This is a genomic window from Streptomyces sp. NPDC043680 (genome assembly GCF_056436685.1).
The window spans coordinates 410,698-467,428 of the sequence record NZ_JBWKCE010000001.1 but is presented as its reverse complement, the minus strand read 5'-3'; the positions used below and the strand labels follow the sequence as shown (position 1 = coordinate 467,428).

Below are 56,731 nucleotides of genomic sequence, written 5' to 3'. Positions count from 1 at the left end.
CGTCGAGCCGAGTCCGGTCCTGCCAGGCAGGCTCGCCGCTCGCGGCGTGCAGGGCGGTCAGCCGGTCCGGCGAAGCACACGGCAGCGGGGCGTCCGTGCCCTCGTCGGCGAAGGCCGTCCAGCGGGTTGTCCCGGTGCCGGCCCCCACGCAGCCCACTTCCGCCCCGCCCGGCCGGTGCGCGCTCGGCGCGGCCCCCCGCACCGGTTCCCCAGGGCGCCCGCGCAGCGCCTCCGTCACCGCCTGCGCCGACTCCGGCCGGTCCGTGGGGCAGCAGGCCGTCCTGCTGCCCCACGTCGTGCACCACCGTGGTGCCCGGGTGCTGGAGCCGCGCCCCGCTCGTCGCCTCGCGCCGGCCGAGTCGCCGGTGCAGCCGGTACCGGTCCGCCAGCCGATCCCCCACGGGCACCGCGAAGCCCCCTGACAACACGTCATCCGACGTTCCCCAGGGGGCATGGGGACCTGCGGAGCAAGCGGCCGGGAGCCGCTACGGCTCCGAGCGCCTGCGGATCCTGCTGCCGAGCCACACCAGCGGGTCGTACTTGCGGTCCACCGCCCGCTCCTTCAGCGGGATCAGTGCGTTGTCGGTGATCTTGATGCCCTCGGGGCAGACCTCCGTACAGCACTTGGTGATGTTGCAGTAGCCGAGTCCGTGCTCCTCCTGGGCGGTGCGCTTGCGGTCCAGACCCGCCTCCGCCGCCGCGTCCAGGGGGTGCATGTCCAGCTCGGCCACCCGCATCAGGAAGCGGGGGCCGGCGAAAGCGCCCTTGTTCTCCTCGTGGTCGCGCACCACATGGCAGGTGTCCTGGCACAGGAAGCACTCGATGCACTTGCGGAACTCCTGCGAGCGGTCCACGTCCACCTGCTGCATCCGGTACGCGCCCGCCGCCACGCCCTGCGGCGGTACGAAGGCCGGCACCTCCCGCGCCTTCTCGTAGTTGAAGGACACGTCCGTGACCAGGTCGCGGATGACCGGGAAGGCCCGCAACGGAGTGATCGTGACGGTCTCGGTCCGCTCGAAGGTGGACATGCGCGTCATGCACATCAGCCGCGGCCGGCCGTTTACCTCCGCACTGCACGAACCGCACTTGCCGGCCTTGCAGTTCCAGCGCACCGCCAGGTCCGAGGCCTGGGTGGCCTGGAGCCGGTGGACGATGTCGAGGACGACCTCCCCGTCGTGCACCTCGACGGTGAAGTCCCGCAGCTCCCCGCCCTCCGCGTCGCCCCGCCAGATCCGGAAGCGTGCGTCGTAGGTAGTCACTCGTAGAGCTCCTCTTCGGCGAGGTACTTGACCAGCTCTTCCTTCTCGAAGAGCGCGAGCAGGTCGGGGCGGATGGGTTCGGTGCGGGTCCGCACCAGGGTGATCCGGTCGGCGGCCGGGTCGGCGGGCGCGGGGTCCACCGGGCGGCACAGCAGGTTCACCGGGCGCCAGCTGCGCTCCATCGACGGGCAGTCCTCCCGGGTGTGCCCGCCCCGGCTCTCGGTGCGCTCCAGGGCCGCACGGGCCACGCACTCGCTGACCAGCAGCATGTTGCGCAGGTCCAGGGCGAGGTGCCAGCCCGGGTTGAACTGCCGGTGCCCCTCGACCCCCGCCCGGGAGGCCCGGACGCGCAGGGCCGCCAGCCTCTCCAGGGCCTCGGCCATCTCGCCCTCGCGGCGGATGATGCCGACCAGGTCGTTCATGGCCGTCTGGAGTTCCTGGTGCAGGGTGTACGGGTTCTCCGCGCCGTCGGCGGCGTGGAAGGGGGCCAGCGCCTCCGCGGCGGCCGCGTCGACCTCCTCCTGCGAGACGGCCGGGCGCGCGCCGGACGCGGAGGAGGCGTACTCCGCCGCGTGCAGACCGGCCCGCCGCCCGAAGACGAGCAGGTCGGACAGCGAGTTGCCGCCGAGCCGGTTCGAGCCGTGCATCCCGCCCGCGACCTCGCCCGCCGCGAACAGGCCCGGCACCCCGACGGTGGCCGCGGTGTCCGAGTCCACCGCGATACCGCCCATCACGTAGTGGCAGGTCGGCCCGACCTCCATCGGCTCCGCGGTGATGTCCACGTCCGCCAGCTCCTTGAACTGGTGGTACATGGAGGGCAGCCGCCGCTTGATCTTCTCGGCCGGCATGCGCGTGGACACGTCGAGGAAGACCCCGCCGTGCGGGGAGCCGCGACCGGCCTTGACCTCCGAGTTGATGGCGCGGGCCACCTCGTCGCGGGGCAGCAGCTCGGGGGGCCGCCGGTTGTGGTCGGGGTCCTCGTACCAGCGGTCGCCCTCCTCCTCGGACTCGGCGTACTTCTCCTTGAAGACGTCCGGGATGTAGTCGAACATGAACCGCTTGCCCTCGCTGTTGCGCAGCACCCCGCCGTCGCCGCGCACCGACTCGGTGACGAGGATGCCCTTGACCGAGGGCGGCCAGACCATGCCCGTGGGGTGGAACTGCACGAACTCCATGTTCAGCAGCGGGGCCCCGGCGAGCAGGGCCAGCGCGTGGCCGTCGCCGGTGTACTCCCAGGAGTTCGAGGTGGTCTTGAAGGACTTGCCGATGCCGCCCGTGGCGAGGACGACCGCCGGGGCCTCCAGGACGAAGAAGCGGCCGGACTCGCGCTCGTAGCAGAAGGCCCCCGAGACCCGCTGCCCTTCTTTGAGCACGCGCGTGACCGTGCACTCCTGGAAGACTTTGAGCCGGGCCTCGTAGTCGCCGTACTCCTTGAAGTCCTCCTGCTGGAGCGCGACGATCTTCTGCTGGAGGGTGCGGATCAGCTCCAGGCCGGTCCGGTCGCCCACGTGCGCGAGGCGCGGGTACTCGTGGCCGCCGAAGTTGCGCTGGGAGATCCTCCCGTCGGGGGTGCGGTCGAAGAGCGCACCCCAGGTCTCCAGCTCCCAGACCCGGTCCGGTGCCTCCTTGGCGTGCAGCTCGGCCATCCGCCACTGGTTCAGGAACTTGCCGCCCCGCATGGTGTCGCGGAAGTGGACCTGCCAGTTGTCGCCCTCGTTGACGTTGCCCATGGAGGCGGCGATCCCGCCCTCCGCCATCACCGTGTGGGCCTTGCCGAACAGCGACTTGCAGATCACGGCCGTACGGGCGCCCCGCTCGCGGGCCTCGATGGCGGCCCGCAGCCCGGCGCCGCCGGCGCCGACCACGACCACGTCCCACTGCTGCCGGTCGACTTGAGCCATGTCAGAAGATCCTCGGGTCGGTGACGGTGCCGCTGGCCAGCAGGTACACGTAGAAGTCGCACAGGGCCACGCTGACCAGGGACGCCCACGCCAGCTGCATGTGCCGGGAGTTGAGCCGGCTCACCCAGCCCCACATCCGGTAGCGCACCGGATGCTTGGAGAAGTGCTTCAGGCGGCCGCCCATGATGTGCCGGCAGGAGTGGCACGAAAGGGTGTAGGCCCAGATCAGCACGATGTTGAGGACGAACAGCAGCGTCCCCAGGCCCATGTGGCCCCACTCGTAGCGGTCGTTGCGGAAGGTCAGCACCGTGTCGTACGTGAGGATGCCCGCGACCGGCAGCGCCGCGTAGAAGAAGTACCGGTGCATGTTCTGGAAGACCAGTGGGAAGCGGGTCTCACCGGTGTACTTCGCGTGCGGCTCGGCGACGGCACAGGCGGGCGGCGATGCCCAGAAGCCCCGGTAGTACGCCTTGCGGTAGTAGTAGCAGGTCAGCCGGAAACCGAGCGGGAAGACCAGGATCAGCAGAGCGGGGGACAGGCCCCACCAGCTGCCGAAGAGGTCCAGGTTCGGTCCGCCGCGCATCTCCTGGCAGTTCTCCGCCAGGCACGGGGAGTAGAACGGGGAGACGTACGGGGCGGCGTAGTAGTCGGCGTTCGCGAAGGCCCGCCAGGTCGAGTAGACGATGAAGGCGAGCAGCCCGGCCGCGGTGCCGGCGGGGGCCAGCCACCACCGGTCGGTGCGCAGGTGCCGGGCGGCGATCGAGGCCCGGGAGGCGTCGCGGACGCCGGTCAGCTGCCGGGGTGGTTCGGTACCTGTGGCCAAGGGTGACTCCGGGAGGAGTGGTCAGGGTGGCCCGCCGGACACCGGCCGCCGCTGAGCGCGGGGGCCGGTGTCCGGGGGAGTGGCAGGGAACGGCTGCGGGGTCTAGGGCGCGCGGCGGTCGCGGGCGCCGAGGCCCTCGTCGTCGGTGTCCGTCCACAGCGTGCTGTCGTACGGGGTGTCCGGGACGGTCACCATGCCCGGCCCCGGCCGGTCGGCGGGCGCGGACCGGCCGCCCTCCGCCTGCTGCCGCCCGGCTTTGCGCTCCAGCTGCTCGACCTTGCGGGTGAGCTCGTCCAGGCTGCGCCGTACGGCGGTCAAATCGTCTTGCAGGGACATGACTTGCCCTCACTTCCGCAGGGTGCGGTGGCAACGCTCATGTGCGCCTGCGAGTGTCGCGCCTCATGTCCCCGCTTGTGAAGGGACATGCAGCGATTGCGGGCGCGCAGGCGCGATCTGTGCGCCCCTCCCTGCCCCCCATTCTCATCCCCCGCCCGAGGGAACGCTCGTCCGCAACGCAAGCGGGATTGGTCCGCACGGGTGGGCTTCGCGGCGTGGCGAGGGCCCGCTGCGGGGGGCGCGGCGAGCCGTCGATTTCAGTGGTTCCGGCACCCAGTGTGATCAGCTCCATATACCGCCAAACGTGATCAAGCTGTCCCTTTCGCGCCCCGTCCCGGAGGTACCACCCATGTCCCAGAGAAGGCGCAGGTCCTTGGCGCTGCTGACCTCGGGAGTCCTCGCACTGCCGCTGCTCGCGGGGTGCGGCGCCGGCGACGAGGGCGGCCCGGTGGCCGCCGGCCAGGACATCGCGGCGACGCCCCGGAACAAGGTCGCCGACGGCGGCGTGCTGCGCTGGGCCGTGGACAGCCTTCCCGACACCCTCAACACCTTCCAGGCCGACGCCGACGCCACGACCACCCGGATCGCCGGGGCGGTGCTGCCCCAGCTGTTCACCCTGGACGACAAGGGGCGCCCCGTCGCCAACCCGGACTACCTGGAGAAGGCGGAGGTCGTCGCACGTGAACCCAAGCAGGTGGTCCTGTACAAGCTGAACCAGCAGGCGGTGTGGAGCGACGGCCGCGAGATCGGCGCCGCCGACTTCGTGGCCCAGTGGCGCGCCCTGAACGGCAAGGACTCGGCGTACTGGACGGCCCGCAACGCCGGGTACGAGCGGATCGAGAAGATCGAGCGGGGCAAGACGGACCTGGAGGTCAAGGTCACCTTCGCCAAGCCCTACACGGACTGGCGGTCCCTGTTCTCACCGCTCTACCCCAAGCAGGTCACCGGCACCCCGGACGCCTTCAACGAGGGAGCGCGCGGCACCCTCAAGGTCACTGCCGGGCCGTTCAACCTCGGCGCGATCGACAAGAAGACCGCAACCGCCGCCCTGACCCGCAACCCCCGGTGGTGGGGACGCCCCGCCAAGCTGGACTCGCTGGTCCTGACGGCCGTGTCCCGGGCCGAGCGCCCGGCCGCGCTGGCCGCGGGCAAGCTGGACATCGCGGAGATCGACCGCAGCGGCGCCGACCGGATCGCCCTGGCGCACCGGGAGCGCTCGAACACCTCGGGCCCGGGCGGGGCCCCCGCCCACGGACCGGGCGCCCTGACCACCCCGGCCGAGGCCACCCTGTCCTGGGCGGTGGCGTACGGGGCGGACGAGGGCAAGGCCCGGGAGGAGCTGGACGCCCGGGTGCGGAACGCGGAGGCGGCCAGGAAGTACGACGCCGAGCAGGAGGCCCTGCGCGGCTTCACGATCCGCAAGTCCCTGGAGCCGTCCTACACCCAGCTCGCCCTGAACGGGGCCTCCGGCCCGCTGGCCGACGAGCGGGTCCGGCGGGCCGTGGCCCGGGCGCTGAACCGCAAGGAACTCGCCGAGCTCGTCCTCAAGCCCCTCGGCCTGCCCGCGAAGCCGGTCGGCAGCCATGTGGCGCTGGCCGGGCAGCGGGCGTACGCCGACAACAGCGACGCCCTCGGCGGCCAGGACACCAAGGCGGCCCAGGCCCTGCTCGCGGACGCCGGCTGGCGCCCCAACGGCAAGCTCACCGAACCGGAGGGGGCCAAGGCGGGCCCGGAGAGCGACGGGGAGGCGGGCCGCGACGACCAGAAGACCCCGGGGGGGCCCGGTACCGGCGACGACGGCCTCTACATCGTCGGCCAGGACGACGAGCGCAACGGCGAGGGGCTGAAGGGAGCCCTGGGGGCGGTCAAGCCGCTGGCCCAGCCCCCGCTCGCCGCGGACCAGAAGGCCTGGCTGCTCGCCCAGGCCGCCGCCGTCGGCTCGGCCGCACCCGCCGAGGACGACAAGGAGCCCGAGCGCGTCCCCTCTGAGGGCGAGGCGGGCGATCCCGCCAAGGCCACTTCCTCCCCGGCGCCCGCCCCGGCCAAGCAGCCCCGTACCTCGGGCTCCGTGCTCGCCAAGGACGGCAAGGCCCTCAGCCTCCGCTTCGTCCTGCCCGCCGGACCGGGCTCCGAGGCCCTGCGCACGGTCGGCGAGCGGATCGCCCAGATGCTCCAGAAGATCGGCGTGAGCACCGAGCTGACCAAGGTGGCCGACGAGAGCTTCTTCAAGGACCACATCGCCTCGGGCCAGTACGACCTGGCGCTGTACTCCTGGCCGGCCACCGCGTACCCGGCCACCGACGCGCGCCCCATCTTCGCCAAGCCGGAGCCGGCCGCGGACGGCTCGCTCCTCGTCGAACAGAACTACACCCGGGTCGGCACCGACCACATCGACCAGCTCTTCGACCAGGCCCTCGGCGAACTGGACGAGGAGGCCTCGCGGGAGCTGATCCGCAAGGCCGACGCCCGGATCTGGGCCGCCGCCGGCTCCATCCCGCTCTACCAGCGTCCCCAGCTGGTGGCGGTCAAGCCGTCCCTGGCCAACGCGGGCGCCTTCGGCCTCGGTACCCCCCGCTACCAGGACATCGGCTGGAAGAAGGCCCCGGCCACCGCGTCGAAGAACAAGGGGAAGAAGGAGTGACAAACCGGTGTCCGCCGGATTGACCTTCGGGTCGCAAGCTCAGATGTGACTCAATTCCCTTGCCCGCCGGCCACCCCGGCGGGCAAGGTCGTGGATACCCGTTGACCCGCAGGAACACCCGCAGGAATCCCCCAGCACCGATGGCCGGGCCCCCCACCCCACACCCGGCTTCTCTCAGTCCTCCGGCCTCTTGACAGACCCCCCGGCAGCCGGTTCCCGCCACGCGACGTACGATGGGGTAAGGCCGTGGCAGGTTTTCCGCCCGGTCGAGGCGCGCGTGCCGGACCGTACGCGACGCCATCCACGATCCCGGGAGAAGCGCCGAAGTGCCCACGCGCCACGACATCCGTAACGTCGCCATCGTCGCCCACGTCGACCATGGCAAGACGACCATCGTCGATGCCATGCTCAAGCAGGCCGGTGCCTTCGCCGCCCACCAGCAGCTCGACGACCGCATGATGGACTCGAACGACCTGGAGCGTGAGAAGGGCATCACGATCCTCGCCAAGAACACGGCGGTGAAGTACCACCCCAAGGACGGCGGGGCCCCGATCACGATCAACATCATCGACACCCCCGGCCACGCCGACTTCGGTGGCGAGGTCGAGCGCGGCCTGTCGATGGTCGACGCCGTCGTCCTGCTGGTGGACGCCTCCGAGGGTCCGCTGCCCCAGACCCGCTTCGTGCTGCGCAAGGCCCTGCAGGCGCGCATGCCGGTCATCCTCTGCATCAACAAGACCGACCGTCCGGACTCCCGGATCGACGAGGTCGTCAACGAGACGTACGACCTCTTCCTCGACCTGGACGCGGACGAGGACCAGATCGAGTTCCCGATCGTCTACGCCTGCGGCCGCGACGGCATCGCCTCGCTGACCAAGCCGGAGGACGGTACCGTCCCCGCGGACAGCGACAGCCTGGAGCCGTTCTTCTCCACCATCCTGGAGCACGTCCCGGCCCCGGTGTACGACGAGGACGCGCCGCTCCAGGCCCACGTCACCAACCTGGACGCCGACAACTTCCTCGGCCGCATCGCGCTGCTCCGCGTCGAGCAGGGCGAGCTGCGCAAGGGCCAGACGGTCGCGTGGATCAAGCGCGACGGCACGATCTCCAACGTCCGCATCACCGAGCTGATGATGACCGAGGCGCTCACCCGCAAGCCGGCCGAGGTGGCGGGCCCGGGTGACATCTGCGCGGTCGCCGGCATCCCCGACATCATGATCGGCGAGACCCTGGCCGACCCGGAGAACCCGATCGCCCTTCCGCTGATCACGGTGGACGAGCCGGCCATCTCCATGGTCATCGGCACCAACACCTCCCCGCTGGTCGGCCGCGGCGGCACCGGCAAGGGCGCCGACGCCAAGGCCGCGGTCAAGGACCGCAAGGTCACCGCGCGCCAGGTCAAGGACCGTCTGGACCGCGAGCTGATCGGCAACGTCTCGCTCCGCGTCCTGGACACCGAGCGTCCGGACGCCTGGGAGGTCCAGGGCCGTGGCGAGCTCGCGCTCGCGATCCTCGTCGAGCAGATGCGCCGTGAGGGCTTCGAGCTGACGATCGGCAAGCCGCAGGTCGTCACCAAGGAGGTCGACGGCAAGGTCCACGAGCCGGTCGAGCGCATGACGATCGACGTGCCCGAGGAGCACATGGGCGCCGTCACCCAGCTCATGGGCGTCCGCAAGGGCCGCATGGACAACATGTCCAACCACGGCTCCGGCTGGGTGCGCATGGAGTTCGTCGTCCCGTCCCGCGGCCTGATCGGCTTCCGCACGGAGTTCCTGACCCAGACCCGCGGCACCGGTATCGCCCACTCGATCCACGAGGGCCACGAGCCGTGGTTCGGCCCGCTGCAGACCCGCAACAACGGTTCGCTGGTCGCCGACCGCGCCGGTGCGGTCACCGCATTCGCGATGACCAACCTGCAGGAGCGCGGCGTGCTGTTCACCGACCCCGGCACCGAGGTGTACGAGGGCATGATCGTCGGCGAGAACTCGCGCTCCGACGACATGGACGTGAACATCACCAAGGAGAAGAAGCTCACCAACATGCGGTCCTCGTCGGCCGACTCCTTCGAGGCGATCGTTCCCCCGCGCAAGCTGTCGCTGGAGCAGTCGCTGGAGTTCTGCCGCGACGACGAGTGCGTCGAGGTGACCCCGGAGGCCGTCCGCATCCGCAAGGTCGTCCTGGACCAGAAGGAGCGCTCGCGCACCGCTTCGCGCGCCAAGGCCGCCAAGTAGCCCTGCGGGCCCCGGCCCACGCTTCACCGAGCAGCCCCTCCCCCACGGAATCCCGTGGCGGGAGGGGCTGTTCGCGTTTGTCAAGCGGATTGTTGCGTTCTGGTGTCCGGATACCGACCGTGACACTCCGGAGGATGAGCTAACCGTCCGTTTCGCACGTGTCTGTCTCCTATCCGTTTGTCCGGATTTCGGGTTTTCGCCATGGGGTGATGTTGTGAAAACGAGACCACTTAAGTGTGGTTTACGGTCTGGGCGTCCCTGAGGATGGCTCCATTGAGCTCGGGTCAATGGGTCACACGCTGTGGGGAGCGTCGACTCACGAGCACACACGATGGGGCCGGATCTCGCTGTCAGGGGTGTCAGCGGAGACCGGGTCCTTTCACGTATCGACAGTGACTCCTGAGGAGGCAAATACCCATGCGCGGAGCAACGAGCGCCAAGTGGGTCGCGGGTGCCGTCGTCGTGGCGCTGGCCGCCACGGCTTGCAGCACCAGCAAGGACTCGAACGCCGGCAAGTCCGGCGGAAACATCACCGTGGTGCTCGGCGAGCCGCAGCACGGCCTGGTGGGTCAGAACACCGCCGAGTCCGAGGGCGCGGAGGTTCTCAACGCGCTCTTCAAGGGCCTGGTGGACTACGACAACAAGACCAACGAGCCGAAGCTCGCGGTCGCGGAGTCGATCGAGACCACGGACTCGAAGACCTGGACCATCAAGATCAAGGACGGCTTCACCTTCCACAACGGCGAGAAGGTCGACGCGCAGTCGTTCGTCCGCGCCTGGAACTGGGGCGCCAACCAGAACAACGCCGCCGAGGGCCTGCCGTTCTACTCGAAGATCGAGGGCTCCGAGGAGCTGGCGCCGGGCAAGGACAAGAAGCCCACCGCCACCGAGCTCAAGGGCCTCAAGGTCGTTGACGAGAAGACCTTCACCGTCACGCTGAAGGAGCCGTTCTCCCAGTTCAAGACCATGCTGGGCTACAACGCCTTCTACCCGCTGCCGAAGGCGTTCGAGGCCGACCCGCAGAAGTTCGGCGAGGCCCCGATCGGTAACGGTCCGTTCCAGATGGACGGCGCCTGGGACCACAACAAGCAGATCAAGATCAAGAAGTACGACAAGTACCCGGCCGAGGGTCGCGCCAAGCTCGACGGCGTCACCTTCAAGATCTACGACAACCTGGACACGGCGTACAACGACCTGCGCGCCGACAACATCCAGATCGTCGACAAGCTCCCGATCTCGGCGATGGCCACCGTCTCCCAGGAGTTCGGCGACCGCTACATCTACAAGCCCGAGTCGGGTGTCGGCTACCTCGGTCTCCCGATCGCCACCAACCCGGAGGCCTTCGGCAAGCCCGAGATCCGCAAGGCCATCTCCATGGCCATCGACCGGGACGCCATCGGCAAGACCATCTTCAACGGCACCCGCAAGCCGGCCGACGACTTCATCAGCCCCATCATCCCGGGTTACCGCAAGGGCGCCCTGGGCGAGGCCGGCACCTACAACCCGGCCAAGGCCAAGGAACTCTGGACCCAGGCGGGCGGTGTTCCCGGCAACAAGATCGAGCTCGGCTACAACGCCGACGGTGGTCACAAGGAGTGGATCGAGGCCGTCGCCAACCAGCTGAAGGCGAACCTCGGCGTCGAGGTCACCGCCAAGCCGTACGCCAAGTTCGGCGACATGCTGGACGACCTGGGTGCCCAGAAGTACAAGGGCGGCTTCCGCATGGCGTGGTCCATGGACTACCCCGCGGCGGAGAACTACCTGCGTCCGATCTTCTCGAAGATCGCGATCGAGAACGGCTCCAACTACGGCGGCTACGTCAACGAGGAGTTCGAGGCGACCATGGCGGCGGCCGACAAGGCCACCGACCCCGCCGAGGGCCTGAAGCTGTACCAGAAGGCCGATGACATCATCATCAAGGACCTTCCGTACATCCCGGTCTTCACCTACATGTCTTCCTCGGCCTACTCCAAGTCCGTGAAGAACGTCGAGGTCGACGCCCAGGGCCGTATGGACCTGGCGAACGTCGAGCTCAACTAACACCCCTCTTCACACCAAGGGGACACCGGGGGCGGGCAGGCGGAATCAGGTTTCCGTCTGTCTGCCCCTTCCCCCTGCTCTTCTGTTGGAGGTCTGATGGGCCGCTACCTCATCCGCCGACTCATACAGGCGATCCCTGTACTGCTCGGTGCCACGTTCCTCATTTACTACCTCGCCTTCAGCCTGCCCGGCGACCCCGTTTCGGCGCTCGCGGGCGACAAGAAGGCGGACCCCACCGTCGCAGCCATGCTGCGGGCCAAGTACAACCTGGACGACCCGTTCCTGCTCCAGTACTGGCACTACATCACCAACCTCTTCCAGGGGAACTTCGGTGAGACGCTCCAGGGCCGCCAGGTCATCGACCTGATCAGCGAGGCCTTCCCCTACACGGTGAACCTCGCCCTCGTCGCGTTCGCCATCGAGGCCCTCGTCGGCATCGCCGCCGGTGTCATGTCGGCGCTGCGCCGCGGCAAGTTCATCGACCAGCTGGTGCTGATCACCACGCTGCTGGTCATCTCCATCCCGGTCTTCGTCTTCGGCTTCGTCCTCCAGCTCGTCCTGGGTGTCGAACTCAAGGACGCCTGGGGCATCGACTTCTTCCCGGTCTCCTTCAACGAGGCCGACGGTCTGCGCGGTTACCTCCTGCCGGGATTCGTGCTCGCCACCACCTCGCTCGCGTACGTGGCCCGACTGACCCGTACGAGCCTGATGGAGACCATGCGCGCGGACTACGTCCGCACCGCGACCGCGAAGGGCCTGCCCCGCCGCCGGGTCGTCGTGCGCCACGCGCTGCGCAACGCGCTCATCCCGATCATCACCTTCCTCGGCGCGGACCTCGGCTCGCTCATGGGCGGCGCGGTCATCACCGAGCGGATCTTCAACATCCACGGCATCGGCGGCACGTTGGCGATGTACGTCTGGCAGAAGCAGGGCGTCGTCGTGGTGGGCATCGTGACCCTCCTCGTCCTCGTCTACATGCTCGCCAACCTGATCGTGGACCTGCTGTACGCCGTGCTCGACCCGAGGATCCGTTATGCGTGACACAACTACGGTGGGGGACGAGTTGACCGAGACCGAGATCGTCGGCACCCCCTCCGCCGGCGACACCGCCGCCAAGGCCGGCCGGAAGAAGAAGGAGCGCGAGGCCAGCCTCTGGTCCGACGCCTTCTACGACCTGCGCCGCAACCCCGTCTTCCTGATCGGCGCCGCCCTGGTGCTGTTCATGGCCGTGGTCTCCCTGGTGCCGGGCCTGTTCACCTCGGTGGACGCCTACGCGCCGTGCGACCTGCACAGCTCCATGCTCAAGCCGAGCTCCGAGCACATCTTCGGCACCGACGTCCAGGGCTGCGACGTCTACGCCAAGACCGTGTACGCGGCGAGCAACTCGATCATCGTCGGTATCGCCACCACCGCCATGGTGGTCGTGGTGGGTGTCACCGCAGGCCTCCTCGCCGGCTGGTTCGGCGGCTTCATCGACACCCTGCTCTCCCGGTTCGCCGAGATCTTCTTCGCCATCCCGCTCATGCTCGGCGGCATGCTGATCATGTCCGGCCTCGGCAAGGGCAACGCCTGGACCGTCTCCCTGGTGCTCGCCACCCTGGGCTGGCCGCAGATCTTCCGCATCATGCGCTCCTCGGTCCTGGCCAACAAGCACAACGACTACGTGCAGGCCGCCCGCGCCCTCGGCGCCGGCACCTGGCGGATCACGCTGCGCCACATCCTCCCGAACGCCATCGCCCCCGTCATCGTGGTCGGCGCGATCAGCCTGGGTGTGTACATCTCCGCCGAGGCCGCCCTGTCGTACCTCGGCGTGGGCGTCCAGGCGCCGGAGATCTCGTGGGGCCTGATGGTCAGCGACGCCCAGGCGCGCTTCCTCCAGGCGCCCTACATGCTGCTGTTCCCGGCCGCCGCGCTGAGCGTCACGGTGCTCGCGTTCATCATGGTCGGCGACGCGGTCCGCGACGCCCTCGACCCGAAGCTGCGCTGAGGAAGGGCGTACGTTGACCATCATCGACAAGACCTCGAACGTCCCCGCGCCGCGCTCGGCGCCGGAGGGGACCCCGCTGCTCGAAGTGCGCGACCTGCACGTCGAGTTCCACACCCGCGACGGTGTCGCCAAGGCCGTCAACGGCGTCTCGTACTCGGTGAACGCCGGCGAGACCCTCGCCGTCCTCGGCGAGTCCGGCTCGGGCAAGTCCGTGACGGCGCAGGCCATCATGGGCATCCTCGACATGCCGCCCGGCAAGATCCCGTCCGGCGAGATCCTCTTCCAGGGCACCGACCTGCTGAAGCTCCCGGCCGAGGAGTACCGCAAGATCCGGGGTTCGAAGATCGCCATGATCTTCCAGGACGCGCTGTCCTCGCTGAACCCGGTGCACACCGTCGGCGCCCAGCTCGGCGAGATGTTCCGCGTGCACCGCGGGATGTCCAAGAAGGACGCCACGGCCAAGGCCGTCGAGCTCATGGACCGGGTGAAGATCCCCGCCGCCAAGGCGCGCGTGGGTGACTACCCGCACCAGTTCTCCGGCGGTATGCGCCAGCGCATCATGATCGCCATGGCGATGGCCCTGGAGCCGGACCTGATCATCGCCGACGAGCCGACCACGGCCCTCGACGTGACGGTCCAGGCCCAGGTCATGGACCTGCTCGCGGAGCTCCAGCGCGAGATGAACATGGGCCTGATCCTGATCACCCACGACCTCGGCGTCGTCGCCGACGTCGCGGACAAGATCGCCGTCATGTACGGCGGCCGGATCGTCGAGACCGCCCCCGTCCACGAGATCTACAGCCGCCCCGCGCACCCGTACACCCGCGGCCTGCTCGACTCGATCCCGCGCCTGGACCAGAAGGGCCAGGAGCTCTACGCGATCAAGGGTCTGCCGCCCAACCTGCTCAACATCCCGTCGGGCTGCGCCTTCAACCCGCGCTGCCCCAAGGCGCAGGACATCTGCCGCACCGACGTGCCGGTCCTGCACCCGGTGACCGAGCAGGACGGCACCGAGCTGCCCGGTCGCGGCAGCGCGTGCCACTTCTGGAAGGAGCAGCTCCATGGCTGAGCTCACCAAGAACGCCCCCGAGCGCGAGCCGATCCTCCAGGTCCGCAACCTGGTGAAGCACTTCCCGCTCACCCAGGGCATCCTGTTCAAGAAGCAGGTCGGCGCGGTCAAGGCCGTCGACGGGGTCTCCTTCGACCTCTACCAGGGCGAGACCCTCGGCATCGTCGGCGAGTCCGGCTGTGGCAAGTCCACCGTCGCCAAGCTCCTGATGAACCTGGAGAAGGCCACCGCCGGCGAGGTCTTCTACAAGGGCCAGGACATCACCAAGCTGTCGGGCAAGGCCCTCAAGGCCGTGCGCCGCAACATCCAGATGGTGTTCCAGGACCCGTACACCTCGCTGAACCCGCGCATGACGGTCGGCGACATCATCGGCGAGCCGTACGACATCCACCCCGAGGTGGCTCCCAAGGGCGACCGGCGCCGCAAGGTCCAGGAGCTCCTGGACGTCGTGGGCCTCAACCCCGAGTACATCAACCGCTACCCGCACCAGTTCTCCGGCGGCCAGCGCCAGCGCATCGGCATCGCCCGCGGCCTCGCGCTCAACCCGGAGATCATCATCTGCGACGAGCCGGTCTCCGCGCTCGACGTGTCGGTGCAGGCGCAGGTCATCAACCTGATGGAGAAGCTCCAGGACGAGTTCAACCTGTCCTACGTCTTCATCGCGCACGACCTGTCGATCGTCCGGCACATCTCGGACCGCGTGGGCGTCATGTACCTGGGCAAGATGGCCGAGATCGGCACCGACGCCCAGATCTACGACCACCCCACCCACCCGTACACCCAGGCGCTGCTCTCCGCCGTCCCGGTCCCGGACCCGGACGCCCGCGAGGGCCGCGAGCGGATCATCCTCACCGGTGACGTCCCGTCGCCGGCCAACCCGCCGTCGGGCTGCCGCTTCCGCACCCGCTGCTGGAAGGCCGTCGACAAGTGCGCCACCGAGGAGCCGCTGCTGGCGGTCCCGGAGCGCTTCAAGGGTCTGAACACCCTGGCCGCGCACGAGTCGGCCTGCCACTTCGCGGAGGAGAAGGCCATCCTGGCCGTCTGATCCCGCGGCTCGTCCGAACGGCTGGTCCCCGGTGCCCCAAAGCACCGGGGACCAGCCGTTTTTCGGCCGCGGACACCGGTACGGGAAACCCGCCGTACGGGTCGGCACCTGCCGGCGGCGTGAGCAGCGGCCGGCCCGATCGCGCAATTGCGTTGCGGCCCGGGCGGTGGCGGCCCGAAAGTGGGGCACATGCCGTTCATCGTCCGGCCCGCCGGGCCCGGGGACGCCCCCGACATCTGCGCCCTGCTCAACGCCGTCGACCTGATCGAGATCGGCAGGCCCGAGACGGATCTGGGCACCGTCGAAGCCGACCTCAACCATCCCGGCGTCGACCTCGCCACCGACTCCTGGCTCGCCTTCGCAGACGGCCGGCTCGTCGGCTACGCGCTGGTCTGGGCGGACTCCGGGCCGGGCCGGGTCGACTGCGACCACTACGTACTGCCCGGGCAGCGCCGGGCCGCCCTCACCCTGCTGGAGCGGATGGAGGCCCGGGCGCGCGAGATGGCCGCCGGAGCCGGGCCGGCCGTCCTGCGGCTCCAGCTCAACGTGAAACCCACCCTCGACCTCTCCCTGCTCACCGGCCGCGGCTACCGCACCGTGCGCCGCTACCAGGTGATGACCCGCTCCCTGAGCCCGGCCGCCGACCGCCCGCCCACCCCGCCGCCCGGACTCGTGCTCCGCGACTGCGCCGCCGACGAGGCCGACCGCCGCCGGGCCCACGCCCTGGTGGAGGAGACCTTCGCCGCCCACTTCGGCCATGTGGAACGACCCTACGAGCAGTGGCTCGACCACCTGGACGCCCGCGCCCTCGACTGGTCGCTGGTGTGGATCGCGAGCCTGCCCGCGCAGGGCGACGTGGCCGTGCTGCTCACCCGCGACGACCGCACCAGCATGGGCTGGCTCAGCCACATCGGCGTACGGGGAGGCCTGCGCGGCCGGGGCATCGGCGGGTTCCTGCTGCGCCACGGCTTCGCCGCCTACGCCGCCCGCGGCCGGGACACCGTGGGGCTCGGCGTGGACACCCTCAACGAGAGCCGCGCCCTCGCGCTGTACGAGGCGCACGGCATGGGCCTGCACTATGCGGTCGACACCTGGGAGCTGGCGTTGCACTCGCAGGGGTGACAGGGGCGGGACGCGAGGGTGCAATCGGTCCAACCAGGAGTGCACCGGCTCACTCATGGGGTGACATTGGCCCCCTAAGTGAGTCTCGGGAGCCATAGGAGGCACTCCATGCGCGGAGCCACCCACGCCAAGTGGGCCGCAGGTGCGGTGGCCGTCGCCCTCGTGGCGACGGCCTGCGGCGGCGGAAGCGACAGCGGCGGGGGCGGCGGCGCGGGCATCGTCAGTTCCTCCTGGGGCGACCCCCAGAACCCTCTGGAGCCCGCCAACACGAACGAGGTGCAGGGCGGCAAGGTCCTCGACATGCTCTTCCGGGGCCTCAAGCGGTACGACCCCAAGACCGGCGCGGCCGACAACATGCTCGCCGAGAAGATCGACACGACCGACAGCCAGAACTTCACGATCACCCTGAAGGACGGCTGGACCTTCAGCAACGGCGAGCCGGTCACCGCCCAGTCCTTCGTGGACGCCTGGAACTACGGGGCGGACGTCCGCAACAAGCAGAACAACTCCCCGTTCTTCGCCGACATCGTCGGTTACGCGGACGTGCACCCCGCCTCCGGCGAACCCAAGGCCAAGACCATGTCGGGGCTGGTCGTCAAGGACGCCAAGACCTTCACGGTCGCCCTGAAGGCGAAGTTCTCCACCTGGCCCGAGACCCTCGGCTACCAGGCCTTCTCCCCGCTGCCCAAGGCCTTCTTCACCGACCACGCGGGCTGGCTCGCCAAGCCCGTGGGCAACGGCCCGTACACGGTGGACTCGTACACCAAGGGCACCGGCATGAAGCTGCGCAAGTGGGACGGCTACCCCGGCGCGGACAAGGCCCAGAACGCCGGCGTGGACCTCAAGGTCTACACCGACAACAACACCGCCTACACCGACCTGATCTCCGGCAACCTCGACCTCGTCGACGACGTCCCGGCGCAGCAGCTCAAGAACGTCAAGAACGACCTCGGCGACCGGTACATCAACCAGCCCGCGCTCATCATCCAGACCCTCACCTTCCCCCTCTACGACCCGCAGTGGAACAAGGAGGGCATGGAGAAGGTCCGCCGCGGCATCTCCATGGCCATCAACCGCGACGAGATCACCAAGCAGATCTTCCGCGAGACCCGCACCCCCGCCAAGGACTGGACCTCGCCGGCGCTCGGCGAGAAGGGCGGCTTCAGCGCCGCCCTGTGCGGCGACGCCTGTACGTACGACCCCGCGGCGGCCAAGAAGCTGATCCAGGAGGGTGGCGGGCTGCCCGGCGGCGAGGTCACGCTGACCTCGAACGTCGACACCGGATCGCACCGCGACTGGATGGACGCCGTCTGCAACAGCATCAACAACGCCATCGGCGAGGGACCCGTCTGCACGGTCAACCCGGTCGGCACCTTCGCGGACTTCCGCAACCAGCAGAGCTCGTACAAGCTGACCGGGCCCTTCCGCTCCGGCTGGCAGGCCGACTACCCGCTCATCCAGAACTTCCTGCAGCCGCTCTACTACACCGGCGCCTCCTCCAACTACGGGAAGTTCAGCAACCCGGACTTCGACAAGCTCGTCGACGAGGCCAACCAGGAGGGTGACGCGGCCAAGGCGATCACCAAGTTCCAGGACGCCGAGAAGATCCTCGTGGCCCAGATGCCGGCCATCCCGCTCTGGTACCAGAACGGCAGCGCCGGCTACGCCGAGCGGCTCTCCGACGTGGCGCTCAACCAGTTCAGCGTCCCGGTCTACAACGAGATCAAGGTCAGCTGACCCTCCTACGGATCGGACCTGGAGCAGTCCATGGGACGTTACGTGATCCGGCGGCTGCTCCAGATGATCCCGGTGTTCATCGGCAGCACGTTCCTGATCTTCTTCATGGTGTACGCGCTCGGCGACCCCGTCGCCGCCCTCTTCGGCGACAAGGCCCCCGACCCCGCCACCGCCGCACGCATCCGCAAGGACCTCTACCTCGACCAGCCCCTGTGGAAGCAGTACCTCCACTACATGGGGCAGATCTTCCAGGGCGACTTCGGCACCGCCTTCAACGGCCAGCCGGTCACCGAGCTGATGGCCACCGCCTTCCCCGTCACCCTGCGCCTGACCCTCGTCGCGATCACCATCGAGATCATCGTCGGCATCACCCTCGGCGTGGTCAGCGGCCTGCGCCGCGGCAAGGCCATCGACACCACCCTGCTCGTGCTCACCCTGGTCGTCATCTCCGTGCCGACCTTCGTGACCGGCTACCTGCTGCAGTTCGTCCTCGGGGTCAAATGGGGCTGGGTCCGGCCCACCGTCTCGCCGAGCGCCCCCTTCGACGAGCTGATCCTGCCCGGCGTGGTGCTCGCGCTCGTCTCCCTCGCCTACGTCACCCGGCTCTCGCGCACCTCCATCGCCGAGAACGTCCGGGCCGACTACGTCCGCACCGCCATCGCCAAGGGACTGCCGCGCCGCCGGGTCATCACCCGCCACCTGCTGCGCAACTCGCTCATCCCCGTCGTCACCTTCATCGGCACCGACATCGGCGCCCTGATGGGCGGCGCCATCGTCACCGAGCGGATCTTCAACATCCACGGGGTCGGCTACCAGCTCTACCAGGGCATCCTGCGCAACAACTCGCCCACGGTCGTCGGCTTCGTGACCATCCTCGTCATCGTCTTCCTGCTGGCGAACCTGCTCGTCGACCTGCTGTACGCGGTCCTGGACCCGAGGATCCGCTATGCCTGAGCCGTACGACCCGCTCCAGCCCGGGGACCGGGAGGCCATCGCCCCGACGGGGCAGGGGGGAAGCATGGACCTCGCACTGGAAGAGGCCGAGAGCCTGGAGAAGAACCTCACACCGGCCGGGGGCCCCGGATCCGACGAGAAGGCCCGCTCCCTCTGGAGCGACGCCTGGCACCAACTGGCCCGCAACCCCGTCTTCGTCGTCTCGGCGCTGCTGATCCTCTTCCTCGTCGTCATCGCGATCTGGCCGCAGCTCATCGCCGGCGGCGACCCGCTGAAGTGCGACCTGTCCAAGTCCCAGCAGGGCTCCGCCCCCGGCCACCCCTTCGGCTACGACACCCAGGGCTGCGACGTCTACACCCGTACCGTCTACGGCGCCCGTGCCTCCATCACCGTCGGCGTCTGCGCCACCCTCGGCGCCGCCCTCCTCGGCTCCGCACTGGGCGGACTCGCGGGCTTCTTCGGCGGTTGGGGCGACGCCCTGCTCTCCCGGGTCGCGGACATCTTCTTCGGCATCCCCGTCGTCCTCGGCGGGCTGGTCTTCCTGTCCGTCGTCACCAGCAGCACCGTCTGGCCCGTCGTCGGCTTCATCGTGCTCCTCGGCTGGCCGCAGATCGCCCGCATCGCCCGCGGCTCCGTGATCACCGCCAAACAGAACGACTACGTACAGGCCGCCCGCGCCCTCGGCGCAGGCAACGCCCGGATGCTGCTGCGGCACGTCGCCCCCAACGCCGTCGCCCCGGTCATCGTCGTCGCCACGATCGCGCTCGGCACCTACATCGCGCTGGAGGCCACCCTCTCCTTCCTCGGAGTGGGCCTGCGCCCGCCCACTGTCTCCTGGGGCATCGACATCTCCAACGCGGCCTCCCAGATCCGCAACGCCCCGCACATGCTGCTCTACCCGGCGGGCGCGCTGAGCCTGACCGTGCTGGCGTTCATCATGCTCGGCGACGCCGTCCGTGACGCCCTCGACCCCAAACTGCGCTGAGGAGCCCTGCCGCCATGCTGCTCGAAGTGCGCGACCTGCACGTGGAATTCAGGACGCGCGACGGTGTCGCCAAGGCCGTCAACGGAGTGAACTACTCGGTGGACGAGGGTCAGACCCTCGCCGTGCTCGGCGAGTCCGGCTCGGGCAAATCGGTGACCGCGCAGGCCGTGATGGGGATCCTCGACATGCCGCCCGGCCGGATCGCGGGCGGCGAGATCCTGTTCAAGGGCAGGAACCTGCTCACCATGAAGGAGGACGAGCGGCGCAAGGTCCGCGGCGCCGAGATGGCGATGATCTTTCAGGACGCCCTGTCCTCGCTGAACCCCGTCCTGAGCGTGGGCGCCCAACTGGGGGAGATGTACGAGGTCCACCGCGGCATGTCCCGCAAGGACGCCCGGGCCAAGGCCGTCGAGCTGATGGACCGCGTGAAGATCCCGGCGGCCCGGCAGCGGGTGGGGGACTACCCGCACCAGTTCTCCGGAGGCATGCGCCAGCGCATCATGATCGCGATGGCGATGGCCCTGGAACCCTCCCTGATCATCGCGGACGAGCCGACGACCGCCCTGGACGTCACCGTCCAGGCCCAGGTGATGGACCTGCTCGCCGAGCTCCAGCGCGAGCTCAACATGGGGCTCATCCTGATCACCCACGACCTCGGCGTCGTCGCCGACGTGGCCGACCAGATCGCCGTCATGTACGCCGGCCGGATCGTCGAGTCCGCCCCCGTCCACGAGATCTACAAGGCCCCTGCCCACCCGTACACGCGGGGCCTGCTGGACTCCATCCCGCGTCTGGACCAGAAGGGCCAGGAGCTGTACGCCATCAAGGGCCTGCCCCCGAACCTCCTCGCCATCCCGCCCGGCTGCGCCTTCAACCCGCGCTGCCCGATGGCCCAGCCGGTCTGCCGCACCGACGTGCCGCCGCTGTACGAGGTGACCGAGTCCGCGGTGCCCCGGTCGAGCGCCTGCCACTTCTGGAAGGAGTGCCTCCGTGGCTGAAACCATCCTGGAGGTCCGCGACCTGGTCAAGTACTACCCGCTGACCCGGGGCATCCTGTTCAAGAAGCAGGTGGGCGCGGTCAAGGCCGTCGACGGCGTCTCTTTCGGCCTCGCCCAGGGGGAGACCCTGGGCATCGTCGGCGAATCGGGCTGCGGCAAGTCCACCGTCGCCAGGATGCTGGTCAATCTGGAACGCCCGACCGCCGGGGCGATCTCGTACAAGGGCGAGGACATCACGCGACTGTCGGGCAGGGCCCTCAAGGCCGTGCGCCGCAACATCCAGATGGTGTTCCAGGACCCGTACACCTCGCTGAACCCGCGCATGACGGTCGGCGACATCATCGGGGAGCCGTACGAGATCCACCCCGAGGTGGCTCCGAAGGGCGACCGGCGCCGCAAGGTCCAGGAGCTCCTGGACGTGGTCGGCCTCAACCCCGAGTACATCAACCGCTATCCACACCAGTTCTCCGGCGGCCAGCGCCAGCGCATCGGCATCGCCCGCGGCCTGGCCCTCCAGCCGGAGGTCATCGTCGCGGACGAGCCGGTCTCCGCCCTCGACGTGTCGGTCCAGGCGCAGGTCGTCAACCTGCTGGAACGCCTCCAGGCGGAATTCGACCTCTCGTACGTCTTCATCGCCCACGACCTCTCGATCGTCCGGCACATCTCCGACCGGGTCGGCGTCATGTACCTCGGCCGGGTGGTGGAGATCGGCACCGACACCCAGATCTACGACCACCCCACCCACCCCTACACCCAGGCGCTGCTCTCCGCCGTCCCGGTGCCCGATCCGGAGGCCCGCGCCCACCGCGAGCGGATCATCCTCAGCGGGGACGTCCCCTCGCCGGCCAACCCGCCCTCGGGCTGCCCCTTCCGCACCCGCTGCTGGAAGGCCCAGCGCCGCTGCGCCGAGGAGGTCCCGCTCCTCGCGGTCCCGGAGGCCTTCCCCTCCGGTCCGGCCGCCCACCCCTCGGCGTGCCACTTCGCCGCGGAGAAACAGGTGGTACCGCCCGCGGGGGAACTCGCGCCGCCGCCCGCGCCGCCGCCGGCCGCGCCGACACACCTGACGGACGAGTAGCGGGTACCGCTCATTTCTCGCCACCCGCGTGAATACGCCGCGTGGCGCGATCCGTCAGCCGGCCGCCGGTGGCAACACGGTTTACGTGCAGGCAACTTGACCGTTTCTGCCCGGAGATCTGCGGCGGGCAGCCTGAGGCCGTGCGGCCGTGCGGGTGCCGACAGCCGGCCGGGGAGGCGTACAGACTCCCCGGCCGGCCTCCCACGTGACCCTGCGCATGCGCGGCGTGCGCCCCTCGTGCTGCCGGAATTCGATCGATGCGCTGGTACGGATAGTTATGATCCGTAGCGCACGGTGGGTATGACTCCGCCGAGCACTGAGTACGAGTACGCGTACCGATGTCCGCTCGACGTGGAGGTGAAACGCCGTGGCACTCTCGATCTCGGCTGTGGTGCTGCTGGCGATCGTCGTCTTCCTGCTGGTCCGCAGGTCGGGCCTGAAGGCGGGACACGCCGTTGTCTGTGTGCTCCTCGGTTTCTACCTGGCGAGTTCGACCATCGCCCCGACCCTGAGCCAGCTCACCACGAATGTGGCGAGCATGATCAGTGGCCTCAAGTTGTAGGCGGGGCCTCGTAGTCTTGGCTCCATGAACGGTCTTCCCGCCCGTCGGCTGCTCCTGGTGCACGCGCACCCGGACGACGAGTCGATCAACAACGGCGTCACCATGGCCAAGTACGCGGCCGAGGGTGCGCACGTCACCCTGGTGACCTGCACCCTCGGCGAGGAGGGCGAGGTCATCCCGCCGGAGCTGGCCCACCTGGCGGCCGACCGAGACGACGCCCTCGGCGCCCACCGCGTCGGCGAGCTCGCCGCCGCCATGGCGGAACTGGGCGTCACCGACCACCGGTTCCTCGGCGGCCCCGGCCGCTTCCGGGACTCCGGGATGATGGGGGCCGAGCAGAACCGCCGCCCCGGCTCCTTCTGGTCCGCCGACGTGGACGAGGCCGCCGCCCACCTCGTCGAGGTGATCCGCGAGCTGCGCCCTCAGGTGCTGGTCACCTACGACCCCGACGGCGGGTACGGGCACCCCGACCACATCCAGGCCCACCGCGTCGCCATGCGCGCCGCGGAGCTCGCCGCCGAGCCCGCGTACCGCCGCGACCTCGGCGAGGCGCACGCCATCGAGAAGACCTACTGGAACCGCGTCCCGCGCTCCGTGGTCGAGGAGGGCTTCGCCCGCCTGCGGGCGGCCGCGGGGGACAAGGCCCCCTTCCCGGGGCTGGCTTCGCCCGAGGACGTGCCCGGCGTCGTCGACGACGAGCTGATCACCGCGGAGATCGCCGCCGACGAGTCGTTCGTCGCGGCCAAGGCGGCCGCCATGCGGGCCCATGCCACGCAGATCGCCGTGGACGGGCCCTTCTTCGCCCTCTCCAACGACTTGGCGCAGCCGCTGTTCGCCCGCGAGTACTACCAGCTGGTCGCCGGCCGGGCCGGCGCCCCCGCCGGGGAGCGCGAGCAGGACCTCTTCGCGGGGGTGCAGGCGTGACCGGAACCCTGACCCCGGGCCGGATCGCCGTCCTGCTCGGGCTGTTGGCCGCGGGGCTGCTGACCGGCGGGGCCGGCTGGCTCGTCGTGGACCTGTGGTCCCCGGGCGGGCTGCTGCTCGCCCTGCTGGCCTTGTTCGGGCTGTTCCTCGGAGGGCGGATCGCCGTCGGAACCGGGCTCGGCGTGGGCGCGGGAGCCCTCGGCTGGTTCCTCGCGTACGTGGTGCTCAGCGTGCCGCGCCCCGAGGGGGACTTCCTGCTCGGTTCGTCCGGAATCGGTGTGTACGCCTACCTTTTGGGCGGTGCCGCGCTGGCTGTGATCTGTGCCACGCTGCGGAGTCCGTTCGACCGGCCGGTTCCGGCCGCGCGGGCCGGTAAGTGACGTGCCGTTGAACTCGGTCGGGGTGTGTGTTCCCGGCGGTTGGGCGCGGGCGCGGACGGCCTCCGGAGGGTGCGCGGAGGGGCCCAAGAGGAACCTCGGATTCCCCTAGGTCAGTTGCGTGCGGGCGGCGGCCAGTATGGTGGTCGGGCCGCCGAGCTGCCCGCGCACGGTATGACGGGCGGCGGAGCCAACCGGGAGAACCTGCCTTGAGTCGTGAAACCGACAGTTCGTCCTCCGGGCCCCAGGGGCGCGGTGGAGCCGCCTACCCCTCGGGTACGCCGCCGTATGGAGCCGGCCAGAACCCGTCCACGGCTGTGGTTCCCCGGCGGGCCGCGGCGACTGCCTCGGAGGAGAACTCTGTGACCTCGAACCCGTCCACGCCCGACACCGACGGACCGAAGACCGAGACCACCCTGACGACGCGGATCCGGATCAACATCCCGGGTTCGCGGCCGATCCCGCCGGTGGTCGTACGCAAGCCGGTGGCGGCCGCCGCCGAGCCGGAGGCCGAGCCCGAGACCGCGCCGGCCGCGGCGGAGCCCGCACCGGCCGAGCCGGAGGAGGCGGCGACCAACAACTGGTTCGCCCCCCGCAAGCCGGCCGGCGGGACGCCCGCAGCCGGCCCGGCACCGGCTCCCGGCTCCGCGCCGGCGCCCGGTCCTGCGCCCGCGCTGCCGACCCGCACCCCGTCCGCGCCCGCGGCGGGCCCCGCGCCCGCGCTGCCGACGCGCACCCCGTCCGCCCCGGCGGCGCCGCTGCCCACCCGCACCCCGGCCCCGCCGCCGGGCCCGGCCGGTCCGCGCCCGGGCGCCCCCGGCGCGGGCTTCGCCCCGGGCGTCCCCGGCGCCCCCGCAGGCCCCGGCTCTCCCGCGGGCCCCGGTGCCCCCGGCGCCGCCGGACCGCGTACGGGTGCGCCCGCGGGCCCGGGCTTCGACACGCCCGCCGGCGGCTTCCCGCCCCCGGCCCCGCTCAGCGGCGGCTACCGCCCCGGCGGTCCCGCCGGCTCCCGGCCCGAGCCGCCCTACTCCGACGGCGGCCCCTCCACCGAGGCGTTCCCCGCGTACGGCGGCGGCCCCGCGGGCCCCGCAGGCCCCGCCGGACCGGCGGGCCCCACCGGCGGCCCCGCCCTCGGCAGCGTCCCCGTGGGCGCCCCCCACGCCGATGCGGCACCCCGCTGGCCCGGCCCCGGGCTCGACGACCCGCTGCCGACCCCGGTTCCCGCACCGGGTCCGGGCGCGGCCGGCGCCGCCCGCCCCGCCGCCGCCCGCCCCGCCCCGAAGCCGGCCTCCTCCGTGAAGCCGACCAAGATCAAGCGGGGCCACTCCCGCCTGGTCGTGCTCGGCGGCGGCCTCATCGCCCTCGTCGGCGTCGCGTACGGCGCCGGGCTGCTCCTGAACCACTCCGACGTCCCCAAGGGCACCACCGTCCTCGGCGTCGACATCAGCGGCAGCCGCGACGAGGCCGTCGCCAAGCTCCAGACGGCCTTCGGCAACCGCGCCGCCGCCCCGCTCCAGCTGACCGTCGCCGGCAAGCAGGTCGAGCTCAAGCCGGAGAAGGCCGGCCTGAGCCTGGACTGCCAGACCACCGTCCGCAACGCCGCGGGCAGCGACTACAACCCCGTCACGGTGATCGGCTCGCTCCTGGGCCAGGAGCGCGTCGCCGAGCCCGTGATGCCGGTCGACGAGGAGAAGCTCCAGGTCGCCCTCCAGGAACTGGCGGGGACCGCGGGCACCGCCACCGAGGGCACCATCAAGTTCGACACCGGCAAGCCCGTCGCCGTCCCCGGCAAGGCCGGCACGACCCTCGACGCGGACGCCTCGGCCGACCTGGTCACCAAGGCCTTCCGCACCATGGTCGCCACCGGGAAGGCGGACCCCGTAGAACTCCCCACGACCACCAAGGAGCCGGCGGTCAACCAGGCCGAACTGGACCGGGCGATGAAGGAGTTCGCCGAGCCCGCGATGTCCGGCATCGCCACCGTCAAGGCGGGCAACAAGTCCCTCGCCTTCGGCGCCAAGTCCCTGCCCAAGATCCTCAGCATGCAGGTCGTGGACGGCCACCTGGTCGAGAAGTACGACCTGGAGGCGCTCAAGGCGACCTACGGCAACACCTTCGACGGCGTCCTCGTCATGCGCGGCACCGGCGAGAAGACCGCGGTCACCCCGCAGGACGTGGCCGGGGCCCTCGGCAAGGCACTGCGCGGCAAGACCCCGACCGAGCGGACCGCCACCATCGACACCAACGCGAGCTGACGCACGGCCACGGCGCAGCACCCGCGGAAGAAGCCCCGCCCCTCCGGGAGGCGGGGCTTCGCCGTAACGTCACATCTGCGGCGTGACATCCGTCATCCGCTGGTCACGACCGCAGACACTGCCGCGCGCATCCCCGTGCGGGGGATTCTTCCCTCATGACGACGACGACCCCGGCGCACACCACCGCCGCCCGAGCCACCGCACCCGGTGCCGGCCCCGTGGTGAGCTTCCACGACGTGACCAAGAGCTACGGCGCGGTCCGCGCGGTCGACGGCCTCTCCCTGGAGCTCCACCCGGGCGAGACCGTCGCACTGCTCGGCCCCAACGGCGCCGGCAAATCCTCCACCCTCGACCTGCTGCTCGGCCTGCGCCCCGCCGACTCCGGCACCGTCCGGCTCTTCGGCGCCACCCCGCGCGAGGCCATCGCGGCCGGCCGGGTCGGCGCGATGCTGCAGAGCGGCGGCCTGATGGAGGACGTGACCGTACGCGAGGTCGTCACCCTCGGCTGCGCCCTGCACCCCCGCCCGTATCCCGTGGAGGAGGTGCTCAGCCGCGCCGGCATCGCAGAGATCGCGGGCCGGCTCGTCAACAAGCTCTCCGGCGGCCAGGAGCAGCGGGTCCGCTTCGCCCTCGCCACCGCCGGCCACAACGACCTCATCGTCCTCGACGAACCCACCACCGGCATGGACGTGACCTCCCGCCAGGCCTTCTGGGCCACCATGCGGGAACAGGCGGCCCAGGGCCGCACCGTCCTGTTCGCCACCCACTACCTGGAGGAGGCCGACGCGATCGCCGACCGCGTCCTCGTCCTCAACAAGGGCCGGCTGCTCGCCGACGGCACCGCCGCCGAGATCAAGGCCAAGGCCGGCGCCCGCCGGATCGCCTTCGACCTCCCCGGCGAAGGCGTCGACGAGACGGTGCTGCGCGCCCTCCCGCACCTGACCGGCTACGAACGCCACGGCGACACCGTGCGCCTCCAGTCCAGCGACGCCGACGCGACGGTCCACGCCGTCTACGCCCTCGGCCTCTACCCCCGCAACCTGGAAGTCGCCGGACTGGGCCTGGAGCAGGCCTTCATCGCCCTCACCGAGGCCGAGGAGGCCGAATAACCATGCTGACCACCGGAATGACCAAGCTCGTCACGCTTGAGATCCGCCGCGCCCTGCGCAACAAGAAGTACCTGTTCTTCACCGTCCTCTACCCGGCCGCCCTCTTCCTGATGCTCGGCGGCACCCTGGACGGCACGACCAAGGTCATGGGCACCGAACTGGCCATGCCCGCCTTCTACATGGTCGCCATGGCCTCCTTCGGCGCCCTGACCGCCGTCCTGGTGGGCAACAGCGAGCGCATCGCCAAGGAGCGCGAGAAGGGCTGGGTCCGCCAGCTGCGGCTGACCGCCCTGCCCGGCCGCGGCTACGTCCTTGCGAAGACGGCCAGCGCCGGGGTGCTGTCCCTGCCCGCGATCCTCGTCGTCTTCGCGGTCGCCGCAGGCATCAAGGGCGTGCGGTTCGAGGCCTGGCAGTGGCTCGCCCTGACGGGCTCCATCTGGGCCGGCAGTCTCGTCTTCGCCGCGCTCGGCGTGGCCATCGGCTACATGGCGAACGGCGACACCGTCCGCCCCCTCACGATGCTGGTGTACTTCGGCCTGTCGATCCTCGGCGGCCTGTGGATGCCCACCGCCAACTTCCCGCAGTGGCTCCGGAACATCTGTGAGTGGCTGCCGACCCGGGCGTACGCGGGCCTCGGCCAGGCCATCGAACTGGGTGGCGCGCCCCACCTGAAGGACGTGGCCGTGCTCGCGGTCTACTTCGCAGTGTTCACCGGTGCCGCCGCCTGGCTGTACCGCAAGGACTCACTGAAGGCTTGAACCCGTGGCACTGACGCAGGAATCGCCAGGCTTGAACCGCATCGGACAGGCACCGGAGACCACCACGCACAAGGTGGTGAAGAGCCTCTGGATCGTCATCTGGCTCTTCTACCTCAGCGCCCCCGTCACCGACCTGGTCAGCGGGGGACACAGCACCGGGGCCCGGCTCCTCGGAGGACTGGGCCTGGTGGCCTTCACCTCCTGGTACCTGGTGCTGGTCTTCCGCACGGTCCGGCAGATGGCGGTGCCGAAGGTCCTGGTCTCCGTGGCGGTGCTCGCCGCGCAGGCCACCGTGCTGTCGCTGACCCTGGGCCGCGAGTGGCTGGTGCTCTTCGTCTACGTGTCCATCTCCTCCGGGGCCGCGCTGCCGGGGGAGTACTCCCGCTGGACGGTGCCGGGCGCGACCGCGCTGATGATGGTGGTGGCCCCGGCGCTGCCCGGCTGGGACGCCTACCTGGCCGGGCTGGTGGTCCCCGCCCTGATGGGCGGGTTCGCGATGGTCGGCATCCGGGCGATGATCCGGACCACCATCGAACTGCGCGAGGCGCGCGCCACGGTGGCGCAGCTCGCGGCGAACGAGGAACGCCTGCGCATGGCCCGGGACCTGCACGACCTGCTGGGCCACTCGCTGTCCTTGATCACGCTGAAGAGCGAGCTGGCGGGACGGATGCTGCCGGAGCGGCCGGAGGCGGCGGCCCAGCAGGTGGCGGACATCGAGCGGGTCAGCCGCCAGGCGCTGGTGGACGTACGGGAGGCCGTGAGCGGCTACCGGAGGGCGACCCTGCCCGGCGAACTGGCCGGTGCGCGCACCGCCCTGACGGCGGCGGGCGTGGCGGCGGACCTTCCGGCGGAGCCCGAGGACGACCTCCCGGAGGAGGCCGAGGCCGCCCTCGCCTGGTCGCTGCGCGAGGCGGTGACCAACGTGGTCCGCCACAGCGGGGCCAAGCGGTGCACGGTCACGCTGGAGACCCGGCAGACCTTGGCGGGCCGGCTGGCGGAGCTGACGGTGTCGGACGACGGCGGCGGCGGGTCCGCCGCCCACGGCAACGGCCTGACCGGCCTGACCGAACGCCTGGAGGCGGTCGGCGGCACCCTGTCCGCCGGTCCGACGGGCAAGACGGGCTTCCGGCTGGTCGCCCGCGTACCCCTAGGATCGGGATCATGACCCCACGTCCCATCCGGATCCTCCTGGCCGAGGACCAGTCCATGGTCCGGGAGGCCCTCGCGGCCCTGCTCGGCCTGGAGCCGGACATCGAGGTCCTGGCCCAGGTCGCCCGCGGCGACGAGGTGGTGGCGGCGGCCCGCGCCCACGACGTGAACGTCGCGCTGCTGGACATAGAGATGCCGGGCATGACGGGCATAGAGGCGGCGTCGGCCCTGCGCTCCGAGCTCCCCGGCCTGCGGATCGTCATCCTGACCACCTTCGGGCGCCCCGGGTACCTGCGCGGGGCGATGGAGGCCGGCGCGTCGGCCTTCCTGGTCAAGGACGCCCCGGCCGCCCAGCTCGCCGAGGCGGTGCGCAAGGTCCTCGCCGGCGAGCGGGTCATCGACCCCACACTCGCGGCGGCGGCCCTCGCGGAGGGCGCGAACCCGCTGACCGACCGGGAGCGGGAGGTCCTGCGGGCGGCGGAGGACGGCGCGACCAACGCCGAACTCGCGGCGCGCCTGCACCTGTCCCAGGGCACGGTCCGCAACTACCTCTCGACCGCTATCCAGAAACTGGCCTCCCGCAACCGGACGGAAGCCGCCCGCGTGGCCCGCGAAAAGGGCTGGCTCTAGGCGGGTCAGTTCAGGAGGGCGCGGGCCGAGGCGGCCTCGCGGTGGATGCGGAGCGCGGCATCGGCGTCCACCGCCTGCACCACCTCCGCGTACGCGTCGAGCTCCGACGCCCCCGCGAGGAACTCCCCCCGCTCCACCAGCAACCGCGCCCGCTCGTAGCGCAGCGAGGCCGGGTGCGACGGCAGCAGCAGGGACAGGTCCACCGCCCACAGCGCGACGGCCGACTGCTCGGGCCGGGTCGAGGCCCACGCCCGGACGTTGTTCAGGATCCGCTGCACGATGTCCAACGTACGGGCCGGCTCCCGCGGCGCCCCCGCAGCCAGCTCCGCCGGCCCCGCCCCGAGGGACGCGCCACCCGCGAAGGGGTCCGCCACCACCCCCTCCTCCGGGTCCCCGAAGCCGACCACGAAGTGCCCCGGCAGCCCCAGCCCGTACACCGGCGCCCCCGCCCGCCGCGCCACCTCCATCCACACCACCGACAGCAGGATCGGCAGCCCGCGCCGCCGCCGCAGCACCTCGTGCAGGAGGGAGGAGGAGAGCCGGTCGTAGTCCGCGGGGGTGCCGTGGAAACCGAGCCGTCCGCCCAGCAGTTCCGCGACCGCCGAGGCCCAGGCCTTTCCGCCGCGCAGTCCGTACGGCAGCATCCCCGCCAGCCGGTCCAGCTCGATCTGCGCCCGGTCCATGGCCCGTTCGTCCAGGTCCGGGTCCGCCTCGGCGGCCAGCAGCAGGCACAGCAGGGCCAGGTCGGGCCGCTCCGAGCGGGCCTCCCGGGCGAACTCCGCGCGCCACGGCGAGCTCACGGCGCCGCCCGGTAGTGGTGGTACGCGTGGTGCAGCGCGAAGCCCAGCGGCTCGTACAGCGCCAGCGCCCCCGCGTTGTCCGTCTCCACCTGGAGCCAGGCCGCCGAGGCGCCCTCCTCCAGCGCCCGCCGCGCCAGCGCCGCCATCACCGCCGTCGCCAGGCCCTCGCGCCGGTGCGCGGGGTCGACTTCGACCGCCGCGAAGCCGGCCCACCGGCCATCCACCACCAGCCGTCCGATCGCGCGCCCGGGCACCGCCGCGAACCACACGGACTCCCCGGCCGCCAGCACCTTCCGCGCCGCCGCCGGATCCTCGACCCGGCCGTAGCGTGCCAGCCAGTCCTCGTCGGGGGCGCGGGTCAGCCGGACCTGCGCCACGTCCGCGTCCACGTCCGCGACCGGGGCGAGGGCTGCGATCCGGACCTCCGCGGACACCTCGTTCACCCAGCCCCGGCGCTCCAGCTCGGCGCAGAGCATCTCCTGGGTGCCGGCCGCCCCCGTGGCGGCCTGTACATACGCCGGAAGACCCCGTTCCGCGTACCAGGACGTCACTCGCGCGAGTGCTTCGTCCAGCGGTATGCCCGGGTCGCCGAGGGGCAGTGCGGAGTTGGCCCGGCGGGTGAACCCGGCCGACGCCCGCAGGATCCAGTCGCCCAGCGGTGCGCTCTCCAGCGGCTGCCAGGCCCGCGCACCCACCCGAGCCAGCTCCTCGAACGAGGCGGCGGGACCGCGCCGCCGGGCCGGTGCGGGCGGCACGACCTTGCCCGCGACCAGGGAGGATTCCGGGATGCGGACGGACTCGCCGTTCTTTCGTGTGATCGTCAGCACACCCTGGTCCCACGATGTGAGAACCCCTACCGTGTCGGTGAACGCCGACGACCCGCTCGTCCCGTTCTCCACCCGTCGTACGGATACTCGTTTACCCACGTCAGCGCGGGTGATACGGATCTCCAACAGTCCACCGGCAGTGATTTCCACAGCTCTGTCCGCCCCTCCTGTTCGGATCGTGCCCGGGAACGGAGATACTAGGCGTGGGCATCGACGACGCCGCGCTCCCGCGCGATATGGAAAGCCCTACCGAGGAGGAACGAGAGCGTGACCTACGTCATCGCGGAGCCTTGTGTCGACGTCAAGGACAAGGCATGCATCGAAGAGTGCCCCGTCGACTGCATCTACGAGGGCCAGCGGTCCTTGTACATCCACCCGGACGAATGCGTCGACTGTGGTGCGTGTGAGCCGGTCTGCCCGGTCGAGGCCATTTTCTACGAGGACGACACTCCGGAGGAGTGGAAGGACTACTACAAGGCGAACGTCGAGTTCTTCGACGAGCTCGGTTCGCCCGGCGGTGCTTCCAAGCTGGGCCTGATCGAGCGCGATCACCCCTTCATCGCCGCGCTGCCGCCCATGGGCGAGGGCCACTGACGGTCACCGCCCCTGGGCGTCCCCCCGGACCGAGTCCGGGGGAGGATGGTGTGCCTCGGTCCCGTACGGCCTTGTGCCGCGCGGGACCGAGCCGTTTCCGCAGTCCCCGTACGAGATGAGAGCAGAGAGCACCGTGGCCGCCGTATCCGCACGTCTTCCCGCCTTCCCCTGGGACAAGCTGCAGCCGTACAAGGCGACGGCGGCGGCCCACCCCGACGGCATCGTCGACCTGTCCGTCGGCACGCCCGTCGACCCGGTGCCGCAGCTGATCCAGGAGGCCCTGGTCGCGGCAGCCGACTCGCCGGGCTACCCCACGGTGTGGGGCACGGCCACCCTGCGCGACGCGATCACCGGCTGGCTGCGCGGCCGCCTCGGTGCGAGCGCCGCCGGGCACCGCAACGTCCTCCCGGTCGTCGGCTCGAAGGAACTGGTGGCCTGGCTGCCGACCCAGCTGGGCCTGGGCGCCGGCGACAAGGTCGCCTACCCGCGGCTCGCCTATCCCACGTACGAGGTCGGCGCGCGGCTGTGCGGCGCCGAGGCCGTCGTCTACGACGACCCGACGGAGCTGGACCCGGCCGGCGTGAAGCTGCTGTGGCTCAACTCCCCGTCCAACCCCACCGGGAAGGTCATCCCGAAGGAAGAGCTGGTCCGGATCGTCGCCTGGGCGCGCGAGCACGGCATCCTGCTCTTCAGCGACGAGTGCTACCTGGAGCTGGGCTGGGAGGCCGAGCCGGTCTCCGTCCTCCACGACGACGTGTGCGGCGGCTCCTACGAGGGCATCGTGGCCGTCCACTCCCTCTCCAAGCGCTCCAACCTGGCCGGCTACCGGGCCGCGTTCATCGCGGGCGACGCGGAGGTGCTCGGCGAGCTGCTGGAGATCCGCAAGCACGGCGGCATGATGACCCCGGCCCCCGTCCAGGCGGCCACGGTGGCGGCGCTCGGCGACGACGTGCACGTCGAGGAGCAGCGCGGGCGCTACGCCGCCCGGCGCGAGGCGCTGCGGGCGGCCCTGGAAGCCCACGGCTTCCGGATCGAGCACAGTGAGGCCAGCCTCTACCTGTGGGTCACCCGGGACGAGCCCTGCTGGGACACGGTGGCCCACCTCGCCGGCCTCGGCATCCTGGTCGCGCCGGGCGACTTCTACGGAGAGGCGGGCGCGCGGTTCGTACGGGTCGCCTTCACGGCGACCGACGAACGCGTCGAGGCGGCGGTCAAGCGCCTGTCCTGAGCGAGCGGTACGGACAACGCCCGAGGGGGCCGGGAGCAGGTGCTCCCGGCCCCCTCGGCCGTCGTGCGGGGCCGGCGGATCAGCCGCCGAGCACCGGCAGGCCGCCGGGCAGCGGCAGCCCCTGGGTGGGGACGGCACCGGTCACGGTGTCGGTCGCCACCGCGTCGGTCGGCAGCCCCTTCGCCGGCAGTCCGCCGAGCAGGGAGCCCGCGGTGTCGGCGACCTCGCCGGGGGCGCCCGGCAGGGTCTTGGCGGCGGTGTCCGTGGCCATCGCGGCGGCGGCCTCACCGGTGCCGACGGCCTCGCTCGCGGCACCCGTCGCCTGCGCGGTGTCCGGGCTGGTGAGGGCGCCCAGCTGCGGCACGGACTCCAGGCCCGCGGCGCTGGCCGCGCCGGCCGCACCGACCACGGGAGCTGCCCCGGCTGCGAGCAGCAGCGCGGTACGGGCGATCCGGCGGGTCAGGGGGAGGGACATGTTGCTCCTAAGCAATAGCGGCTGAGTACGCCGGTACAACCCCCCGGGGGCGGGGATGAGTTGCGGAGCCCGCGGGTAAAGGATCGGTAACGCATCGTTTAATCGGCTTCCGCGACAAGCCCATTGATGGCGCCTCGACCCGCTCCCACCTGGGGTTCCGTGCTTTGGGGAGCCCATCGGCCCGCTCGCCGGGCCACCCCCCGCACGGGGGACGCCTCGTACGGGTGCCCGGTCGGGTCAGCGGGCCACGAAGATCCGCACTTCGTCGCGCTCCGCGTTGTGCGGGTCCCCGTCGCCGGACTTCGCGCCGCGGCCGCCCTTCTGCTGCCACTGGCCCTTCGCCTCGCCGGCTATCCACCCCCGCCAGGCGTACGACACCCGGGCGATGTTCATCCCCCGCGCGTTGGCCACCGCCCAGCCGGCCATCGCCCGGCTGCCACGGGCGGCCGACTCGCCGCCGTCCCGCTTCTCCACCAGGGTGACCTCGGCCTCCTTGATCTCCCGGCCCGCGACCGCGGTCGCGGCGGGCTCCTTCGGCGCCGTGTGCAGCCCGTCCTTACCGAAGATCCGGTTCAGCTCCGCCCGCACCTTCTCCGGATTGCCGGGTCCGGTGGGCGCGGGGCCGCCGCAGGTCAGTTCGCCGTCGCCCGCGAGGGCGCCCGTCACCACGGCCGCGTCCGGCTCGTGCTTCGCGTACGCCTGGGGGAAGCCGCTGAGCTGCACCTGCTGCGCCGCCTCGGTCAGCGGGAGCCGCGCCCAGCCCTTCACCTCGACCAGCCGCTCGTAGAAGATCCCGGCCGAGTACACCGGGTCCATGATCTGCTGCGGGGTGCCCCAGCCCTGCGAGGGCCGCTGCTGGAACAGGCCGAGCGAATCCCGGTCGCCGTGGTCGAGGTTGCGCAGCGCCGACTCCTGCATGGCCGTCGCCAGTGCGATGGTCACGGCCCGGTCCGGCAGCCCCCTGGCCACCCCGACGGCCGCTATCGTCGCCGCGTTCGCCGCCTGCTCCGGGGACATGTCGTACGAGTCCCGGGGCCCCACCCGGGCCGTGCAGTGCGGAGCTCCGCCTCCGCCGACCGTCGAGTCGTACTGCACGGCGAAGTAGCCGATCAACGCGCACAGGACGAGCAGGCCGGCCGCCGTGCGCAGGGGCCGGCGGCGGCGGGGCCGGGGGCGGGGAAGATCGCTCTGGGACACGCCGCCCACCGTACTTGAGCCAGGTGACGCGTCCACCGTCCGGACGTGGGAGGTTCGTCGCAGCCCGGGGCGTTAGGGTCAGAGGCATGTCCGAATCCGAGCTGGACCTCACCCTGGACGCCGCCGAGCTGACCGCCCGGCTCGTCGACATTCCGTCCGTGAGCGGCGACGAGAAGGTCCTCGCCGACCTGGTGGAGCAGGCGCTGCGCGCCCTCCCGCACCTCACGGTGGACCGCTACGGCAACAACGTCGTGGCCCGTACGCACCTCGGCCGGGCCGAGCGCGTCGTCCTGGCCGGGCACCTCGACACCGTGCCGATCGCCGACAACGTCCCGTCCCGCCTCGACGAGAACGACGTCCTGTGGGGCTGCGGCACCACCGACATGAAGTCCGGCGTGGCCGTACAGCTGCGCATCGCCGCGACCGTACCCGAGCCGAACCGCGACCTCACCTTCGTCTTCTACGACCAGGAGGAGGTCGCCTCCGACCTCAACGGCCTCGGCAAGGTCGCCGCCGCCCACCCCGACTGGCTCACCGGCGACTTCGCGGTCCTGCTGGAGCCGTCGAACGGCGAGGTCGAGGGCGGCTGCCAGGGCACCCTGCGCGTCCTGCTCCGCACGGCCGGCGAGCGCGCCCACTCCGCCCGCAGCTGGATGGGCTCCAACGCCATCCACGCGGCGAGCCCGATCCTGGCCAGGCTGGCGGAGTACGAGCCGCGCAAGCCCGTCATCGACGGCCTGGAGTACCACGAGGGCCTCAACGCGGTCCGCATCGAGGGCGGCGTCGCCAACAACGTCATCCCCGACGCGTGCACGGTGACCGTGAACTTCCGCTACGCCCCCGACCGCTCCGAGGCCGAGGCCATCGCGCACGTCCGGGAGGTCTTCGCGGACTGCGGTGTCGCCGAGTTCGTCGTCGACGACTCCTCCGGCGGCGCCCTTCCGGGGCTCTCCCACCCGGCGGCGGCGGCCTTCATGGAGTCGGTCGGCGGCCGGGCCATGCCCAAGTTCGGCTGGACCGACGTCTCCCGCTTCAGCGCACTCGGCGTTCCGGCGGTCAACTACGGCCCGGGCGACGCCCTGCTGGCGCACAAGGTGGACGAGCGGGTGGAGACCAAGGCCATCCTGCACTGCGAGGAACGACTCCGCGCCTGGCTGACCTCCTGAATTCCGCTCCCGGTCACCTTCGTGCGCCTACCCTGATCCAACGATCAGCAGGAGGGAGCACATCATGGGCAACCACCGCAATTCCGACGGGTTCGCTCGTCGCCGGCCCGAGGAGCAGCAGCTCGGGCCGGTGCTGCGCAGGCGGGGCCAGGTGCAGGCGGGCAGTACGACGGACCAGCGGCTGCTGGACTCGGCCGGGCCCTCCGAGTGGGTGCACACCGATCCCTGGCGGGTCCTGCGCATCCAGTCGGAGTTCATCGAGGGCTTCGGCACGCTGGCGGAGCTGCCGCCGGCGATCAGTGTGTTCGGCTCGGCCCGCACCGCCGCGGGCACGCCGGAGTACGAGGCCGGCGAGCGGATCGGCAGCGCTCTCGTCGAGGCCGGCTTCGCGGTGATCACGGGCGGCGGCCCGGGCGCGATGGAAGCCGCCAACAAGGGGGCCCGCGAGGCGAACGGGATCTCGGTCGGACTCGGGATCGAGCTGCCCTTCGAGCAGGGGCTCAACCCGCACGTGGACCTCGGGCTGAACTTCCGGTACTTCTTCGTACGCAAGACGATGTTCGTGAAGTACAGCCAGGGCTTCGTGGTCCTGCCGGGCGGACTCGGCACGCTGGACGAGCTGTTCGAGGCCCTGACGCTGGTCCAGACCCGGAAGATCACCCGCTTCCCGATCGTGCTGTTCGGCACGGAGTACTGGGGCGGGCTGGTCGACTGGCTGAGGAACACGGTGATCGCCCAGGGCAAGGCGTCCGAGTACGACCTGATGCTCTTCCACGTCACGGACGACGTGGAGGAGGCGGTGACGCTGGTCAGCAAGGAGGTCGGCGAGGGCACGGGCGAACGCGTCGCCCTGGCCGCCACCGAGGAGGCGGCCCGGGAGGCCGGCGACTAGCTCTTGACGCCCTCTCGCACGGTTCGGCGCCGGGGCGCCTCCCCGGCGCCGAGCGGCTGCGCCCGCCTCCGCCCGCCGGGGCGGCCCGGCAGAGCCCCCCCCGGCGGGTCAGGCCAGGCCCCGGCGGGCGACCGCAGGGGGCCGGTGGCCCTGGATGGACGCCACCATGTCCAGGACCTGCTTCGTCTCGGCCACCTCGTGGACCCGGTAGACCTGGGCGCCGAGCCAGGCGGAGACGGCCGTCGTGGCCAGGGTGCCCAGCAGGCGTTCCTTCACGGGCCGGTCCAGGGTCTCGCCCACGAAGTCCTTGTTGGACAGGGACACCAGCACCGGCCAGCCCGTCTCCGCCATCTCCGCCAGGCGGCGGGTCGCCTCCAGGGAGTGGCGGGTGTTCTTCCCGAAGTCGTGCCCCGGGTCGATCATGATCGAGTCCCGGGGGACCCCCAGCGCCGCCGCCCGCTCGGCCAGCCCGACGGTGACCCGCAGGATGTCCGCCATCACGTCCTCGTACGCGGTCCGGTGCGGGCGGGTGCGCGGCTCGACCCCGCCGGCGTGCGTGCAGACCAGCCCGGCTCCGTGGCGGGCGGCCACCTCCGCCAGCTTCGGGTCCACACCGCCCCACGCGTCGTTGAGGAGGTCGGCCCCGGCCTCGCAGACCGCCTCGCCGACCTCGTGCCGCCAGGTGTCCACGCTGATCACCACGTCGGGGTGGCGGCGCCGTACCTCGGCCACGAAGCCCACGGTGCGCCGGGCCTCCTCGGCCGCGTCGACGTGCTCGCCCGGGCCGGCCTTGACCCCGCCGATGTCGATGATCGCGGCGCCTTCGGCCACGGCCTGCTCGACCCGCTCCAGGGCGGGCTCGTCGCGGAACGTCGCGCCCTGGTCGTAGAAGGAGTCCGGCGTCCGGTTCACGATGGCCATGATCACCGGCTCGTGGGTGTCGAACTCGCGCCTGCCCAGTCGCAGCATTCCGTTCTTTCCTCCTCCGGCGGCCCTCGCGCCTCGCCTGCGACCTTAACCTGGTGACCGGAGTGGGTCCCCCAGGTCCCCGGCAGCTTCTCAGGGAGAGTTGATCGTGTTCTGGTTCTTGCTGATCGCGCTGGTCGTGGTCGTCGCCGCGGTCACCCTCGCCGTGGTCGGCGGTGGTTCCGAGGCCGTCCTGCCGGAGGCGGAGCCGGACCGGGTGGCCGACGGGCTGCCGGAGAACCGTCCCGTCGTACGGGCCGACATCGACGCCCTGCGGCTGCCGGTGGCGCCGCGCGGCTACCGCATGGCCGAAGTGGACGAGGTGCTGGAGCGCCTCGCGGCCGAGCTCGCCGAGCGGGACGCGCGGATCGCGGAGCTCACGGCGGCAGCGGCGGCGCCTTCCCCGGCGGGGCGTGCGGCGGCGGGGCATGCGGCTGCGGCTGCGCCCGCGAGGGAGGTCCGGGAGTCCGAGGTCGACCTGCACAAGGCCGGGGGTGACCGGTGACCGCCCTCGCCGGTCCGGACGGGGGCCTGCGCTGCCCGTGGGCGCTCGCCACCGCGGACTACATCGCGTACCACGACACGGAGTGGGGCCGTCCGCTGCGCGGGGACGACGCCCTGTACGAGCGGCTCTGCCTGGAGGCCTTCCAGTCGGGCCTGTCCTGGCTGACGATCCTTCGGCGGCGGGAGGGTTTCCGCAAGGCCTTCGCGGACTTCGAGATCGCGGCAGTCGCCCGCTTTGACGAGACGGACGTGGAGCGGCTGCTCGCCGACGAGGGGATCATCCGCAACCGGGCCAAGATCGAGGCGACGCTCGCCAACGCGAAGGTGCTCGCCGCGTGGGAGCCGGGCGAACTGGACACCCTGATCTGGTCGCACGCCCCCGAACCGGGGCGCCCGGCACCGCAGTCGATCGCCGAGGTCCCGGCCGTCACGCCCGAGTCGACGGCGCTGTCCAAGGCCCTCAAGAAGGCCGGCATCCGGTTCGTCGGCCCGACCACGGCCTACGCCCTGATGCAGGCCTGCGGCCTGGTCAACGACCACCTCGCCGCCTGCACCGCCCGTACCCCCGCCTGAGCGGCGGGGGCCGGGGGCAGCGGCGCCGGGGTCAGCGGCCCAGGTACTTCGGGGCCTGCTTCGAGAGGAAGGCCTCGACGGCGATCGCGTGGTCCTCGGAGGCACCCGCACGGGCCTGGAGCGTGTCCTCGTGGGCCAGCGCCTCCGCCAGGGAGCGGGAGGCCCCGTAGGCGAGGGACTCCTTCAGCGCGGCGTAGGCGACCGTCGGGCCGGCCGCGAGGGTGCGAGCCACCGCCTCCGCCTCCGCGTGCAGCGCGTCCGAGGGGACGAGCCGGTTCACGATGCCCAGCTCGTACGCCTCCTGCGCCTTCACCGAGCGGGGGAACAGCAGCAGGTCGGAGGCGCGGGAGGCGCCGATCAGGCGGGGCAGGGTCCAGGAGACCCCCGAGTCGGCGGTCAGCGCCACCCCCGCGAACGAGGTGTTGAAGGAGGCGGTGTCGGCGACGACGCGGAAGTCCGCCGCCAGCGCGAAGCCGAAGCCCGCCCCGGCCGCGACCCCGTTCACCCCGGCCACGACCGGCTTCGGCATCTCGGTGAGCGCCCGCACGATGGGGTTGTAGTGGTCGGCGACCGTGTTCATGGTCAGCGTGGACCCGTTCGCGCGGTCCGCCGCCAGGTTCTCGACGTGCTCCTTGAGGTCCTGGCCGACGCAGAAGGCGCGGTTTCCGGCCGCCGTGAGCAGAACGGCCCGTACGGCCGGGTCCGCGGCCGCGGCCTGGACCGCGTCGCGCAGCGCGACCTTCGCCTCGGTGTTCATGGCGTTCATGGCGTCGGGACGGTTGATCGTGATGGTGGCGAGTCCGTCGGTCACTTCGTAGAGCACGCTGTCGGCCATGGCGGGGGTCCCCCTTCGTCGCGGGCTTGGCTACCGGCCGGTACCGGCCGGTCCAAGGGTCAGCATGGCGGACCGCGCGGGGCCGGGGCATGTGATGTGCGTCAAACGGAGCGCGGGGCGGACGCGGGGTGCGGCGGCGAAGTATCGCAGGCACATCCCCGAAATGAGTGGTTTTGGCCGAGCGCGTTGCCCAAGCGTTCCCCGCCGATGTTGGTCATCGGGTCCTGACATGCGGGATAATGGCCAAGAAGCAATGTGTTCGATGCCGGGTTCCAGGCGCCTGAATGGGGCCGTCGGCTGACGATGAGCTGGTTTCAGGAAGGGGAACGAGCATGGCGGCCATGAAGCCGCGGACGGGCGACGGCCCGCTCGAGGTCACCAAGGAGGGGCGGGGCATCGTCATGCGCGTACCGCTCGAGGGCGGCGGTCGGCTTGTCGTCGAGCTGACCCCGGACGAGGCGGAAGCCCTGGGTGACGCCCTGAAGAAGGTTGTCGGCTAACCGTCGGCACTGCGGTCACCATCCGCATTCTCCGTATTCCCTGCGCTGCCCCGACCCGCTCACCGCGGTCGGGGCAGCGTTGTGTTCCGGGCCCCTGGAGCCCGGCGCCCTCGGCTCAGCGCCGGACCGCGCACAGCAGCCCGTCGCCGACCGGCAGCAGCGCCGCCTCCAGCGCCGGGCTCTCCCGTACGCTGCGCAGCAGCTCCCGTACGCGCAGGACCTCCGCCTGCTGGGCCGTGGAGTCGACGGTGCGCCCGTCGGAGAAGACCCCTTCGAAGCAGACCAGCCCGCCGGGGCGCAGCAGCCGCAACGCCTCGGCGAGGTAGTCGAGGGACTCGGTGGGGTCCCCGTCGCAGAAGACGAGGTCGTAGCCGCCGTCCGCGAGGCGGGGCAGTACGTCGAGGGCGCGGCCGGGGATGAAGCGGGCCCGGTTGCCTGCGAAGCCCGCCGCGCGGAAGGCCTGGCGGGCGAAGGCCTGCCGGTCGGGTTCGGGATCGACCGTGGTCAGCACGCCGTCGGGGCGCATGCCGTGCAGGAGGTGGATGCCGGAGACGCCGGTGCCGGTGCCGATTTCGGCGACCGCCTTGGCGTCGGCGGTGGCGGCGAGCAGGCGCAGCGCGGCCCCGGTGCCGGGGGAGACGGAGCGCAGGCCCGCTTCCCTGGCCCGGTCGCGGGCCCACCGCAGAGCGTCGTCCTCGGCGACAAACGCGTCGGCGAACGCCCAGCTCGTCTGCCGGTTGCCGGTAATGACCCTCTCCTGTCCCCATAGTTGGCGCAACGGTGACTGTATCCGCTGACGTCGGGAACCCGCAGATGGGACCGGGCGTTGAAGGAGGCAGCGAGGAAAAGACAGTGATGCAGAAGGGACACGGGGACGGGGCCCGGGCGGGATGGATGGGACGGCACCGGGCAGATCGGCGGCCCGGAGGACCGAAGGACCGTGCAAAGTTACTGCAAAAATACTTATCCGGAGCTGACGGGAGGGGTGGCTATGGTAGGGACTCCACTGGACACCACCAGAGCCGATAGGGGAGGTGCGGCTGCGCCTGTGGATCGTGGAGGTGTATTCCGACGCCTCTTCTGGTCGGCGGGTGAGCCGAAATCCGTGACCGACATTGCTGACCGCTTCCACACCGCTGCCACCGCAACCACCGCGACCTTTGCCGCCGATGCGGGCACCCAGGCGTGGACCCCTCCCTCATGGGAGGAGATCGTCAGCACGCACAGTGCGCGGGTATACCGCCTCGCCTACCGTCTGACGGGCAACCAGCATGATGCCGAGGACCTGACCCAGGAGGTCTTCGTCCGCGTCTTCCGCTCGCTGTCCACCTATACGCCGGGCACCTTCGAGGGCTGGCTCCACCGGATCACCACCAACCTCTTCCTGGACATGGTCCGCCGCAAGCAGCGGATCCGCTTCGACGCGCTCGCCGACGACGCCGCCGAGCGGCTGCCGAGCCGCGAGCCGTCCCCGCAGCAGGTGCTCCACGACACCCACTTCGACGCCGATGTGCAGCAGGCACTCGACACGCTTGCGCCCGAGTTCCGCGCCGCCGTGGTGCTGTGCGACATCGAAGGCCTCTCGTACGAGGAGATCGCCGCGACGCTCGGGGTCAAGCTGGGCACCGTGCGCAGCCGCATCCACCGCGGCCGCTCGCACCTGCGCAAGGCACTCAAGCACCGGTCTCCCGGCGCCCGCGCCCAGCAGCGTGCGCTGGCGGGGGCGGCGGTGGGCACGCCCGGTGCCGGGGGAGAGGGCGGAGCCGAGTGAGCGGAGTCAGTCCGTCCCCTGCCGAACAGCACCTGGGCGACCGTCTCGCCGCCCTGGTGGACGGGGAGTTGAGCCATGACGCGCGGGAGCGGGTGCTGGCGCACCTGGCCACCTGTGCGAAGTGCAAGGCCGAGGCCGACGCGCAGCGCCGGGTGAAGTCGATGTTCGTGGAAAGTGCCCCGCCGCCCCTGTCGGCGGGTCTGCTGGCGCGCCTGCAGGGGTTGCCGGAGGACGGCCCTGACGGGCCGTCGGGACCGTTCGGGTATGTGGCGCCGACCGCGCCGCAGCAGGGCTTCCGCATCCACGAGGTGGGGCGGCCGAGGCGGCGCTTCGCCTTCGTCGCGGCCGGGGCGGTGTCGCTGGCCGCGTTCGCGCTGGGCGGCTCCCTGCCGGCGGACGGGGTGGTGGACCCGCGGATGCACGGCGAGGCCCCCGCGACGCGGCCGGGACCCGCGGTCCCGGTGTCCGATGCCGTGGCCCGCGACCGCGTCCCCGCGCCGGGCTTCACCGCCCGACCCCTGGTGCATCCCTGGCTGTCCCCCTCGCCCCAGCCGGTGTCCCTGAGGCCCTGAGCCGGGCCCTGCGCGGGCTTCGAACCCGCCGGTGATCCGCCGGACACCCCCTGGGGGTGGTTGAATCGGCCGCGGAGATACAGGTACGCGGGGAGCGCCCATGGCCGACAGTCAGCAGTCCGAACCGGCTCCGTCCTGGTGGAGCCGGCCCGACGGGTCCGCGGGCGCGCCCCCCGCCGGCTACGACCCCTGGGCCGCCGGCCCGCTCCACACGGTGGACGGCGGCAGGTCGGCGCCGGTGCCCGCCCGCGGCCTCGTGCTGCGCCAGGCCGTCGCCCTCGGCCTCGGCACCGCCCTCCTCGCAGGCGGCATCGGCGGCTACGTCGGCGTACTCGCCGAGCGCCGGGCCGGCGCCCGCCTGGAGCTCCCGCAGGCGGCCGCGGAGGCCAAGGACCGCGCCCCCGACAGCGTGGCCGGCATCGCCGCCACCGCGCTCCCCGGGGTGGTGACCCTGCACGTCCGCGGCAGCGCCGGCGGTGGCGGCACCGGCACCGGGTTCGTGCTCGACGCGCAGGGGCACATCCTGACCAACAACCACGTCGTCGCAGGGGCCAAGGACATAACGGTCACCTTCAGCACGGGCGACAGCGTCACCGCCGAACTCATCGGCCGCGACACCGGCTACGACCTGGCCGTGGTCAAGGTCGACGGCGTACGGGGCCTGAGGCCGCTGGCCCTCGGGAACTCCGAGAACGTCAAGGTCGGCGACCCGGTGGTGGCCATCGGCGCGCCCTTCGACCTCTCCAACACCGTCACCGCCGGGATCATCAGCGCCACGGGCCGGCCCATCACCGCGGGCGGCGACAAGGGCGACGGCAGCGACATCAGCTACGTCGACGCCCTGCAGACCGACGCGCCGATCAACCCCGGCAACTCCGGCGGCCCCCTCCTCGACGCCAAGGCCCACGTGATCGGCATCAACAGCGCCATCCGCGGCGCCGACGCGGGCGGCAACGGCGGCGACAGCGCGAAGCAGAGCGGCAGCATCGGCCTCGGCTTCGCCATCCCCGTCAACCAGGGCAAGCGGGTCGCCGAAGAGCTCATCCGCACCGGCCGCGCCACCCACCCCGTCATCGGGGTCACCCTCGACATGGAGTACTCGGGTGACGGGGCCCGCGTCGCCGCCCGGGGCGAGGGCGGCAAACCGGCCGTCACCCCCGACGGGCCGGGGGACCGGGCCGGACTCATGGGCGGCGACGTGATCACCAAGGTCGACGGCACGCGTGTCCACGGCGGCGACGAGCTCATCGTCAAGATCCGCGCCCACCGCCCTGGTGACCCGCTGAAACTGACCGTGCTCCGCGAAGGCCGGGAGCGCACCCTGGACATGGTCCTCGGTTCGGCCGACGGATCATGACGAGCCGGGGGCGCCGGGACGAAGTCCGGGGGAGAAACCCCGGCGGATGCGGCACCGAGGTAGGGGCCGTCGGACAACGCCGGGTACCGTGGGTGCGGGCCCGCAGTGAAGACAGCCGAGGAGCGGCAAGGTGTTCAACGACATAGGCGCACTCGAACTGGTCACGATCGTGGTGCTCGCCATTCTCGTCTTCGGTCCGGACAAGCTGCCGAAGGTGATCCAGGACGTGTCCGGGTTCATCCGGAAGATCCGCGCGTTCTCGGACAGTGCCAAGCAGGACATCCGCTCCGAACTCGGCCCGGAGTTCAAGGACTTCGAGTTCGAGGACCTGAACCCGAAGACGTTCATCCGCAAGCAGCTGACGGAGAACGAGGACCTCAGGGAGATCCGCAGCAGCTTCGACCTCCGCAAGGAGCTGAACGAGGTCACCGACGCCGTCAACAGCCGGGAGACCGCCCCCGCCTCCGGGGCCTCCGCCGTGGCCGCCGCCACCGGCCCGGACCTGCTGAAGAAGCCCGCGGCCCCGGCCGTCGACCAGCGCGCCCCCTTCGACGCCGACGCCACCTGAGGCGCGGCCTGCCAGGCGATCCCGGGTCGGATGGCTATCCTCCATGAGTCCGGACCCGGGACGCCCGAGGGTTTGGGGGTCCCCCAGCGGAGTGAGGGGGAGGGTCCCCCCAGCGAAGCGAGGGGGGAGGGCCGGCTCCGGACCCCACGCAACGAGAGGCCGCCCAGATGGAGACGACGAGCAGCAGCCGGGTAGCGACCCAGCCCGCCGACGCACCCGCGCCCGCCGCCGAGCCCGCCGCGCCTGCCGCATCCGCCGCGCCGGCTCCTGCATCCCCGCAGGCGCCGCCCGAGGCCGCCCCGGAGGCGACCACGCCCGTCCCGGCGGCCCGCCGGACGGCCCAGGGGTACCTGCGTGCCGAGTTCCCCTGGTACGGGCTGGACGGGGCCTTCACCGGCCCCCGCTGGCTCATGCAGGTCGGCACCGGAGCCGACGGCACCGTCGAGCACGGATCCACCGGGCACGGCGACGAGCCCTCCGTACGCGGGGAGCTCGCGACGGGCGAGAAGGAGCGCTTCGCGGTGGTCGTCACGGTCGCGAGCAATCCGCTGCGCCGCAGCAGCGACGGCACCGGCACCCTGGAGGCCACCTCGGTGTCCTCGGCGGCCTGGCTGGCCGGCTCCGGGCTGCTGGCCTACAGCTGGCCCGGCCAGATGGACCACACCCTGCGCAACGCCTGGCTGGAGCAGCAGACCGAGGCGGCCTGGGAGCTCGCCGACGACCTCGACGGGCCGGACTGGTCGACGCTGTCGCTGCCGGTCGACGGCGAGCCGACCCCCTTCCACTACCGCGAGTCCGAGTTCGGCTGGGTACTGGCCGGCTCCACGCGGGGCGGCGTGCACCTGGGTGCGTACGGGCGGGGGATGAGCGCGTACGGGCTCGGCTTCTCGGTGATCGGTGACCTGAGCGCCTACGAGTAGGCGGCGCGCGGGACGTACGGGGCGAACGGCAAAGGGCACCGCCGACCAGCGGTGCCCTTCACACGGCTCACACGGCGCGGCCCGGGTCCGGGCCGCCGCCCCTCAGAACTTGTTGCGCGGGGTGATGCCCAGCGACATGCCCGCGAGCCCGCGTGCGCGGCCGCCGAGCTTGCCCGCGATGGTGCGCAGCGCCGCGCCCGCCGGAGAGTCCGGGTCGGACAGGACGACGGGCTTGCCCTCGTCGCCGCCCTCGCGCAGCCGGACGTCGATCGGGATGGAGCCCAGCACCGGGACCGTCGCGCCGACCGTCTTGGTGAGGCCGTCGGCGACCTTCTGGCCGCCGCCCGTGCCGAACACGTCGACCATCTCGTCGCAGTGCGGGCAGGGCAGCCCGGACATGTTCTCGACCACGCCGACGATCTTCTGGTGGGTCTGCACGGCGATCGAGCCGGCCCGCTCCGCGACCTCGGCCGCGGCCTGCTGCGGGGTGGTCACGACCAGGATCTCCGCGTTCGGCACCAGCTGGGCCACGGAGATCGCGATGTCACCCGTACCGGGCGGCAGGTCGAGCAGCAGCACGTCCAGGTCGCCCCAGAACACGTCCGCCAGGAACTGCTGCAGGGCGCGGTGCAGCATCGGCCCGCGCCACACCACCGGGGCGTTGCCCGGGGTGAACATGCCGATGGAGATGACCTTCACGCCGTTCGCCGACGGCGGCATGATCATGTTCTCGACCTGGGTGGGGCGGCCGTCCACGCCCAGCATGCGCGGCACGCTGTGGCCGTAGATGTCCGCGTCCACGACGCCGACCTTCAGGCCGTCCGCCGCCATTGCCGCGGCGAGGTTGACGGTGACCGAGGACTTGCCGACGCCGCCCTTGCCCGAGGCGACCGCGTAGACGCGGGTCAGCGAGCCCGGCTTGGCGAACGGGACCTCGCGCTCGGCGGTGCCGCCGCGCAGCGAGGCCGCCAGCTCCTTGCGCTGCTCGTCACTCATCACGTCCAGCGTGACGGCCACCGAGGTGACGCCCGCGACCTTCTCCACGGCCTCGCTGACGTTCTTCGTGATGGTCTCGCGCATGGGACAGCCCGACACCGTCAGGTAGACCGTGACGGCGACGGCGCCGCCGTCGCCGATCTCCACCGATTTGACCATGCCGAGCTCGGTGATCGGCCGGTGGATCTCAGGGTCGTTCACCGTCGCCAGCGCGTCCAGGATCGCGTCCTGCTCGGGCACGGCGGCGGAGCTTGTGTCGGTAGCCATGCCCCGATGGTACGGCTCGGTAGCCTGCCTCAGGAAAGGCCGCTAGCGGTCGCCTTCGTCACTCTCCGCCGGGAACAGCCGCCGCTCGTCCATCTCCTTGATCAGGTCCTGGAACTCCGAGCGGATCCAGTCGCGGGTCGCGACCTCGCCCAGACCCATGCGCAGCGCCGCGATCTCGCGGGTCAGGTACTCGGTGTCCGCGATCGAACGCTCGTTCTGCTTGCGGTCCTGCTCCAGGTTGACCCGGTCCCGGTCGTCCTGCCGGTTCTGCGCCAGCAGGATCAGCGGAGCGGCGTAGGAGGCCTGCAGCGACAGCATCAGCGTCAGGAAGATGAACGGGTACTGGTCGAAGCGCAGGTGCTCCGGCGCGAAGACGTTCCACAGCACCCACACGACGACGACCAGCGTCATCCAGACGATGAACCGGCCCGTGCCGAGGAAGCGCGCCACCCGCTCCGACAGCCGCCCGAAGGCCTCGGGGTCGTACTCGGGCAGCAGCGAGCGGCGCTTGGCCCGCGGCAGGTCCAGGCGGACCCGCGAGCGCGTCAGCGCACTCGACCCGGTGGCCAGCCCCGCCTTGGCCCGTTCGGCCCGCTCGGCGGCGCGGTCCGCCCGCTCCGCCCGCTCGGTCCGCTCGGCCGCCTCCGCCACACCGTGCTCGCGGGCGTGCTCGCGCCGCTCCCGCCGCTCGCGCAGCTGCTCCCGGCGCCGCTCGCGGTCCCGCGCCTGGTCCCCGCGCCCCCGCTCACCGGCCACGGACGACCTCCTCGGAGTGGAAGTCCTTCTCGCGCCAGTCCTCCGGCAGCAGGTGGTCCAGTACGTCGTCCACCGTCACCGCGCCCAGCAGCGAGCCGCTCTCGTCGACCACCGGCACCGCGACCATGTTGTACGCGGCGAGGTAGCTGGTCACCACCGGCAGCGAGGCGTCCGGCGTCAGCGGCGGCAGGCCCGTGTCGACGATCGAGCTGACCAGGGTGAACGGCGGGTCGCGCAGCAGCCGCTGGAAGTGCACCGTGCCCAGGTACTTGCCGGTCGGCGTCTCGTCCGGCGGCCGGCACACGTACACCTGCGCCGCCAGCGCGGGCGACAGGTCCGCCTGCCGTACGCGGGCCAGCGCGTCCGCCACCGTCGCGTCCGGCCGCAGCACGATCGGCTCGGTCGTCATCAGGCCGCCCGCGGTGTTCTCCTCGTACGACAGCAGGCGGCGCACGTCCGCCGCGTCATCGGGCTGCATCAGCGTCAGCAGCCGCTCCTGGTCGTGTTCCGGCAGCTCCGAGAGCAGGTCGGCCGCGTCGTCCGGGTCCATCGCCTCCAGGACGTCGGCGGCGCGCTCCTCCTTGAGCTTGCCGAGGATCTCCACCTGTTCGTCCTCGGGAAGCTCTTCCATGACGTCCGCGAGCCGGTCGTCGTCGAGGGCGCTGGCCACCTCGGCGCGCCGCTTCGGCGTCAGGTGGTGCAGGACGCTCGCCACGTCGGCCGGGCGCATCTGCTCGAAGGTCGCCACCAGGTTCTCGGCGCCCTGGCCCTCCTCCTCCAGCGAGAAGCCGGTGACCGCCGACCACTCCACGGTCAGCGTCTCCCCGCGCCGGCGCAGGGCGCCGCCCTTGCCCTTGCGGACGAAGATCCGGTCGATCTCCCAGTCGCGGCGGGCCGGCAGCTGCTGGATGGCCACGTCCAGGACGGTGACCTCCTCGCCGGTCGAGACCAGTTTCACCCGGCGGTCCAGCAGCTCACCGAGGATCAGCCGCTCGGTGGGACGCTGTTCGAACCGCCGCATGTTGACGACACCGGTCGTGATGACCTGCCCGGACTCCACCCCGGTGACCCGGGTCATGGGCAGGAAGATCCGCCGTCGGCTGACCACCTCGACCACCAGGCCCAGCAGCCGCGGAGGCCGCCCGCCGACGCGCAGCATCGCCACCAGGTCGCGGACGCGGCCCACCTGGTCGCCGTTGGGGTCGAAGACGGGCACACCCGACAGATGGGAGACGAAGATCCGTGGGGCGCCACCGGCCATGCGAGCGCCTCCTCAAGCGTCGATCAACAGTCCTTGCGCCCCTCAGGCTAGCCCGTGCCCGCAGCGGACGCCCTGGCAGGCGGGTCCGCCCGGGCTGCCCGGCCGACCACCCCCCGGGTGCGCGCGTACGGGCGGGTACGCTGCCTGCTGCCCGGCAACGCTCCACCACGCTCCCACCCCGCTCGACCAGGACCCACCCGGCTCGACCGCGCACGACGAGAGGCACCTGCCCGTGACCGCCTACTTCCCCGCCGCACGGCTGCGCCGGGCGGCCTTCGTCGGTGTCCTGTGCGCGGGCCTGGCCGTCACCGGCACGGGCTGCGGGGCGGATCCCGACGAGGGCACGAACGGCGTCGGCAAGCTCTCCGCCGACCAGATCGAGGACAAGGCGAAGGCCGCGGCAGGATCCGCCGACTCCGTCCACCTGTCCGGCATGCTCGTCAGCAGCGGCAAGTCCTTCACGCTCGACATGCGGCTCGGCAAGGACGGCGGCTCCGGCGAGGTCAAGTCGCAGGAGGACACCTTCCAGCTGCTGCGCGTGGGCGACCAGCTGTACCTGAAGGCCAGCGCGGCGTTCTGGGGGAAGTCGGACTCGGCGGGCAAGCTCGGCGACAAGTACGTGAAGGTCCCCCAGAGCGACCCCACCTACAAGCAGTTCCGCGGGTTCACCGACATGCACGTCCTGCTGGACGGGCTGCTCGGGCTCGACGGCAAGCTCGCCAAGGGCGACTACACCAAGGTCGGACCGACCCGCGCGGTCCAGGTCACCGCGGACCAGGGCAAGGGCGGCAAACTCTCGGTCTCCCTGCAGGGGACCCCGTACCCGCTGCGCATGGAGCGAGCCGGAGGCGCGGGGCGGGTGGACCTGACCGACTGGGGCAAGGCGTTCCCGCTGGACCCGCCCGCGCAGGACCAGACGGTCGACTACGGGTCGCAGCTGCCGACGACCAAGGAGCAGGGCGGCGACTCCGCGCCGAGTCCGAGCCCCGGCAAGGGTTCCGGGCAGGGCGCGAACCCCACCACGTAGGAGGAGCGGGACGGGCGGGGAAGCGGGAGGAGCAGCCCGGCCGGCGGGGAAGCGGCAGGAGCAGCCGGAGGAGCGGCCCCGGCTAGCGGGCCGCCTTCTTCCGCTTGAGCAGCAGCTTCGGCAGCCCGGCCGGGACCGGCCTGCGGGTGATCGCGGGCGAAGCCGGTGGGGCGGCGGCCAGCGAGCCGCTCGGCAGGTCGGTGCTCGCCGCCACCGGCTCCAGCCGCAGCAGCCGGCACTCGCGCGCCCAGCGGTCGGTCATCTCCTCCGAGTCGGGCGCGTTCAGCCGCTTGCCCTTGAGCTCGGCCACCGCCGCCTCCCACGCCTCGCCACGGGGTGCGAGCTCCCGTACGGCCGCGGTCCAGGCCACCAGCCGGCCGCCCTTGTCCTTGCTGCGCACCGTCACCTCGGCGGAGCCCGCGTCGACGAGCCCCGGCAGCGGCTGCTCCCCGGGTCCGTCGCCCAGCACGTGGGCCGCGCCGTCCACCCAGGCGTGCCACAGGGCGCGGTCGGCCCCGGAGCCGCGGACCCAGATCAGGCCGGACTTCTTGGTGGCCTCCTCGACGAGGGCCAGGTCGAGCGTGCTGAGAGTCATGCGCACAGACTAGGCGGTGCCGTGCGGGGCCCTACAGCCAGCCGTGGCGGCGCAGGGCCCGGTGGATGGCGAAGCAGCTGCCGGCGATCGCGGCCATCACCATCGGATAGCCGTAGCGCCAGTGGAGCTCCGGCATGTGGTCGAAGTTCATGCCGTACACCCCGCAGATCATCGTCGGTACGGCGATGATCGCCGCCCAGGAGGTGATCTTGCGCATGTCCTCGTTCTGGGCGACCGTGGCCTGCGCGAGGTTCGCCTGGAGGATCGAGTTCAGCAGCTCGTCGAAGCCGACGACCTGCTCGTGCACCCGCGCCAGGTGGTCGGCGACGTCGCGGAAGTACTTCTGGATGTCCGGGTCGACCAGCCGCATCGGGCGCTCGCTCAGCAGCTCCATCGGCCGCAGCAGCGGGGCGACCGCCCGCTTGAACTCCAGCACCTCCCGCTTGAGCTGGTAGATGCGGCCCGCGTCGCCGCCGCGCGCACTGCCCTTGGCGGGCGCGGCGAAGACCGCGCTCTCCACCTCGTCGATGTCGTCCTGTACAGCTGCCGCGACCGCGATGTACCCGTCGACGACGTGGTCGGCGATCGAGTGCAGGACCGACGAGGGGCCCTTCGCCAGCAGATCGGGGTCGTCCTCCAGGCGGTGGCGCAGGCCCTTGAGGGAGCCCTGGCCGCCGTGCCGGACCGTGATGACGAAGTCGGGGCCGGTGAAGCACATCACCTCGCCGGTCTCCACGACCTCGCTGGTGGCGGTCAGTTCGGCGTGCTCGACGTAGTGGATCGTCTTGAAGACGGTGAAGAGGGTGTCGTCGTAGCGCTCCAGCTTCGGCCGCTGGTGGGCGTGGACCGCGTCCTCCACCGCGAGCGGGTGCAGGCCGAACGTGGCGGCGATCCCCGCGAATTCGGCCTCGGTCGGCTCGTGCAGCCCGATCCAGGCGAACCCGCCGTCCTCGCGGACCCTCCGCATCGCCTCACGCGGCGTCAGACACGCCGACCCGAGCGCGCGCCGGCCGTCGCGGTACACGGCGCAGTCGACGACCGCGCTGGTCGCCGACGGATCGCGGGTGGTGTCGTAGCCGGGCTGGGCGGGCGTGGACCGGCGCAGCGCGGGACGGACGGCGGCGCGCAGGTAGGGCAGCATCGACATGACAGGCTCCTTCGCACGCACGGCTGCGAACCGTACGGGTGGGAGGCCCTCCGTCTCGGACCGGCGGGCAGGGCCGGGCGTCAGGACGGAAGGAACAGGACGGGAGGACAAAGGTCTGCCGTCGCTCTTCGACCGATCAGAAGGCGACCACGGGGGATCGCCGGGTGATCAAACGGGGCGGTGCATGCCCCTGCGCAGAGTGGAAGAGCGGTTGGTACTGCACGATCGACTTCGATCCATTGCAGCCCCACCTCCTCCGGCCGGTCCCCCGTGAGGGACGTCCTGTCTCCGGAGCCTTGAAACGCAGTTCTCCGCGCGGCCCCGATCAGCGATCAACACTATCAGCCGACGGATGGTCAAGACCCGCCCTTTACCCGCCTGATACGAGTTCTATGCTCGCTCCATGGCAGAAATTCTGGCTCTCGTCGAGGCCCGGCTGCGCAGTGCGCTCGGCGAACCCGACGCCCGCGCCTCCGTCACCTTCCTTGGGACCGACCGCATCGAGGTGCTCCGCTTCGCCGAGGGCGACCTCGTGCGGTACGCGACCCTGGGCATGTCCGCCCACCCGATGACCGACCCGACCGCCGTCGTCGCCGACCCGTTGCGCGGACCGCGCGCCGAGCTGGTGCTGACCGTGCGGGCGGGTCTCGCACCCACCGACAAACTCCTGCGGCCGCTCGCGGTGCTGGCCGCGTCGCCGCAGGTCGAAGGGCTGGTGGTGGCCCCGGGGGCGTCACTGGACGTGGGCGGCCCGCTGTGGGACGGCGCGCCCTTCACCTCCGTGCTCGTCGCGGAGCCGGGCGGGCTCGTGGAGGACCTGGAACTGGACGAGCCCATGGACCCGGTCCAGTTCCTCCCCCTGCTGCCCATGACGGCGAACGAGGCCGCCTGGAAGCGGGTCCACGGCGCCGCCGCCCTCCAGGAACGCTGGCTCGCGCACGGCACGGATCTGCGGGACCCTCTCCGTACCGCGGTGACGCTGGACTGACACATCCGGACGGGTGATCGCGCCTTGACGGCGCGCCGGGCGGGGAGGAGCGTGGCATCTTATGAGGGGCGAACCGAGTTGCCCGAAATGCGGTGGCCGGGTCAGGGCGCCCGGCCTCTTCTCCGACTCCTGGCAGTGCGCGGTACACGGCGCGGTGTATCCCCTGCAACCCGTGATCCCGCCCAGCGTCGAGGGCCTGGGCGTGGTGGTGAACCGGGCCCAGGTGCCGGTGTGGATGCCGTGGCCGCTGCCGCTGGGATGGCTGTTCACCGGAGTGGCGGCCGCCGGGGACGACCGCAGCGGGGGGCGCGGGACGGCGGTGGCCTGCTCGGGCCCCGGGCCGCTGGGCGGCATGGGTGAACTGCTGCTCATCGCGGAGGAGCTGGGCGTCGGCCTGGGTGCGCGGTACGCGGGGATCGACGGGCCGGACCCGGGGGCGTACATCGACGTGTCGTCCCCGCCCCACGCCAAGGTGGTCGCCGGGGGCCGGCCGACGCCGCTGTGGCACCTGAACGGCGTCCCGGAGGACCGGGCGGTCTTCGCGGGCGAGGCGCGCGGGCTGTGGCTGTGGGCAGTGGTGTGGCCCGAGCAGTCGGGGCTGCTGATGTACGACGAACTGGTGCTGGCTGATCTGCGGGACGCGGGGGCGGAGCTCGAACTGCTGCCGTGCGGAGCGCTCAGCCCGCGGGTCCTGGGGCCGTAGCCCCGGCCGGTGTCCGGCCTGGCCCACCTCCCCCGCGTGCCCGGTACATCCGGTCCTGGCGGACGGTATCCTGAGGTGTCCCCCCGTCACCGCTAACCCTGGAGCCACGGCCGTGCGCATCGACCTGCACGCCCACTCCACCGCGTCCGACGGGACCGACAGCCCCGCCGAGCTGGTCCGCAATGCGGCCGCCGCCGGGCTCGACGTGGTGGCGCTGACCGACCACGACACCGTCAGGGGATACCCCGAGGCCATCGCCGCCGTACCGGCCGGTCTCACCCTCGTGCCCGGGATCGAGCTGTCCTGTCGGCTCGACGGCATCGGCGTGCACATGCTGGCGTACCTCTTCGACGCCGAGGAACCCGAGTTCGCCCGTGAGCGGGAGCTCGTCCGCGACGACCGCACCCCCCGCGCCCAGGCCATGATCGGCAAGCTGCGGGCCCTCGGCGTCGACGTCACCTGGGAGCAGGTGGCCCGCATCGCCGGCGGCGGCTCCGTCGGCCGACCGCACATCGCCACCGCCCTCGTCGAGCTGGGCGTCGTACCCACCGTGTCCGACGCGTTCACCGCGGACTGGCTCGCCGACGGCGGCCGCGCGTACGCGGAGAAGCACGAGCTCGACCCCTTCGACGCCATCCGCCTGGTCAAGGCGGCCGGCGGCGTCACCGTGTTCGCGCACCCCGGCGCCGCCAAGCGCGGCCACTGCGTGCCCGAGTCCGCGATAGCCGAGCTCGCCGCCGCGGGCCTCGACGGCATCGAGGTGGACCACATGGACCACGACGCCGACACGCGCGCCCGGCTGAGCGCCCTGGCCGCCGAGCTGGGTCTGCTGACGACCGGTTCCAGCGACTACCACGGCAGCCGCAAGACCTGCCGCCTCGGGGAGTACACGACCGACCCCGAGATCTTCGGCGAGATCACGCGCCGCGCGACGGGGGCCTTCCCCGTTCCCGGCGCCGGTGGAGACGCCCGCGCCTAGGCGCCCTCAGTCTCTTCCCTGGAAACACCCCTCTCTCCTGCAAGGCATCACTGTGTTCGACTTCGCCGTCTTCGGATCCCTTTTTCTCACGCTTTTTGTGATTATGGACCCGCCGGGCATCACGCCGATCTTCCTCGCCCTGACCTCCGGCCGCCCCGCCAAGGTGCAGCGCCGCATGGCCTGGCAGGCCGTCTGTGTGGCGTTCGGCGTCATCGCCGTCTTCGGTGTCTGCGGCCAGCAGATCCTGGACTACCTGCACGTCTCCGTACCCGCGCTGATGATCGCCGGTGGTCTGCTGCTCCTGCTCATCGCACTCGACCTGCTCACCGGCAAGACCGACGAGCCGAAGCAGACCAAGGACGTGAACGTCGCGCTCGTCCCGCTCGGCATGCCGCTGCTGGCCGGGCCCGGCGCGATCGTCTCCGTCATCCTCGCCGTGCAGAAGGCCGACGGCTTCAGCGGCCAGCTGTCGGTGTGGACCGCCATCGCCGCCATGCACGTGGTCCTGTGGCTCACCATGCGCTACTCGCTCGTGATCATCCGGGTCATCAAGGACGGCGGCGTCGTCCTCGTGACCCGGCTCGCCGGCATGATGCTCTCCGCCATTGCCGTGCAGCAGATCATCAACGGCGTGCTGCAGGTCGTGCACGGGGCCTGACCGGCACTCGGGCAGGCAAACGCCCCCCTGACCGGCTCTCGGTCAGGGGGGCGTCGACGTCGTCGGTGGTGTGGAGTGTCAGGAGGACGCACTCTCGGCCGGTCGGATCAGAATGCGCTGGCCGATCGACGCGGCCTGCTGCACGATCCGGTTGACGGAGGCCACGTCCACGACGGTGCTGTCCACGGCGGATCCGTCGACATCGTCCAGGCGCAGAATCTCGAAGCGCACGGGCTTCTCCCTTCGTCAGTGTTCTCCTTGCACTGTTCCAACGAAGTGTAAGAGGCAAACATTCCCTACGCTAAGGAAATTTTTTCACTAGCTAACGACCGACTGCCAGAACGCGGCCAGTGCACCCGCCGTGACCAGCGGGTTCTCCGCGTTGGGCGAGTGTTCGGTACCCGGCACCACCACGCGCTCAGCGCCGAGCCGATCTGTCATGTCGTCCATCAGCGGCACCGGCCACGCGTAGTCGACCTCCCCCGACACGACGAGCTTGGGCAGCTCCACCCGGCTCAACTCCTCGACCCGGTCCGGTTCGGAGACCAGGATGCGGCCCGTGGCCATCAGCTGCTCCGGGACGGTGGCCAGCCAGCGCTCGCGCAGGAAGCGCGCCAGCTCGGGGGAGTCCGGGACCGCGTCCTGCGGATCGTGCGCACGCATCGCCGTCCAGATGCCGGCCATGTCCCCGTGCATCGCCTCCAGGGCCGCGACCAGCAGCTTCGTGCGGGCCTGCTGCTCCTCGGAGATCGCCGCGGGACCGCTGCTCATCAGGGTGAGCGAGGCGAAGGGCGACGGGTCGCGCAGGACGGCGGCGCGGGCGATCAGTCCGCCCAGGGAGTGGCCGACCAGGTGGACGGAGCCCCCGTCGAGGGCCTCGGCCTGCGCGAGCACGTCCAGCGCCAGCTCCTCCAGGGCGTACGCCGCCTCTTCGCGGGGGCCGGGGCTCTCGTGCTGGCCCCGGCCGTCGACGGCGACGACCCGGTAACCGGCAGCCGCCAGCGGTTCCAGCAGGCCGATGAAGTCCTCCTTGCTGCCCGTGAAGCCCGGCACCAGCAGGGCGGTCCCCCGGGTCGGCGCTCCGGCCTCGTGCACGGCGAAAGCGCCCCGTGCGGTGGCGAGGCGGTACGCGCGGGCGTCGGACGGCAGCGTGAGGCGGGGCGGCTTGCTCATGGCCCGAGGTTACCGGCCCGTAGGAGTACGGCAACGGCCCCGGCCCCCCACGACAGGGGACCGGGGCCGTCGGTACGGCGGAGCGGGCCTAGGCCTCGGCGACCTTGCGGGTCCGGGTGCGCTTCGGCTTCGCGGGAGCCTCCGCGGCCTCGGCGGCCGGAGCGGCCTCCGCGACCTTGCGGGGGCGGGGGGTGCGGCGGGCCTTGACCGGCTCGGAGGGCGGCGCGATCTGGAAGTCCGGCTCGGGGGCGGTCTCGGCGACCGCTACCTTGCGCGTACGGGTGCGCTTCGGCCTGACCGGGGCCTCCTCGGCCGCGGCCACCGGGGCGGCCTCGGCGGCCGGAGCGGCCTCGGCGACCTTGCGGGGGCGGGTGGTGCGGCGGGCCTTGACCGGCTCGGAGGGCGGCGCGATCTGGAAGTCCGGCTCGGGGGCGGTCTCGGCGACCGCTACCTTGCGCGTACGGGTGCG

55 protein-coding genes and 3 pseudogenes (1 of these 58 cut by a window edge) are annotated in these 56,731 nt (G+C 71.5%); 38 read left to right on the top strand and 20 right to left on the bottom strand.

Features of this window, described 5'->3' with window-relative positions; genetic code table 11:
* The 5 genes from AC0666_RS02100 to AC0666_RS02080 all read right to left on the bottom strand — a co-directional run.
* Positions 1–148, bottom strand: the 5' portion of a protein-coding gene (locus tag AC0666_RS02100; RefSeq protein WP_468963177.1) for a hypothetical protein. Its footprint begins 77 nt before the window's first position; the window shows 148 of its 225 coding nt (coding positions 1–148); the start codon lies at positions 146–148; its stop codon lies off the left edge, out of view.
* A gap of 337 nt (positions 149–485) precedes the next feature.
* Positions 486–1,259 carry a succinate dehydrogenase/fumarate reductase iron-sulfur subunit gene (locus AC0666_RS02095; RefSeq protein WP_468582270.1) on the bottom strand — a complete coding sequence of 258 codons (774 nt, stop codon included), beginning with the start codon at positions 1,257–1,259 and terminating at the stop codon, positions 486–488.
* Complete coding sequence (locus tag AC0666_RS02090) at positions 1,256–3,160, bottom strand: fumarate reductase/succinate dehydrogenase flavoprotein subunit (protein ID WP_468582268.1); 1,905 nt, start codon at positions 3,158–3,160, stop codon at positions 1,256–1,258. The genes AC0666_RS02095 and AC0666_RS02090 overlap by 4 nt, the downstream gene beginning before the upstream one ends.
* Position 3,161: 1 nt before the next feature.
* Entirely contained in the window at positions 3,162–3,983 is an 822-nt protein-coding gene (locus AC0666_RS02085; RefSeq protein ID WP_468963180.1) for a hypothetical protein, read from the bottom strand.
* A 102-nt stretch (positions 3,984–4,085) separates the two neighbouring features.
* Positions 4,086–4,319: a hypothetical protein gene (locus AC0666_RS02080; protein ID WP_361719735.1), complete on the bottom strand. Its 234-nt coding sequence runs from the start codon at positions 4,317–4,319 to the stop codon at positions 4,086–4,088.
* 349 nt (positions 4,320–4,668) lie between these two features.
* Here AC0666_RS02080 and AC0666_RS02075 point away from each other — a divergent pair, with 349 nt between their 5' ends.
* From AC0666_RS02075 to AC0666_RS01975, 21 genes are all read left to right on the top strand, one after another.
* On the top strand, positions 4,669–6,960 hold the full coding sequence (locus AC0666_RS02075) for an ABC transporter family substrate-binding protein (RefSeq protein WP_468963182.1): 2,292 nt from the start codon (positions 4,669–4,671) through the stop codon (positions 6,958–6,960).
* A 326-nt stretch (positions 6,961–7,286) separates the two neighbouring features.
* On the top strand, positions 7,287–9,191 hold the full coding sequence (gene typA, locus AC0666_RS02070; protein ID WP_468582264.1) for a translational GTPase TypA: 1,905 nt from the start codon (positions 7,287–7,289) through the stop codon (positions 9,189–9,191).
* A 417-nt stretch (positions 9,192–9,608) separates the two neighbouring features.
* The gene (locus AC0666_RS02065) at positions 9,609–11,231 is read left to right on the top strand and encodes a peptide ABC transporter substrate-binding protein (RefSeq protein ID WP_468582263.1); all 1,623 of its coding nucleotides are present in this window, start codon (positions 9,609–9,611) and stop codon (positions 11,229–11,231) included.
* Positions 11,232–11,327: 96 nt separating this feature from the next.
* On the top strand, positions 11,328–12,272 hold the full coding sequence (locus tag AC0666_RS02060) for an ABC transporter permease (protein ID WP_468963186.1): 945 nt from the start codon (positions 11,328–11,330) through the stop codon (positions 12,270–12,272).
* Positions 12,265–13,218 carry an ABC transporter permease gene (locus tag AC0666_RS02055; RefSeq protein ID WP_468963188.1) on the top strand — a complete coding sequence of 318 codons (954 nt, stop codon included), beginning with the start codon at positions 12,265–12,267 and terminating at the stop codon, positions 13,216–13,218. Before AC0666_RS02060 ends, AC0666_RS02055 begins: the two co-directional genes overlap by 8 nt.
* Before the next feature lie 13 nt (positions 13,219–13,231).
* A complete protein-coding gene (locus tag AC0666_RS02050) occupies positions 13,232–14,287 on the top strand; it encodes an ABC transporter ATP-binding protein (protein WP_468963189.1) in 1,056 nt (351 codons plus the stop codon).
* Positions 14,280–15,332 (top strand): ABC transporter ATP-binding protein, encoded by a 1,053-nt coding sequence (locus tag AC0666_RS02045; protein WP_468582255.1) that lies wholly within the window; start codon positions 14,280–14,282, stop codon positions 15,330–15,332. Before AC0666_RS02050 ends, AC0666_RS02045 begins: the two co-directional genes overlap by 8 nt.
* A 189-nt stretch (positions 15,333–15,521) precedes the next feature.
* The gene (locus AC0666_RS02040) at positions 15,522–16,454 is read left to right on the top strand and encodes a GNAT family N-acetyltransferase (RefSeq protein ID WP_468963190.1); all 933 of its coding nucleotides are present in this window, start codon (positions 15,522–15,524) and stop codon (positions 16,452–16,454) included.
* Positions 16,455–16,562: 108 nt separating this feature from the next.
* Positions 16,563–18,191 (top strand): peptide ABC transporter substrate-binding protein, encoded by a 1,629-nt coding sequence (locus AC0666_RS02035; protein ID WP_478706921.1) that lies wholly within the window; start codon positions 16,563–16,565, stop codon positions 18,189–18,191.
* A gap of 30 nt (positions 18,192–18,221) precedes the next feature.
* On the top strand, positions 18,222–19,145 hold the full coding sequence (locus AC0666_RS02030) for an ABC transporter permease (RefSeq protein ID WP_468963191.1): 924 nt from the start codon (positions 18,222–18,224) through the stop codon (positions 19,143–19,145).
* Positions 19,138–20,130 (top strand): ABC transporter permease, encoded by a 993-nt coding sequence (locus AC0666_RS02025; RefSeq protein ID WP_468963192.1) that lies wholly within the window; start codon positions 19,138–19,140, stop codon positions 20,128–20,130. The genes AC0666_RS02030 and AC0666_RS02025 overlap by 8 nt, the downstream gene beginning before the upstream one ends.
* A gap of 14 nt (positions 20,131–20,144) precedes the next feature.
* Complete coding sequence (locus tag AC0666_RS02020; protein WP_468582247.1) at positions 20,145–21,128, top strand: ABC transporter ATP-binding protein; 984 nt, start codon at positions 20,145–20,147, stop codon at positions 21,126–21,128.
* Positions 21,121–22,203 carry an ABC transporter ATP-binding protein gene (locus tag AC0666_RS02015; RefSeq protein ID WP_468963193.1) on the top strand — a complete coding sequence of 361 codons (1,083 nt, stop codon included), beginning with the start codon at positions 21,121–21,123 and terminating at the stop codon, positions 22,201–22,203. Before AC0666_RS02020 ends, AC0666_RS02015 begins: the two co-directional genes overlap by 8 nt.
* Positions 22,204–22,570: 367 nt before the next feature.
* Positions 22,571–22,765 carry a hypothetical protein gene (locus AC0666_RS02010; RefSeq protein WP_030291103.1) on the top strand — a complete coding sequence of 65 codons (195 nt, stop codon included), beginning with the start codon at positions 22,571–22,573 and terminating at the stop codon, positions 22,763–22,765.
* A 24-nt stretch (positions 22,766–22,789) separates the two neighbouring features.
* Positions 22,790–23,689, top strand: coding sequence for an N-acetyl-1-D-myo-inositol-2-amino-2-deoxy-alpha-D-glucopyranoside deacetylase (gene mshB / locus AC0666_RS02005; protein ID WP_361722038.1), 900 nt, complete (start codon positions 22,790–22,792; stop codon positions 23,687–23,689).
* Positions 23,686–24,069: a DUF6113 family protein gene (locus AC0666_RS02000; RefSeq protein WP_468963195.1), complete on the top strand. Its 384-nt coding sequence runs from the start codon at positions 23,686–23,688 to the stop codon at positions 24,067–24,069. Before mshB ends, AC0666_RS02000 begins: the two co-directional genes overlap by 4 nt.
* Before the next feature lie 359 nt (positions 24,070–24,428).
* Complete coding sequence (locus AC0666_RS01995; protein WP_478706920.1) at positions 24,429–26,321, top strand: peptidoglycan binding domain-containing protein; 1,893 nt, start codon at positions 24,429–24,431, stop codon at positions 26,319–26,321.
* Between the two features lie 155 nt (positions 26,322–26,476).
* The gene (locus AC0666_RS01990; RefSeq protein WP_468963197.1) at positions 26,477–27,430 is read left to right on the top strand and encodes an ABC transporter ATP-binding protein; all 954 of its coding nucleotides are present in this window, start codon (positions 26,477–26,479) and stop codon (positions 27,428–27,430) included.
* Between the two features lie 2 nt (positions 27,431–27,432).
* A complete protein-coding gene (locus AC0666_RS01985) occupies positions 27,433–28,188 on the top strand; it encodes an ABC transporter permease (RefSeq protein ID WP_478706919.1) in 756 nt (251 codons plus the stop codon).
* Between the two features lie 31 nt (positions 28,189–28,219).
* Positions 28,220–29,353, top strand: coding sequence for a sensor histidine kinase (locus AC0666_RS01980; RefSeq protein WP_468963198.1), 1,134 nt, complete (start codon positions 28,220–28,222; stop codon positions 29,351–29,353).
* A complete protein-coding gene (locus AC0666_RS01975; RefSeq protein ID WP_468963199.1) occupies positions 29,350–29,967 on the top strand; it encodes a response regulator in 618 nt (205 codons plus the stop codon). The genes AC0666_RS01980 and AC0666_RS01975 overlap by 4 nt, the downstream gene beginning before the upstream one ends.
* A gap of 5 nt (positions 29,968–29,972) precedes the next feature.
* On the opposite strand, the gene AC0666_RS01970 is transcribed toward AC0666_RS01975, so the two are convergent.
* Positions 29,973–30,767, bottom strand: a complete 795-nt coding sequence (locus tag AC0666_RS01970; RefSeq protein ID WP_468963200.1) for a transglutaminase family protein — start codon at positions 30,765–30,767, stop codon at positions 29,973–29,975.
* Complete coding sequence (locus tag AC0666_RS01965) at positions 30,764–31,744, bottom strand: GNAT family N-acetyltransferase (protein WP_468963201.1); 981 nt, start codon at positions 31,742–31,744, stop codon at positions 30,764–30,766. The genes AC0666_RS01970 and AC0666_RS01965 overlap by 4 nt, the downstream gene beginning before the upstream one ends.
* Positions 31,745–31,861: 117 nt before the next feature.
* Here AC0666_RS01965 and fdxA point away from each other — a divergent pair, with 117 nt between their 5' ends.
* Both fdxA and dapC read left to right on the top strand, forming a co-directional pair.
* A complete protein-coding gene (fdxA, locus tag AC0666_RS01960) occupies positions 31,862–32,188 on the top strand; it encodes a ferredoxin (RefSeq protein ID WP_030291119.1) in 327 nt (108 codons plus the stop codon).
* A gap of 133 nt (positions 32,189–32,321) precedes the next feature.
* Entirely contained in the window at positions 32,322–33,416 is a 1,095-nt protein-coding gene (gene dapC / locus AC0666_RS01955) for a succinyldiaminopimelate transaminase (RefSeq protein ID WP_478706992.1), read from the top strand.
* 79 nt (positions 33,417–33,495) lie between these two features.
* On the opposite strand, the gene AC0666_RS01950 is transcribed toward dapC, so the two are convergent.
* The gene (locus tag AC0666_RS01950) at positions 33,496–33,891 is read right to left on the bottom strand and encodes an ATP-binding protein (protein ID WP_468582228.1); all 396 of its coding nucleotides are present in this window, start codon (positions 33,889–33,891) and stop codon (positions 33,496–33,498) included.
* 237 nt (positions 33,892–34,128) lie between these two features.
* Positions 34,129–35,088 carry a hypothetical protein gene (locus tag AC0666_RS01945; protein ID WP_468963202.1) on the bottom strand — a complete coding sequence of 320 codons (960 nt, stop codon included), beginning with the start codon at positions 35,086–35,088 and terminating at the stop codon, positions 34,129–34,131.
* A gap of 86 nt (positions 35,089–35,174) precedes the next feature.
* Between AC0666_RS01945 and dapE the strand changes: the two genes are divergently transcribed.
* Both dapE and AC0666_RS01935 read left to right on the top strand, forming a co-directional pair.
* On the top strand, positions 35,175–36,254 hold the full coding sequence (dapE, locus tag AC0666_RS01940) for a succinyl-diaminopimelate desuccinylase (RefSeq protein WP_468582224.1): 1,080 nt from the start codon (positions 35,175–35,177) through the stop codon (positions 36,252–36,254).
* Between the two features lie 64 nt (positions 36,255–36,318).
* Positions 36,319–37,080 (top strand): annotated as a pseudogene (locus tag AC0666_RS01935) (LOG family protein); the annotation flags it as partial.
* Between the two features lie 174 nt (positions 37,081–37,254).
* Here the strand turns inward: AC0666_RS01935 and folP are convergent.
* Positions 37,255–38,115, bottom strand: a complete 861-nt coding sequence (gene folP, locus AC0666_RS01930) for a dihydropteroate synthase (protein ID WP_468963203.1) — start codon at positions 38,113–38,115, stop codon at positions 37,255–37,257.
* Positions 38,116–38,215: 100 nt separating this feature from the next.
* Between folP and AC0666_RS01925 the strand changes: the two genes are divergently transcribed.
* Together AC0666_RS01925 and AC0666_RS01920 are read left to right on the top strand one after the other, a co-directional pair.
* Positions 38,216–38,617, top strand: coding sequence for a DivIVA domain-containing protein (locus tag AC0666_RS01925; protein ID WP_468582221.1), 402 nt, complete (start codon positions 38,216–38,218; stop codon positions 38,615–38,617).
* A complete protein-coding gene (locus AC0666_RS01920; protein WP_361721994.1) occupies positions 38,614–39,189 on the top strand; it encodes a DNA-3-methyladenine glycosylase I in 576 nt (191 codons plus the stop codon). Before AC0666_RS01925 ends, AC0666_RS01920 begins: the two co-directional genes overlap by 4 nt.
* Positions 39,190–39,220: 31 nt before the next feature.
* Here the strand turns inward: AC0666_RS01920 and chcB are convergent, their stop codons facing one another.
* On the bottom strand, positions 39,221–40,024 hold the full coding sequence (gene chcB, locus AC0666_RS01915) for a 2-cyclohexenylcarbonyl CoA isomerase (protein WP_468582220.1): 804 nt from the start codon (positions 40,022–40,024) through the stop codon (positions 39,221–39,223).
* A 332-nt stretch (positions 40,025–40,356) separates the two neighbouring features.
* On the opposite strand from chcB, the gene AC0666_RS01910 reads away from it, so the two are divergent.
* The gene (locus tag AC0666_RS01910) at positions 40,357–40,524 is read left to right on the top strand and encodes a DUF3117 domain-containing protein (RefSeq protein WP_009997451.1); all 168 of its coding nucleotides are present in this window, start codon (positions 40,357–40,359) and stop codon (positions 40,522–40,524) included.
* A 115-nt stretch (positions 40,525–40,639) separates the two neighbouring features.
* Here AC0666_RS01910 and AC0666_RS01905 read toward each other — a convergent pair whose 3' ends face one another.
* Positions 40,640–41,302, bottom strand: coding sequence for an O-methyltransferase (locus AC0666_RS01905; protein WP_468582218.1), 663 nt, complete (start codon positions 41,300–41,302; stop codon positions 40,640–40,642).
* 213 nt (positions 41,303–41,515) lie between these two features.
* On the opposite strand from AC0666_RS01905, the gene sigE reads away from it, so the two are divergent.
* From sigE to AC0666_RS01880, 5 genes and pseudogenes are all read left to right on the top strand, one after another.
* Positions 41,516–42,295, top strand: coding sequence for an RNA polymerase sigma factor SigE (gene sigE, locus AC0666_RS01900; protein ID WP_361721985.1), 780 nt, complete (start codon positions 41,516–41,518; stop codon positions 42,293–42,295).
* Positions 42,292–42,747 (top strand): annotated as a pseudogene (locus tag AC0666_RS01895) (zf-HC2 domain-containing protein); the annotation flags it as partial. The gene sigE and the pseudogene AC0666_RS01895, both read left to right, overlap by 4 nt.
* A 220-nt stretch (positions 42,748–42,967) precedes the next feature.
* Complete coding sequence (locus tag AC0666_RS01890) at positions 42,968–44,224, top strand: S1C family serine protease (RefSeq protein ID WP_468963204.1); 1,257 nt, start codon at positions 42,968–42,970, stop codon at positions 44,222–44,224.
* A gap of 130 nt (positions 44,225–44,354) precedes the next feature.
* Positions 44,355–44,792 (top strand): sec-independent translocase, encoded by a 438-nt coding sequence (locus AC0666_RS01885; RefSeq protein WP_468582215.1) that lies wholly within the window; start codon positions 44,355–44,357, stop codon positions 44,790–44,792.
* 167 nt (positions 44,793–44,959) lie between these two features.
* Complete coding sequence (locus tag AC0666_RS01880) at positions 44,960–45,712, top strand: hypothetical protein (RefSeq protein WP_468963205.1); 753 nt, start codon at positions 44,960–44,962, stop codon at positions 45,710–45,712.
* 102 nt (positions 45,713–45,814) lie between these two features.
* On the opposite strand, the gene AC0666_RS01875 is transcribed toward AC0666_RS01880, so the two are convergent.
* From AC0666_RS01875 to AC0666_RS01865, 3 genes are all read right to left on the bottom strand, one after another.
* Positions 45,815–46,975 (bottom strand): Mrp/NBP35 family ATP-binding protein, encoded by a 1,161-nt coding sequence (locus tag AC0666_RS01875; RefSeq protein WP_468582212.1) that lies wholly within the window; start codon positions 46,973–46,975, stop codon positions 45,815–45,817.
* Positions 46,976–47,017: 42 nt separating this feature from the next.
* Positions 47,018–47,545, bottom strand: coding sequence for a DUF1003 domain-containing protein (locus AC0666_RS01870; protein WP_361722069.1), 528 nt, complete (start codon positions 47,543–47,545; stop codon positions 47,018–47,020).
* A gap of 175 nt (positions 47,546–47,720) precedes the next feature.
* The gene (locus AC0666_RS01865; protein WP_361721976.1) at positions 47,721–48,992 is read right to left on the bottom strand and encodes a magnesium transporter MgtE N-terminal domain-containing protein; all 1,272 of its coding nucleotides are present in this window, start codon (positions 48,990–48,992) and stop codon (positions 47,721–47,723) included.
* A gap of 232 nt (positions 48,993–49,224) precedes the next feature.
* Between AC0666_RS01865 and AC0666_RS01860 the strand changes: the two genes are divergently transcribed.
* Positions 49,225–50,019, top strand: a complete 795-nt coding sequence (locus AC0666_RS01860; RefSeq protein WP_468963207.1) for a hypothetical protein — start codon at positions 49,225–49,227, stop codon at positions 50,017–50,019.
* Positions 50,020–50,101: 82 nt separating this feature from the next.
* Here AC0666_RS01860 and AC0666_RS01855 read toward each other — a convergent pair whose 3' ends face one another.
* The gene (locus AC0666_RS01855; RefSeq protein ID WP_468963208.1) at positions 50,102–50,614 is read right to left on the bottom strand and encodes a hypothetical protein; all 513 of its coding nucleotides are present in this window, start codon (positions 50,612–50,614) and stop codon (positions 50,102–50,104) included.
* A 31-nt stretch (positions 50,615–50,645) separates the two neighbouring features.
* Positions 50,646–51,761, bottom strand: a complete 1,116-nt coding sequence (locus AC0666_RS01850) for a magnesium and cobalt transport protein CorA (protein WP_468582206.1) — start codon at positions 51,759–51,761, stop codon at positions 50,646–50,648.
* Positions 51,762–52,164: 403 nt separating this feature from the next.
* On the opposite strand from AC0666_RS01850, the gene AC0666_RS01845 reads away from it, so the two are divergent.
* The 4 genes from AC0666_RS01845 to AC0666_RS01830 all read left to right on the top strand — a co-directional run bounded on the left by AC0666_RS01845 (position 52,165) and on the right by AC0666_RS01830 (position 55,089).
* Positions 52,165–52,749 carry a suppressor of fused domain protein gene (locus AC0666_RS01845; protein WP_478706918.1) on the top strand — a complete coding sequence of 195 codons (585 nt, stop codon included), beginning with the start codon at positions 52,165–52,167 and terminating at the stop codon, positions 52,747–52,749.
* Between the two features lie 61 nt (positions 52,750–52,810).
* Positions 52,811–53,452, top strand: a complete 642-nt coding sequence (locus AC0666_RS01840) for a DUF6758 family protein (protein WP_468963209.1) — start codon at positions 52,811–52,813, stop codon at positions 53,450–53,452.
* Positions 53,453–53,564: 112 nt separating this feature from the next.
* Positions 53,565–54,431 (top strand): PHP domain-containing protein, encoded by an 867-nt coding sequence (locus AC0666_RS01835; RefSeq protein WP_468582203.1) that lies wholly within the window; start codon positions 53,565–53,567, stop codon positions 54,429–54,431.
* Positions 54,432–54,483: 52 nt separating this feature from the next.
* A complete protein-coding gene (locus AC0666_RS01830) occupies positions 54,484–55,089 on the top strand; it encodes a MarC family protein (RefSeq protein WP_468582201.1) in 606 nt (201 codons plus the stop codon).
* Positions 55,090–55,167: 78 nt separating this feature from the next.
* On the opposite strand, the gene AC0666_RS01825 is transcribed toward AC0666_RS01830, so the two are convergent.
* The 3 genes and pseudogenes from AC0666_RS01825 to AC0666_RS01815 all read right to left on the bottom strand — a co-directional run.
* Positions 55,168–55,320, bottom strand: coding sequence for a hypothetical protein (locus AC0666_RS01825; protein ID WP_468963211.1), 153 nt, complete (start codon positions 55,318–55,320; stop codon positions 55,168–55,170).
* A gap of 87 nt (positions 55,321–55,407) precedes the next feature.
* Positions 55,408–56,262 carry an alpha/beta fold hydrolase gene (locus AC0666_RS01820; protein ID WP_468963212.1) on the bottom strand — a complete coding sequence of 285 codons (855 nt, stop codon included), beginning with the start codon at positions 56,260–56,262 and terminating at the stop codon, positions 55,408–55,410.
* A gap of 88 nt (positions 56,263–56,350) precedes the next feature.
* A pseudogene (locus AC0666_RS01815) lies at positions 56,351–56,731 on the bottom strand (DEAD/DEAH box helicase); the annotation flags it as partial.

Coding starts and splice junctions, on each gene's coding strand:
- AC0666_RS02090 (WP_468582268.1), bottom strand. CDS start 3,160: ATGGCTCAAGTCGACCGGCAGCAGTGGGACGTGGTCGTGGTCGGCGCC.
- AC0666_RS02080 (WP_361719735.1), bottom strand. CDS start 4,319: ATGTCCCTGCAAGACGATTTGACCGCCGTACGGCGCAGCCTGGACGAG.
- AC0666_RS02075 (WP_468963182.1), top strand. CDS start 4,669: ATGTCCCAGAGAAGGCGCAGGTCCTTGGCGCTGCTGACCTCGGGAGTC.
- AC0666_RS02065 (WP_468582263.1), top strand. CDS start 9,609: ATGCGCGGAGCAACGAGCGCCAAGTGGGTCGCGGGTGCCGTCGTCGTG.
- AC0666_RS02060 (WP_468963186.1), top strand. CDS start 11,328: ATGGGCCGCTACCTCATCCGCCGACTCATACAGGCGATCCCTGTACTG.
- AC0666_RS02055 (WP_468963188.1), top strand. CDS start 12,265: ATGCGTGACACAACTACGGTGGGGGACGAGTTGACCGAGACCGAGATC.
- AC0666_RS02045 (WP_468582255.1), top strand. CDS start 14,280: ATGGCTGAGCTCACCAAGAACGCCCCCGAGCGCGAGCCGATCCTCCAG.
- AC0666_RS02040 (WP_468963190.1), top strand. CDS start 15,522: ATGCCGTTCATCGTCCGGCCCGCCGGGCCCGGGGACGCCCCCGACATC.
- AC0666_RS02035 (WP_478706921.1), top strand. CDS start 16,563: ATGCGCGGAGCCACCCACGCCAAGTGGGCCGCAGGTGCGGTGGCCGTC.
- AC0666_RS02030 (WP_468963191.1), top strand. CDS start 18,222: ATGGGACGTTACGTGATCCGGCGGCTGCTCCAGATGATCCCGGTGTTC.
- AC0666_RS02025 (WP_468963192.1), top strand. CDS start 19,138: ATGCCTGAGCCGTACGACCCGCTCCAGCCCGGGGACCGGGAGGCCATC.
- AC0666_RS02020 (WP_468582247.1), top strand. CDS start 20,145: ATGCTGCTCGAAGTGCGCGACCTGCACGTGGAATTCAGGACGCGCGAC.
- mshB (WP_361722038.1), top strand. CDS start 22,790: ATGAACGGTCTTCCCGCCCGTCGGCTGCTCCTGGTGCACGCGCACCCG.
- AC0666_RS01990 (WP_468963197.1), top strand. CDS start 26,477: ATGACGACGACGACCCCGGCGCACACCACCGCCGCCCGAGCCACCGCA.
- AC0666_RS01985 (WP_478706919.1), top strand. CDS start 27,433: ATGCTGACCACCGGAATGACCAAGCTCGTCACGCTTGAGATCCGCCGC.
- AC0666_RS01975 (WP_468963199.1), top strand. CDS start 29,350: ATGACCCCACGTCCCATCCGGATCCTCCTGGCCGAGGACCAGTCCATG.
- AC0666_RS01950 (WP_468582228.1), bottom strand. CDS start 33,891: ATGTCCCTCCCCCTGACCCGCCGGATCGCCCGTACCGCGCTGCTGCTC.
- dapE (WP_468582224.1), top strand. CDS start 35,175: ATGTCCGAATCCGAGCTGGACCTCACCCTGGACGCCGCCGAGCTGACC.
- folP (WP_468963203.1), bottom strand. CDS start 38,115: ATGCTGCGACTGGGCAGGCGCGAGTTCGACACCCACGAGCCGGTGATC.
- chcB (WP_468582220.1), bottom strand. CDS start 40,024: ATGGCCGACAGCGTGCTCTACGAAGTGACCGACGGACTCGCCACCATC.
- AC0666_RS01910 (WP_009997451.1), top strand. CDS start 40,357: ATGGCGGCCATGAAGCCGCGGACGGGCGACGGCCCGCTCGAGGTCACC.
- sigE (WP_361721985.1), top strand. CDS start 41,516: ATGGTAGGGACTCCACTGGACACCACCAGAGCCGATAGGGGAGGTGCG.
- AC0666_RS01890 (WP_468963204.1), top strand. CDS start 42,968: ATGGCCGACAGTCAGCAGTCCGAACCGGCTCCGTCCTGGTGGAGCCGG.
- AC0666_RS01880 (WP_468963205.1), top strand. CDS start 44,960: ATGGAGACGACGAGCAGCAGCCGGGTAGCGACCCAGCCCGCCGACGCA.
- AC0666_RS01875 (WP_468582212.1), bottom strand. CDS start 46,975: ATGGCTACCGACACAAGCTCCGCCGCCGTGCCCGAGCAGGACGCGATC.
- AC0666_RS01865 (WP_361721976.1), bottom strand. CDS start 48,992: ATGGCCGGTGGCGCCCCACGGATCTTCGTCTCCCATCTGTCGGGTGTG.
- AC0666_RS01855 (WP_468963208.1), bottom strand. CDS start 50,614: ATGACTCTCAGCACGCTCGACCTGGCCCTCGTCGAGGAGGCCACCAAG.
- AC0666_RS01850 (WP_468582206.1), bottom strand. CDS start 51,761: ATGTCGATGCTGCCCTACCTGCGCGCCGCCGTCCGTCCCGCGCTGCGC.
- AC0666_RS01845 (WP_478706918.1), top strand. CDS start 52,165: ATGGCAGAAATTCTGGCTCTCGTCGAGGCCCGGCTGCGCAGTGCGCTC.
- AC0666_RS01840 (WP_468963209.1), top strand. CDS start 52,811: ATGAGGGGCGAACCGAGTTGCCCGAAATGCGGTGGCCGGGTCAGGGCG.
- AC0666_RS01820 (WP_468963212.1), bottom strand. CDS start 56,262: ATGAGCAAGCCGCCCCGCCTCACGCTGCCGTCCGACGCCCGCGCGTAC.